At 70.8% G+C, this 57,671-nt stretch carries 39 protein-coding genes, 3 tRNA genes, 6 pseudogenes and 1 CRISPR repeat array (1 of these 49 running past the window's edge); of the genes and pseudogenes, 31 read left to right on the top strand and 17 right to left on the bottom strand.

Annotation, left to right across the window (positions count from 1 at the left end):
- The 4 genes and pseudogenes from SSQG_RS12175 to SSQG_RS12160 all read left to right on the top strand — a co-directional run.
- Positions 1-1,275 (top strand): annotated as a pseudogene (locus SSQG_RS12175) (deoxyguanosinetriphosphate triphosphohydrolase); it begins 1 nt to the left of the window's first position.
- Positions 1,276-1,409: 134 nt separating this feature from the next.
- A complete protein-coding gene (locus SSQG_RS12170) occupies positions 1,410-2,675 on the top strand; it encodes an NAD(P)/FAD-dependent oxidoreductase (RefSeq protein ID WP_003990057.1) in 1,266 nt (421 codons plus the stop codon).
- Positions 2,676-2,722: 47 nt separating this feature from the next.
- Positions 2,723-4,639: a DNA primase gene (gene dnaG / locus SSQG_RS12165; RefSeq protein ID WP_003990056.1), complete on the top strand. Its 1,917-nt coding sequence runs from the start codon at positions 2,723-2,725 to the stop codon at positions 4,637-4,639.
- A gap of 87 nt (positions 4,640-4,726) precedes the next feature.
- On the top strand, positions 4,727-6,043 hold the full coding sequence (locus tag SSQG_RS12160) for an RNA polymerase sigma factor (protein WP_003990055.1): 1,317 nt from the start codon (positions 4,727-4,729) through the stop codon (positions 6,041-6,043).
- Between the two features lie 157 nt (positions 6,044-6,200).
- On the opposite strand, the gene SSQG_RS12155 is transcribed toward SSQG_RS12160, so the two are convergent.
- The 4 genes from SSQG_RS12155 to SSQG_RS12140 form a co-directional block, all read right to left on the bottom strand.
- Positions 6,201-8,129, bottom strand: a complete 1,929-nt coding sequence (locus SSQG_RS12155) for an ABC transporter ATP-binding protein (protein WP_003990054.1) — start codon at positions 8,127-8,129, stop codon at positions 6,201-6,203.
- Positions 8,129-9,862, bottom strand: coding sequence for an ABC transporter ATP-binding protein (locus tag SSQG_RS12150; RefSeq protein ID WP_003990053.1), 1,734 nt, complete (start codon positions 9,860-9,862; stop codon positions 8,129-8,131). The genes SSQG_RS12155 and SSQG_RS12150 overlap by 1 nt, the downstream gene beginning before the upstream one ends.
- Positions 9,863-10,003: 141 nt before the next feature.
- Positions 10,004-11,458: a xylulokinase gene (locus SSQG_RS12145; protein WP_039932477.1), complete on the bottom strand. Its 1,455-nt coding sequence runs from the start codon at positions 11,456-11,458 to the stop codon at positions 10,004-10,006.
- A 180-nt stretch (positions 11,459-11,638) separates the two neighbouring features.
- Positions 11,639-11,944, bottom strand: a complete 306-nt coding sequence (locus SSQG_RS12140) for a YtxH domain-containing protein (RefSeq protein WP_039932475.1) — start codon at positions 11,942-11,944, stop codon at positions 11,639-11,641.
- A 160-nt stretch (positions 11,945-12,104) separates the two neighbouring features.
- Here SSQG_RS12140 and SSQG_RS12135 point away from each other — a divergent pair.
- The 4 genes from SSQG_RS12135 to SSQG_RS12120 all read left to right on the top strand — a co-directional run bounded on the left by SSQG_RS12135 (position 12,105) and on the right by SSQG_RS12120 (position 12,942).
- A tRNA-Asn gene (locus SSQG_RS12135) sits at positions 12,105-12,177 on the top strand.
- A gap of 5 nt (positions 12,178-12,182) precedes the next feature.
- A tRNA-Asn gene (locus SSQG_RS12130) sits at positions 12,183-12,255 on the top strand.
- A gap of 190 nt (positions 12,256-12,445) precedes the next feature.
- A tRNA-Ile gene (locus tag SSQG_RS12125) sits at positions 12,446-12,522 on the top strand.
- A gap of 231 nt (positions 12,523-12,753) precedes the next feature.
- Positions 12,754-12,942 (top strand): hypothetical protein, encoded by a 189-nt coding sequence (locus SSQG_RS12120; RefSeq protein ID WP_158681025.1) that lies wholly within the window; start codon positions 12,754-12,756, stop codon positions 12,940-12,942.
- 98 nt (positions 12,943-13,040) lie between these two features.
- Here SSQG_RS12120 and SSQG_RS12115 read toward each other — a convergent pair whose 3' ends face one another.
- Complete coding sequence (locus tag SSQG_RS12115) at positions 13,041-13,580, bottom strand: DUF6415 family natural product biosynthesis protein (RefSeq protein WP_003990049.1); 540 nt, start codon at positions 13,578-13,580, stop codon at positions 13,041-13,043.
- 32 nt (positions 13,581-13,612) lie between these two features.
- The gene (locus SSQG_RS12110) at positions 13,613-13,951 is read right to left on the bottom strand and encodes a hypothetical protein (protein WP_003990048.1); all 339 of its coding nucleotides are present in this window, start codon (positions 13,949-13,951) and stop codon (positions 13,613-13,615) included.
- Between the two features lie 99 nt (positions 13,952-14,050).
- Here SSQG_RS12110 and SSQG_RS42640 point away from each other — a divergent pair.
- Together SSQG_RS42640 and SSQG_RS42635 are read left to right on the top strand one after the other, a co-directional pair.
- Positions 14,051-14,242: pseudogene (locus SSQG_RS42640) on the top strand (GntR family transcriptional regulator); the annotation flags it as partial.
- 289 nt (positions 14,243-14,531) lie between these two features.
- Complete coding sequence (locus SSQG_RS42635; RefSeq protein WP_003990047.1) at positions 14,532-14,834, top strand: UTRA domain-containing protein; 303 nt, start codon at positions 14,532-14,534, stop codon at positions 14,832-14,834.
- A 1,464-nt stretch (positions 14,835-16,298) separates the two neighbouring features.
- Here the strand turns inward: SSQG_RS42635 and SSQG_RS12095 are convergent.
- Positions 16,299-19,247 carry a CRISPR-associated helicase/endonuclease Cas3 gene (locus SSQG_RS12095; RefSeq protein WP_003990046.1) on the bottom strand — a complete coding sequence of 983 codons (2,949 nt, stop codon included), beginning with the start codon at positions 19,245-19,247 and terminating at the stop codon, positions 16,299-16,301.
- Positions 19,248-19,373: 126 nt separating this feature from the next.
- Between SSQG_RS12095 and SSQG_RS38165 the strand changes: the two genes are divergently transcribed.
- From SSQG_RS38165 to SSQG_RS12070, 6 genes are read left to right on the top strand one after another with little or no spacing between them, the layout of a single operon-like run.
- Positions 19,374-20,237, top strand: coding sequence for a type I-E CRISPR-associated protein Cse1/CasA (locus SSQG_RS38165; protein ID WP_003990045.1), 864 nt, complete (start codon positions 19,374-19,376; stop codon positions 20,235-20,237).
- 13 nt (positions 20,238-20,250) lie between these two features.
- Positions 20,251-20,937 (top strand): type I-E CRISPR-associated protein Cse1/CasA, encoded by a 687-nt coding sequence (locus tag SSQG_RS38160; protein ID WP_003990044.1) that lies wholly within the window; start codon positions 20,251-20,253, stop codon positions 20,935-20,937.
- A complete protein-coding gene (gene casB / locus SSQG_RS12085) occupies positions 20,930-21,487 on the top strand; it encodes a type I-E CRISPR-associated protein Cse2/CasB (protein WP_003990043.1) in 558 nt (185 codons plus the stop codon). The genes SSQG_RS38160 and casB overlap by 8 nt, the downstream gene beginning before the upstream one ends.
- On the top strand, positions 21,484-22,869 hold the full coding sequence (locus SSQG_RS42630) for a type I-E CRISPR-associated protein Cas7/Cse4/CasC (RefSeq protein WP_244299104.1): 1,386 nt from the start codon (positions 21,484-21,486) through the stop codon (positions 22,867-22,869). Before casB ends, SSQG_RS42630 begins: the two co-directional genes overlap by 4 nt.
- Positions 22,866-23,702, top strand: a complete 837-nt coding sequence (cas5e, locus tag SSQG_RS42625; RefSeq protein WP_003990041.1) for a type I-E CRISPR-associated protein Cas5/CasD — start codon at positions 22,866-22,868, stop codon at positions 23,700-23,702. Before SSQG_RS42630 ends, cas5e begins: the two co-directional genes overlap by 4 nt.
- Entirely contained in the window at positions 23,699-24,457 is a 759-nt protein-coding gene (locus tag SSQG_RS12070; protein WP_244299103.1) for a type I-E CRISPR-associated protein Cas6/Cse3/CasE, read from the top strand. The genes cas5e and SSQG_RS12070 overlap by 4 nt, the downstream gene beginning before the upstream one ends.
- A gap of 40 nt (positions 24,458-24,497) precedes the next feature.
- Positions 24,498-24,953: direct repeats of the CRISPR family, unit length 29 nt; unit sequence GTTGGCCCCGCGCACGCGGGGATAGCTCC.
- A gap of 4,050 nt (positions 24,954-29,003) precedes the next feature.
- On the opposite strand, the gene SSQG_RS12065 is transcribed toward SSQG_RS12070, so the two are convergent.
- Positions 29,004-29,627: a TetR/AcrR family transcriptional regulator gene (locus SSQG_RS12065; protein ID WP_039932470.1), complete on the bottom strand. Its 624-nt coding sequence runs from the start codon at positions 29,625-29,627 to the stop codon at positions 29,004-29,006.
- Positions 29,628-29,831: 204 nt separating this feature from the next.
- On the opposite strand from SSQG_RS12065, the pseudogene SSQG_RS43655 reads away from it, so the two are divergent.
- The 6 genes and pseudogenes from SSQG_RS43655 to SSQG_RS12040 all read left to right on the top strand — a co-directional run.
- Positions 29,832-29,939, top strand: a pseudogene (locus SSQG_RS43655) (short-chain dehydrogenase/reductase); the annotation flags it as partial.
- A 270-nt stretch (positions 29,940-30,209) separates the two neighbouring features.
- On the top strand, positions 30,210-31,088 hold the full coding sequence (locus tag SSQG_RS12060; protein WP_003990038.1) for an alpha/beta fold hydrolase: 879 nt from the start codon (positions 30,210-30,212) through the stop codon (positions 31,086-31,088).
- Positions 31,089-31,854: 766 nt separating this feature from the next.
- Entirely contained in the window at positions 31,855-32,898 is a 1,044-nt protein-coding gene (locus SSQG_RS12055) for an NAD(P)/FAD-dependent oxidoreductase (RefSeq protein ID WP_244299102.1), read from the top strand.
- Positions 32,899-32,992: 94 nt separating this feature from the next.
- Positions 32,993-34,624 (top strand): MFS transporter, encoded by a 1,632-nt coding sequence (locus SSQG_RS12050; protein WP_039932467.1) that lies wholly within the window; start codon positions 32,993-32,995, stop codon positions 34,622-34,624.
- A 420-nt stretch (positions 34,625-35,044) separates the two neighbouring features.
- Entirely contained in the window at positions 35,045-35,737 is a 693-nt protein-coding gene (locus SSQG_RS12045; RefSeq protein WP_003990035.1) for a response regulator transcription factor, read from the top strand.
- Positions 35,734-37,194, top strand: a complete 1,461-nt coding sequence (locus SSQG_RS12040; protein WP_003990034.1) for a HAMP domain-containing sensor histidine kinase — start codon at positions 35,734-35,736, stop codon at positions 37,192-37,194. Before SSQG_RS12045 ends, SSQG_RS12040 begins: the two co-directional genes overlap by 4 nt.
- Before the next feature lie 194 nt (positions 37,195-37,388).
- Here the strand turns inward: SSQG_RS12040 and SSQG_RS12035 are convergent, their stop codons facing one another.
- Entirely contained in the window at positions 37,389-39,539 is a 2,151-nt protein-coding gene (locus tag SSQG_RS12035; RefSeq protein WP_039932465.1) for an MMPL family transporter, read from the bottom strand.
- Positions 39,540-39,880: 341 nt separating this feature from the next.
- A pseudogene (locus SSQG_RS12030) lies at positions 39,881-40,273 on the bottom strand (DUF418 domain-containing protein); the annotation flags it as partial.
- 154 nt (positions 40,274-40,427) lie between these two features.
- On the opposite strand from SSQG_RS12030, the gene SSQG_RS12025 reads away from it, so the two are divergent.
- The 3 genes from SSQG_RS12025 (at position 40,428) to SSQG_RS12015 (ending at position 43,907) form a co-directional block, all read left to right on the top strand.
- On the top strand, positions 40,428-41,123 hold the full coding sequence (locus SSQG_RS12025; protein ID WP_003990031.1) for a response regulator: 696 nt from the start codon (positions 40,428-40,430) through the stop codon (positions 41,121-41,123).
- Positions 41,120-42,232: a sensor histidine kinase gene (locus SSQG_RS12020; RefSeq protein ID WP_003990030.1), complete on the top strand. Its 1,113-nt coding sequence runs from the start codon at positions 41,120-41,122 to the stop codon at positions 42,230-42,232. Before SSQG_RS12025 ends, SSQG_RS12020 begins: the two co-directional genes overlap by 4 nt.
- Before the next feature lie 511 nt (positions 42,233-42,743).
- A complete protein-coding gene (locus SSQG_RS12015; protein ID WP_039932462.1) occupies positions 42,744-43,907 on the top strand; it encodes a DUF418 domain-containing protein in 1,164 nt (387 codons plus the stop codon).
- A 114-nt stretch (positions 43,908-44,021) separates the two neighbouring features.
- Here the strand turns inward: SSQG_RS12015 and SSQG_RS12010 are convergent, their stop codons facing one another.
- A complete protein-coding gene (locus tag SSQG_RS12010; RefSeq protein ID WP_003990028.1) occupies positions 44,022-45,245 on the bottom strand; it encodes a cytochrome P450 in 1,224 nt (407 codons plus the stop codon).
- Positions 45,246-45,522: 277 nt separating this feature from the next.
- Between SSQG_RS12010 and SSQG_RS12005 the strand changes: the two genes are divergently transcribed.
- Positions 45,523-46,461, top strand: coding sequence for an amidohydrolase family protein (locus SSQG_RS12005; RefSeq protein WP_003990027.1), 939 nt, complete (start codon positions 45,523-45,525; stop codon positions 46,459-46,461).
- Between the two features lie 32 nt (positions 46,462-46,493).
- Positions 46,494-47,327 (top strand): alpha/beta fold hydrolase, encoded by an 834-nt coding sequence (locus SSQG_RS12000; protein WP_063749157.1) that lies wholly within the window; start codon positions 46,494-46,496, stop codon positions 47,325-47,327.
- A 31-nt stretch (positions 47,328-47,358) separates the two neighbouring features.
- On the opposite strand, the gene SSQG_RS38155 is transcribed toward SSQG_RS12000, so the two are convergent.
- Both SSQG_RS38155 and SSQG_RS11990 read right to left on the bottom strand, forming a co-directional pair.
- Positions 47,359-47,832 (bottom strand): hypothetical protein, encoded by a 474-nt coding sequence (locus SSQG_RS38155; RefSeq protein ID WP_003990025.1) that lies wholly within the window; start codon positions 47,830-47,832, stop codon positions 47,359-47,361.
- Complete coding sequence (locus tag SSQG_RS11990) at positions 47,822-48,292, bottom strand: cupredoxin domain-containing protein (RefSeq protein ID WP_003990024.1); 471 nt, start codon at positions 48,290-48,292, stop codon at positions 47,822-47,824. The genes SSQG_RS38155 and SSQG_RS11990 overlap by 11 nt, the downstream gene beginning before the upstream one ends.
- A gap of 193 nt (positions 48,293-48,485) precedes the next feature.
- Here SSQG_RS11990 and SSQG_RS11985 point away from each other — a divergent pair, with 193 nt between their 5' ends.
- Positions 48,486-49,031, top strand: coding sequence for an RNA polymerase sigma factor (locus SSQG_RS11985; RefSeq protein ID WP_244299099.1), 546 nt, complete (start codon positions 48,486-48,488; stop codon positions 49,029-49,031).
- A gap of 5 nt (positions 49,032-49,036) precedes the next feature.
- Entirely contained in the window at positions 49,037-49,723 is a 687-nt protein-coding gene (locus SSQG_RS11980) for a hypothetical protein (protein WP_039934990.1), read from the top strand.
- A 40-nt stretch (positions 49,724-49,763) separates the two neighbouring features.
- On the opposite strand, the gene uppS is transcribed toward SSQG_RS11980, so the two are convergent.
- Positions 49,764-51,500 (bottom strand): polyprenyl diphosphate synthase, encoded by a 1,737-nt coding sequence (gene uppS / locus SSQG_RS11975; protein ID WP_039932458.1) that lies wholly within the window; start codon positions 51,498-51,500, stop codon positions 49,764-49,766.
- A gap of 199 nt (positions 51,501-51,699) precedes the next feature.
- Positions 51,700-52,383, bottom strand: a complete 684-nt coding sequence (locus SSQG_RS11970) for an ANTAR domain-containing protein (protein ID WP_003990020.1) — start codon at positions 52,381-52,383, stop codon at positions 51,700-51,702.
- A gap of 229 nt (positions 52,384-52,612) precedes the next feature.
- On the opposite strand from SSQG_RS11970, the gene SSQG_RS42615 reads away from it, so the two are divergent.
- Positions 52,613-52,924 (top strand): STAS domain-containing protein, encoded by a 312-nt coding sequence (locus SSQG_RS42615; RefSeq protein ID WP_244299097.1) that lies wholly within the window; start codon positions 52,613-52,615, stop codon positions 52,922-52,924.
- A pseudogene (locus SSQG_RS43425) lies at positions 52,921-53,875 on the top strand (anti-sigma factor RsbA family regulatory protein). The gene SSQG_RS42615 and the pseudogene SSQG_RS43425 overlap by 4 nt, the downstream one beginning before the upstream one ends.
- 37 nt (positions 53,876-53,912) lie before the next feature.
- Here the strand turns inward: SSQG_RS43425 and SSQG_RS11955 are convergent.
- Both SSQG_RS11955 and SSQG_RS11950 read right to left on the bottom strand, forming a co-directional pair.
- Positions 53,913-54,951: pseudogene (locus SSQG_RS11955) on the bottom strand (rod shape-determining protein).
- Between the two features lie 174 nt (positions 54,952-55,125).
- Positions 55,126-57,671: HAD family hydrolase (locus tag SSQG_RS11950; protein WP_338117250.1), on the bottom strand; the 2,546-nt coding region annotated here is incomplete at its 5' end.

The following is a 57,671-nucleotide window of genomic DNA, read 5'->3' as shown; positions in this document are numbered from 1 at the left end:
TGGACGGCACCGCACACCCCACGGCCTACGACCCGACGTCAGTCGACCGCTGGGCCCCGGAACCCGACAAACGCCCCGGCCGCACCGCCTTCCAGCGCGACCGGGCCCGAGTCCTCCACTCCGCCGCCCTGCGCCGCCTCGCCGGCAAGACCCAGGTGGTGACGCCCGGCACCCTGGGCCCGGCCTGGGACGCCAGCCCCCGCACCCGTCTCACCCACTCCCTCGAATGCGCCCAGGTCGGCCGAGAGCTGGGCGCGGCCCTCGGCTGCGACCCGGACCTTGTGGAAGCCGCCTGCCTCTCCCACGACCTCGGCCACCCGCCCTTCGGCCACAACGGCGAACAGGCCCTCAACGAGTTCGCGGCGGACTGCGGCGGCTTCGAGGGCAACGCCCAGTCCCTCAGACTCCTCACCCGCATCGAACCCAAACGGTTCACCCCGGAGGGTTCCGTCGGCCTCAACCTCACCCGCGCCGCCCTCGACGCCGCCACCAAGTACCCCTGGCCCCGCGGCGCCCACCCCACCGACCCGGCGTCGAACAAGTTCGGCGTCTACGAGGACGACCGCCCCGTCTTCGACTGGGTCCGCAAGGACGCCCCCGGCACCCGCACCTGCTTCGAGGCGCAGGTCATGGACTGGTCCGACGACGTGGCCTACTCGGTGCACGACGTGGAGGACGGCCTGCACGCCGGCCACATCGACCCGGACTGCCTGCACGCCGACCCCGAGCGGCAGGACGTCTTCCAGGTCGCCATCGGCCGCTACGTACCCGCGGACACCGACCCCGCCGAGCTCGCCGAGGCCCTGGACCGGCTCCTCGCCCAGGAGTGGTGGCCGCACGGCTATGACGGCACCGCCGTGGCCCAGGCCCGGCTGAAGGACGCCACCAGCCAGCTCATCGGCCGCTTCTGCCTGGCCGCCGAGACCGCGACCCGCACCGCGTACGGCGCCGGACGGCTCACCCGGTACGCCGCCGAACTGGTCGTCCCGCGCGAGACCCGGATGGAGTGCGCCGTCCTCAAGGCCGTCGCCGACCGGTACGTCATGCAGCGCGCCGAGCAGGAACGCCTGCGCGCCGACCAGCGCGTCGTCGTCGCCGGACTGGCCGAGGCGCTCACCGTTTTCGCCCCGGAGGGCCTGGACCCGCAGTTCCGCGCCCTGTTCGACCGGGCGGGCGACGACCGGTCCCGCATACGGGTGATCGTCGACCAGATCGCCTCCCTCACCGTACACCTCGGCCCGCTCGCTTCACGCCCGCCTGGCGGGGCACGCGTGAGACTGACGCGACACGGGGGACGCGAGCGCCCCCGAAGGTGACCCTCCGTGGCCTGATCGGGTCACTCCCTCTTCCCGCATCACGCTCCGTGCGGGACGCTCGCAAGTGGCGACATCATTACGAGGAGGCACCAAGTGGTCGACGCGGATCAGACATTCGTCATCGTCGGAGGCGGACTGGCGGGCGCCAAGGCGGCCGAGACGCTCCGCGCGGAGGGCTTCACCGGCCGCGTGATACTGATCTGCGACGAACGTGACCACCCCTACGAGCGCCCGCCGCTGTCCAAGGGCTACCTCCTCGGCAAGGAGGAGCGCGACAGCGTCTTCGTGCACGAGGCCGCCTGGTACGCGGCCAACGACATCGAGCTCCACCTCGGCCAGACCGTCGACGCGATCGACCGCACGGCGAAGACGGTCCGCTTCGGCGAGGACGGCACCGTCGCCCGCTACGACAAGCTGCTCCTGGCCACCGGCGCCGAGCCCCGCCGCCTGGACATCCCGGGTACGGACCTGGCCGGCGTGCACCACCTGCGCCGCCTCGCCCACGCCGAGCGCCTCAAACACGTCCTGACCAACCTCGGCCGGGACAACGGCCACCTGGTCATCGCCGGAGCCGGCTGGATCGGCCTGGAGGTCGCGGCGGCGGCCCGCGAGTACGGCGCGGAGGTCACCGTCGTCGAGCACGGGCCGACCCCGCTGCACGGCGTGCTGGGCCCGGAGCTCGGCGGGCTCTTCGCCGAGATGCACCGTGAGCACGGCGTGCGTTTCCACTTCGGCAGGCGGCTGACGGAGATCGTCGGCCAGGACGGCATGGTCCTCGCGGCCCGCACCGACGACGGCGAGGAGCACCCGGCGCACGACGTCCTGGCCGCGATCGGCGCGGCCCCGCGGGTCGCTCTCGCGGAGGCGGCCGGGCTGGAGATCGCCGACCGGGCGCAGGGCGGTGGCGTCGTGGTCGACGAGCGGCTGCGCACCTCCGACCCCGACATCTACGCGGCCGGAGACGTGGCCTCCTTCCCCCACGCCCTCTTCGACACGAGCCTGCGGGTGGAGCACTGGGCCAACGCGCTGAACGGCGGACCGGCCGCCGCGCGCGCCATGCTGGACCACGACGTGACCTACGACCGGGTGCCCTACTTCTTCTCCGACCAGTACGACCTGGGCATGGAGTACTCCGGCTGGGCACCGGCGGGCACCTACGACCAGGTGGTGATCCGCGGGGACGCCGGCAAGCGCGAGTTCATCGCGTTCTGGGTGAAGGACGGCCGGGTGCTGGCCGGCATGAACGTGAACGTGTGGGATGTCACGGACAAGATCCAGCACCTGGTCCGTTCCCGGGCCCGGGTGAACACCGAGTCGCTGGCGGACCCGCACGTGCCGCTGGAGAGTCTCGCCTCGTAGCCGTCAGGGCTGTCAGGACTGTCGGCGGGCCACCGTAGAATTCACGCGTGGCAGGACGGATCAACGACGAGGACGTGAAGGCGGTACGGGACGCGGTCCCGATCGACGCCGTGGTGTCCGAGTACCTCCAGCTGCGCAACGCGGGCGGCGGCAACCTCAAGGGTCTCTGCCCGTTCCACGACGAGAAGTCGCCCTCCTTCCAGGTCAGCCCCAGCAAGGGCCTGTTCCACTGCTTCGGCTGCCAGGAGGGCGGCGACACCCTCACGTTCGTGATGAAGATCGACCACCTCTCCTTCTCGGAGGCGGTCGAGCGCCTGGCCGGCCAGGCGGGCATCACCCTGCGCTACGAGGAGGGCGGCTACAACCCCTCCCACCAGCGCGGCGAACGGATCCGCCTGGTCGAGGCCCACAAGATCGCCGCGGAGTGGTACGCGGAACAGCTCGCCATGTCCCCCGAGGCCGACACCGGCCGGGTCTTCCTCGCCGAGCGCGGTTTCGACCAGGCCGCCGCCGTCCACTTCGGTGTCGGCTACAGCCCCCAGGGCTGGGACCACCTCACACGCTATCTGCGCGGCAAGGGCTTCACCGACAAGGAGCTCCTCCTCTCCGGCCTCTCCCAGGAAGGCCGCCGCGGCCCCATCGACCGCTTCCGGGGCCGTCTGATGTGGCCCATCCGCGACATCGGCGGCGACGTCGTCGGCTTCGGCGCCCGCAAGCTGTACGAGGCGGACAACGGCCCCAAGTACCTCAACACCCCCGACACGGCGATCTACAAGAAGTCCCAGGTCCTCTACGGCATCGACCTGGCGAAGAAGGACATCGCCAAGGCGTCCCGCGCGGTCGTCGTCGAGGGCTACACGGACGTCATGGCCTGCCACCTCGCCGGGGTCACCACCGCCATCGCCACCTGCGGCACCGCCTTCGGCGGCGAGCACATCAAGATCCTCAGGCGGCTGCTGATGGACAACGGCTCGGCCCGCGTCATCTTCACCTTCGACGGCGACGCGGCCGGCCAGAAGGCGGCCCTGCGCGCCTTCGAGGACGACCAGAAGTTCGCCGCCGAGACCTACATCGCCATCGCCCCCGACGGCATGGACCCCTGCGACCTGCGCCTCGCCAAGGGCGACGAAGCGGTGGCCGACCTGGTCGAACCCCGCACCCCGCTCTTCGAGTTCGCCCTCCGCCAGATCGTCGGCCGCTACGACCTCGACACCCCCGCGGGCCGCGCCGCCGCCCTGGACGAGGCGGCCCCCGTCGTCGCCCGCATCAAGAACAGCGGCGCCCAGCACGAGGTCGCCGTCCAGCTCGCCGGCATGCTCGGCATCCTCGACACCCAGTTCGTGGTCAAGCGCGTGGCCCAGCTGGCCCGCTGGGCCCGTGAACGCGGCGGCAAGGGCCCGGCCCCGGACCGGCACCAGCACGCCGCACAGCAGTACGCCCAGCCGTCCGCCGCCCCCCGCGGCCCGGCCCTCAACCTCCGCAACCCCGTCTACGCCACCGAACGCGAACTCCTCAAACTCGCCCTCCAGCGCCCCGAGCTGGTCTCTCCGGCCTTCGACGCGTACGGCATCGACGAGTTCACCGCCCCGCCCTACGCCGCCGTACGCCAGGCCATCCTCGACGCGGGGGGCTCCGAACCGGGCGTCGAGGACCCCCAGGGCTACCTGGTCAAGGTCCGCGAGGCCGCCCCCGACGACGCGGTCCGCGCGATGGTCACGGAACTGGCCGTCGAGGCGATCCTGCTGCACAAGGGCACCAAGGGCGTCGACGAGGTCTACGCGGGCGCCCAGTTGGTCACCGTCCGCCGCCGCGCCGTCGAGCGCCGCATCCGCGACATCCAGAGCCAGCTCACCCGCCTCGGCACCCACGGCGACCCGGCCCAGCTGGCCGCCGTGCAGAACGAACTCTGGGTCCTCCAGCAGTACGACCAGACCCTCCGGGTGCAGGGCGCCGCCGCGCTCTGACGTCACCGCGCGGTCACGGGCCGGACGCAAAAAGTCATCGCACGCCCCTCGTGGGGGACTGTGTGTCTTCCCCCACACTGGGTTGCGGTGCCTGAGTCCTCGGAGCGCGGCCGATCCGTCACCGGCGGGTCCCACACCCCCGCGGTTCCGTTCATCGCGTACGGGACGGACAGCGGCGAGGCCGCCGACTCCGCTCCCGAAGTACCGCTGCCGCCCCCCATGGCAGCGATCATCCTGGAGGTCGCCCCCGTGCAGACCCAGACCCTCACCCAGACCGCCGTCAGTGCTGCCGCCGGCGCCGGCGCCGGCGACCCCGCGCCGGACCCGGAGGCCGACGTCCTCTCGGCCGTCCCGGCCCAGAGCCGCGCCGTGCTCCACCCCGAGACGGAAGGGGAGGCGGAACCGGAGCCGCAGGAGCCGCCCGCCGGGACCGTCGAGACGGCCGAAGCCCCCGAGGCCGTCGAACCCCCACCGGCCCGCCCCGACACCAGCGGCCCCTCCTCGGACCTCTTCCGCCAGTACCTGCGGGAGATCGGCCGCGTCCCCCTGCTGACCGCCGCCGAGGAGGTCGAACTCGCCCGCCGTGTCGAGGCCGGCCTGTTCGCCGAGGAGAAACTGCGGCTCGCCCCCGACCTGGACAGCCAGTTGGCGGTGGACCTCGACCGGCTCGTCGTCATGGGCCGGATGGCCAAACGCCGGCTCATCGAGGCCAACCTGCGGCTCGTCGTCTCCGTCGCCAAGCGCTACGTGGGCCGCGGGCTGACCATGCTCGACCTCGTCCAGGAGGGCAACCTCGGACTCATCCGGGCCGTCGAGAAGTTCGACTACGCCCGCGGCTACAAGTTCTCCACCTACGCCACCTGGTGGATCCGCCAGGCCATGTCCCGCGCCCTGGCCGACCAGGCCCGCACCATCCGGGTCCCGGTCCACGTCGTGGAGCTCATCAACCGCGTCGTCCGTGTCCAGCGCCGCATGCTCCAGGAACGGGGCTACGAACCGACGCCCGAGGAGGTCGCCGCGCACCTGGAACTGCCCCCGGAGCGGGTCGGCGAGGTGCTGCGGCTCGCCCAGGAGCCGGTGTCGCTGCACGCACCCGTCGGCGAGGAGGACGATGTCGCGCTGGGCGACCTGATCGAGGACGGCGACGCCGCGAGCCCCGTCGAGTCGGCGGCGTTCCTGCTGCTCAGGGAGCACCTGGAGGCGGTCCTGTCGACCCTGGGGGAGCGGGAGCGCAAGGTGGTCCAACTCCGCTACGGACTGGCGGACGGCCGCCCCCGCACGCTGGAGGAGATCGGCAGGATCTTCGGCGTGACGAGGGAACGCATCCGTCAGATCGAGTCGAAGACCCTGAACAAACTCCGCGACCACGCCTTCGCGGACCAGCTGAGGGGTTATCTGGACTGATTGCCGTGTGCGGGCCGGTGGGGGTGATTCGCGCAGTTCCCCGCGCCCCTGAAGGCGCGCCGGCTGCACGTCCTCAAGGGGCGCGGGGAACTGCGCGACCGGCCCCCACCGGCCCGCAGCCGCCCCGCGACAGCCCGAGGCATCCCCCGGACGCGACTCAGTCCACTTCCGCCACCGCCTGCGCGAACTGCGCCTTGTACAGCCGCGCGTAAGCGCCATCCGCCGCCAACAGCTCCTCGTGCGCCCCCTGCTCCACGATCGCCCCGTTCTCCATCACCAGAATCGCGTCCGCGTCCCGGATCGTCGACAGCCGGTGCGCGATGACGAACGACGTACGCCCGTGCGCGAGCTTCGCCATGGCCTTCTGGATGAGCACCTCGGTACGGGTGTCGACCGAACTCGTCGCCTCGTCCAGCACCAGGATCACCGGGTCCGACAGAAACGCCCGGGCGATCGTGATCAGCTGCTTCTCACCCGCGCTGACCCCCGTCCCCTCGTCGTCGATCACCGTGTCGTACCCGTCCGGCAGCGTCCGCACGAACCGGTCCGCGTGCGCCGCCCGGGCCGCCTCCTCGATCTCGCCCCGGGTCACCTCACGGGACGCCCCGTACGCGATGTTCTCCGCGATCGTCCCGCCGAACAGCCACGTGTCCTGCAGCACCATGCCGATCCCGGCGCGCAGTTCGTCCCGGGACATCCGTGCGATGTCGACCCCGTCGAGGGTGATACGCCCGCCGGTGACGTCGTAGAACCGCATCAGCAGGTTGACGAGCGTCGTCTTGCCCGCGCCCGTCGGGCCGACGATGGCGACCGTGTGCCCGGGCTCGACCTTCAGCGACAGGTCCTCGATCAGCGGCTTGTCGGGGTCGTACCGGAACGAGACGTTCTCCAGCGCCACCTGCCCGCGCAGCTCCTCGGGTCGCACGCCCGGCACCGGATCGGCCCCCTGCTCCTCCGCGTCCAGCAGCTCGAAGACCCGCTCCGCCGAGGCGACACCCGACTGCACCAGGTTCGCCATGGACGCGACCTGCGTCAGCGGCATGGAGAACTGCCGTGAGTACTGGATGAAGGCCTGCACATCGCCGATGGACAGCGAGCCGGAGGCGACCCGCAGCCCGCCGACGACCGCCACCAGCACGTAGTTCAGGTTCGACACGAACATCATCAGCGGCTGCATGACCCCGCTGTTGAACTGCGCCTTGAACCCGGCCTCGTACAGCGCCTCGTTCTGCTCGGCGAACTGCTGCGCTGACTCCTCCTGCCGCCCGAACACCTTCACCAGGGTGTGCCCGGTGTACATCTCCTCGATGTGCGCGTTGAGCTTGCCCGTCGTACGCCACTGCTGCACGAAGTGCGGTTGCGACCGCTTGCCCACGCGCGTGGCGACGACGAACGACAGCGGCACGGTCACCAGCGCGACCAGCGCGAGGATCCAGGAGACCCAGAACATCATCGCGAGGACACCGATGATGGTCAGCACCGAGTTGATGAGCTGCCCCATCGACTGCTGGAGCGTCTGCCCGATGTTGTCGATGTCGTTGGTGGCGCGCGACAGCACCTCACCGCGCTGGCGCTTGTCGAAGTACGACAGCGGCAGCCGCGACAGCTTCGTCTGCACGTCCTCGCGCATCCGGAACATGGTCCGGTTCACGGCCCGGTTCACCAGGCGCGTCGCCACGGCCATCAGGAGCCCGGCCACCGTGAACACGCCCAGCGCGAGCAGCAGCACATGCCCGACGGCGGTGAAGTCGATGCCCTCGCCCGGGGTGAAGTCGGTGCTGCGCAGCATGTCGGCGACGTCACCGTCCCCGCGCTGCCGCATGGAGTCGAGGACCTGCTCCTTGCTCGCCCCCTCCGGCATGCCCCGCCCGACGATCCCCGCGAAGACCAGGTCGGTCGCCTTCCCGAGGATCTTCGGCCCGACGACGCTCAGGCCGACGCTCAGCACCACGCACAGCAGCAGCACGTAGATGGTCAGCCGCTCCGGCCGGAACTGTGCGACGAGCCGTTTGCCGGACCCCTTGAAGTCCAGCGAGCGCTGGTCGGGGCCGCCCCCGGCCATCATCCGCCCCATCGGACCGGCCATCAGGCAGCCTCCGCTTCCGTGAGCTGGGAGAGCACGATCTCCCGGTAGGTCTCGTTGTCCGCCATCAGCTCGTGGTGCCGTCCGGTGCCGACGACCCGGCCCTCGTCGAGGACGACGATCCGGTCGGCGTCCCGGATGGTCGCCACCCGCTGGGCGACGATCACCACGGTGGCCTCCGAGGTCTCCTGCGCGAGCGCGGCCCGCAGCGCCGCGTCCGTGGCGTAGTCGAGCGCGGAGAAGGAGTCGTCGAAGAGGTAGATCTCAGGGCGCTGCACGAGGGTCCGGGCGATCGCGAGCCGCTGCCGCTGCCCGCCGGAGACGTTCGTACCGCCCTGCGCGATCGGCGCGTCCAGCCCGCCCTCCAGCCGCTCGACGAAGTCCTTGCCCTGCGCCACCTCCAGCGCGTGCCACAGCTCCTCGTCGGTGGCGTCCGGGTTGCCGTACCGCAGGTTGGTCGCCACCGTGCCCGCGAAGAGGTACGGCTTCTGCGGCACCAGCCCGACGGTCCTCGCGAGCAGCCGCGGATCGATGTCCGCCACCTCGACACCGTCCACGAGCACCTGCCCGTCGGTCACGTCGAACAGCCGCGGGACCAGCCCCAGCAGCGTCGACTTGCCGCTGCCGGTCGAGCCGATGACGGCGGTCGTCTCACCCGGCCGGGCCACGAGGTCCACGGCCCGCAGCACCGGCTCCTCGGCACCCGGGTAGCGGAAGCCCGCCCCGCGGATCTCCAGATGCCCGTGCCGGCGCAGCTCCGTGACGGGCGCGGACGGCGGCACGACGCTGGACGAGGTGTCCAGCACCTCCTGGATGCGCTCGGCGCACACCTCCGCGCGCGGCACCATCATGAACATGAAGGTGGCCATCATCACGGACATGACGATCTGCATCAGATAGGCGAGGAACGCGGTCAGGTCGCCGATCTGCATCCCGCCGCTGTCGATCCGGTGCGCACCGAACCACACCACGGCGATCGACGACAGGTTCACCACCGTCATGACGATCGGGAACATCAGCGCGAGCAGGTTGCCGGTGCCCAGCGCGAAGTCCGTGAGGTCGGTGTTGGCCTTGCGGAAGCGCTGCTGCTCGTACTCGTCCCGGACGAAGGCACGGATCACCCGGTTGCCGGTGATCTGCTCGCGCAGCACCCGGTTCACCGTGTCCAGCCGCTCCTGCATGGCCCGGAACAGCGGCCGTAGCCGCCGCACGATCAGCGTCACGCAGATGCCCAGCACCGGCACGACCGCCACCAGCACACCCGACAGCGGCACGTCCAGACCGAGCGCCAGCACGATGCCGCCCACGCACATGATCGGCGCCGACACCATCAGCGTGAACGTCATCAGCGCCAGCATCTGCACCTGCTGGACGTCGTTCGTCGTACGGGTGATCAGCGACGGAGCCCCGAAGTGACCGACCTCACGCGCGGAGAACGACTGCACCCGGTCGAACACGGCGGCGCGCACGTCCCTCCCGACCGCCGACGCCGTACGGGCGCCGTAGTACACGGCACCGATGTTGCACACGACCTGGGCCAGCGAGATGCCGATCATCAGGCCGCCGTAGCCGAGGATGTAGCCGGTGTCGCCGTTCACGACACCCCGGTCGATGATGTCGGCGTTCAGCGTCGGCAGATAGAGCGTGGCGCAGGTCTGCAGGAACTGCAGCAGCACCAGCAGGACGATGGGTCTCTTGTAGGGCCTGAGATAGGTCCGCAGAAGTCGTATGAGCACGCTGCTTCTCTCGGAGTGGACGACGGGGCGGTTGGTTGCCCCTGGCCCCTATCGTCGGACACTCCACCCGCGTTACCTCAACCGAATTAACCCAACAGGCGGTCACAACGCCCCGGGACGCACCGGATCTCCACGACCGGCCTACGGCCGCAGCGCCCCCGGATGGGTCTGCTCCCGCACCGACACGAACTGCTGGCGCACCGCCTGCCCCACGGCCAGCTCCTCCCCGGGCTCCAGCACCTGCGCGACCGGCCCCTGCCAGGCCGGCGGGTTCCGCGCGTCGAGCGTGCCCTGGGAGACGCCGAGCGCCCAGGCGGCCTGCCGGGCGGCGCCGATCGCCGCGTAGTCGGCCGGCTGGGGCACGACGACCTGCGTCCCGAACAGCGACGGCGCGGCGGCCTGCACGGCGGGCAGTTCGGCGGCCGGCCCCAGCAGGAACACCCGCCGCACCTCCACACCCCGGCCGCGCAGCACGTCCAGCGCGTCCGCGAGGCCACACAGCATGCCCTCGAAGGCGGCCCGCGCCAGATGCTCCGGCTTCATCGACTCGCGCCGGAGCCCCGCCAGGGTCCCGGCGGTGTGCGGCAGGTTCGGTGTCCGCTCACCCTCCAGATAGGGCAGCAGCACCAGGCCGTGCGACCCCGGCGTCGACTTCATCGCCAGCTCGGAGAGGCTCTCCAGATCGGGCAGCCCCAGCAGCTCGGCGGTCCCGCGCAGGGTCCGTACGGCGTTCAGCGTGGTGACGACGGGCAGGTGCATGCCGGTCGCGTCCGCCAGAGCGGTGATCATCCCGGAGCCGTCGACGAGCGCCTCGGGGTGCACGGCCATCACGGAACCGGACGCGCCCAGCGACACGACCGCGTCCCCGAGGCCGATGCCCAGTCCGAACGCCGCCGCCATGGTCTCGCCGGTCCCGACGGAGATCAGCAGCCCTTCCGGCGTCCTACCGGCCGCGTCCGCCGGGCCGATCACCTCCGGCAGCATCACCTGGTGCCCGAGCGCCAGCTCGATGAGATCGGGCCGGTAGGCGCCGGTCGCCGCCGACCAGTACCCGGTGCCGGACGCCCCGCCCCGATCGGTCGTTCTCCGCACCGGCCGGCCCAGCAACTGCCACACCAGCCAGTCGTGCGCCTGGAGGAGGATCGCCGTGCGCTGCGCGTTCTCGGGCTCGGTCCGGGCCAGCCAGCGCAGCTTCGTCACCGGCTGCGCGGCCTGCGGCACACACCCCACGGCCTGCGCCCACGCCTCGCGCCCGCCGAGCGCGTCGACCAGATCGGCCGCCGCGACCTGCGTCCGCTTGTCGCCGCCGACCATCGCCGGACGCACGGTGTTCCCCTGCGCGTCCAGCGGCACGACGGCGTTCTGCTGCGCCGACACGCCGATCGCCTGCACGCCCTCGAGCAGACCGCCGCCGGCGGCCTCTCCCAGGGACAGCAGCCACGCCTGCGGATCGACATCGGACGGCCGGCCGCCGCCCTCGGGGCTCTCCACCGGATGCGGCGCATATCCCTGCCTGAGCACGGCTCCGGAGTCCGTGTCACAGACGACGATACGAGTGAAATCGGGTGAACTGTCCAACCCGGCGACTATCCCCATGGCCAAAATTCTGCCGCACACTCCGCTCGGGTTGGGCCGTGGGCGCCGTGGGGGTGCGGCGCCGTGTTTGTGTGCGAGCTCGTTGTGGCTGGTCGCACGCACGCGGCGGAGCCGCATATCGATACGGCCCCGCGCCCCTGAAGGGTCAGGGGCGCGGGGCCGGCGCCTGAGAAGGAACTGTTACGTGTTACTGGTTCCCCAGTCGTCCTCGCCGCCGTTGTGGACGGCTCGGTCCTTGAGGTGGCGGACCCGTTCGGCCACCGAGTCGGGGACTCGGTCCCCGACCTTGTCGCTGACCACGTGGTACGCCTTGCCCGCGAACTCACGGCCCTGGTGTGCGGCGGTCTCCGCGGTGTTGCGGACGGCGGGGTTCTGTGCGAACTGCTGGGCTGTCTTCTTCAGCTGCTCGTAGCGCTCGCGTCCGGCCCTCGTGCCCAGCACGTAACCCAGGACGACTCCGGCGACGAACGTGAGCCGGTAACGCATGGCGGCCACCCTTTCCTTGCGTAGGTCTCCGGTGCGGCGTCGGCGCCGGGGAGTACCGATTGGCAAAGCACCCCCCTGCTTGCGCTAATGTATGTGTCGCAGCGAGCGCGCGCCCCCTGGCGGATACCCAGGTAGGTGCGTTCGATGCAAAACGAGACCTTCCTCGGTAGCTCAATTGGCAGAGCAGCCGGCTGTTAACCGGCAGGTTACTGGTTCGAGTCCAGTCCGGGGAGCTCGGTCCTCCGTAGCTCAATTGGCAGAGCAGCCGGCTGTTAACCGGCAGGTTACTGGTTCGAGTCCAGTCGGGGGAGCATGGTGAACGAGGACCCCCAACCGGGGTCCTTTTTCATGTCTGTTCCGATCTCCTGGGAACCGCGCGGCACTGGGCGCAGTCCTCATGGTCACGAAGGCCGTGCGAAGCCGCCCAGCCGAAGCAGGAGATCGTATGAGCGGCTATGCTGCGGCAGACGGCGCGCACACATGTACGCGACACGCCGCTATGGGGCGGTAGCTCAGCCGGTTAGAGCAGCGGACTCATAATCCGTCGGCCGTGGGTTCGAGTCCCACCCGCCCCACCACTCACTACGCGGGGAGAACCCTTTCTACCTGCGGCGCCGAGTCGGCCCCCTTCTGCCGGAGGGGGCTTCGTTGTCTCTGAAGATCGCTAGCTGGCCCGCTGCTGGCCCGAAGGGCAGATGATCTAGCTCGCCTTGTTGGGGGGCGAAGCTTCGAGCTGCGCCCCAAGCGCAGGTGTCTGACCATGGTGATAACCCCACTTTGACCCCGATGCGATGAGCGAGGGGATTGCCATGCCTTTGTTTCCTCTCCTGCGGGACTGGTTGACCGAGGTGTCGAGGCAGCACCGCGGAGTGCGCGAAGAGGGCGACGCCAGCAGCCCGGGGTGGGTCCGCCCCGACGACTGGACCGATGCAGGGGGCGACGTCGACGGGGGCGGCGGTAGTGACGGCGGCGACGGCGGCGACGGCGGCGACTACTGACCAGCGAGACGTGAAGCGGCCCTGGTCGGCAGGGGGATGCCGACCAGGGCCGCGGGGACGCCCGCCTCCAGAGCATCAGGAGTAGAGGCGGGCGAGGTCTACCTGGGCTCGGCCGCCGGGCCGCGGCTGGCCTGCCGGTACGCCTCGTACAGGGCGACCATGATCGGACACGGCGGGGTGGGCTCACCGTTCTCGTCCATGTTCCGGCAGTCCGGGCAGCTCGCGCCGTGCTCCAGCATGCGCACGTAGGCGACGGTCTGGGTGAGGTTCTCGTAGTGGCGGCACAGGGCGAGGACGGAGCGGGCGAGTCGCTGGGCATGTACGACGCCGGCGGGGAGGTTGGAGCCGGGCTCCAAGTCCAGCCGGGTGCGGGCCTCGCCGACGCCGGCGAGCGCGGAGACGCGCGGCTGGACTTCCTCGGGGAGCTGCCGGGCGAGCCCTTCCACTTCGGGGATGGTGAGCATGAGGTGCCCGCGCAGCCGCAGCGTGAGCGTCTCCAGCTCGTCCTGGCTGGGCAGCTCGGCGTCCTCGGCGAGCAGGCGGTCAGCGGCCGCGCGCATGGTGGCGGTGTCCAGCGGCAGTTCGGCCAGCTGGGGCAGTTCGGCGGGCGGGTCCATCGTTGTCTTACGGCTGGTCATCCTCGACTCCTGACGGTTGGTCTTCTTCGTGGTCACCGCCGCGCCCCCAGCTGCGCCCACAACCCGCACTCGTCGGTGGTGAGTCCAGCGGAGTGGGACAGGCCAGCGACGAGGGCCCACCCGGGGCCGTGGCTGTAGAGCAGCGGGAGCGGGTCGGGGCCCAAGGCGGTGATGCGGATGCGGGTGTCGGATGTCGAGAGGGTCATCTCGACGACGGGGGCGCCGGAGCCGAGGACGGCGACGAACAGTTCGTCGGCGATGAGCGGGGCGTCGGGGTGCTTCACGCGCCCGGCTGTCCACAGGCGGACGTGGCGTGCCTCGACGGGCTCGCCCTTGAACGCCTTCCGCCACGTGTGACCCGACTCGGGCATGGTTATCCCCCGGAGGACGTGGTTATCTGAATACGGATAACGCTTTTCTGTATACAGAATGTCCGGGTGGTTGGCGCTGGTCAAGCGGGAGGGGAGAGTATGCGTATACAGATTGACGCGACCGTCGAAGGTGGGAGCATCGCCGTGGCACAACCCGAGTACTTGCGGATCGCCGCTGACCTGCGGCGCCGCATCGCACCCGGTGGCGAGTTCGGTCCCGGTGACCGCATCCCGACGCTCCCGGATCTCTGCAGCGCATACGGCGTCTCAGAGATCACCGTCCGCAACGCGCTGCGTCTCCTCGCCAACGAGGGACTGATCGAGTCCCGGGCCCGCGCCGGTACGTTCGTGCGGCCGCGCCCAGCGATCCACCGGATGGCGGCTGACCGCTACCGCTCGACCCCGGGCGGCAAGTCGACGCCGTACACCCGGGATCAGGGGATCGGCTGGTCCGAGTACCGGCTCGACAAGCGGTTCGAGCGGGTCCAGGCCGACGCCGAACTGGCGGCTCTCTTCGAGTGCGAGGTGGGCGAGCGCCTGCTCGCGCGGCACTTCGTGTTCTACGACAACGACCAGCTACGTGCGCTGGGCCGACGTCGTCGGCACTCCGGTCGCCGACCCCATCAACGAGCCGTGGCCGGGCGGGACGCGGGCGCAGCTGGCGAGCCTCGGTATCCGCGTCACCACGATCACCGAGTCGTTCACGACGGCCATGCCCACCGAGCTGGAGGCGGCCACGCTACGCATCGGCTCCGGAGTCCCGGTCCTCCGGTACACCCGCAGGCACATCACCGACACCGGCCGCGTCGTCGAGGTCGCCCACCCGATCGTGCGCCGCGGCGACACCACCATCGTCGACTTCCGTATCGAGCTCGACGACTGACCCTAGACACGACGCAGCGGCTCCGCCTCCTGGAGGAGAGCGGGGCCGCTGTCACAGGCGCGTGGGTGTGAGGTTCAGTTCGGCCAGTGGCGAGGGGGCCGGGCCGCCGGAGTGTCCGGGCCGACTCGCCGGGCCCGCTGGTGAAGGCCGATGAGTGCTTGCGTCAGCAGCTTCCGCTGGGGCTATTCCTCCTTCACCTCCCCTTGAGCCGTTCAGTGATCGCCGTGGAGTCGGCGCGCCGGTTCGTCACCCGGCTCTGGGGCCCCGACAGCAGACCGACCACGCCGCCGACCGGTGCCCCCACATCCATCAGCGTCCTGCCTTTCTCAGGTGCTGCGGGGGGCCTCCATGCCAGACACCAGCACCACGTCGATGGTGAACGCCCTCCACCCGCACGCCGACCCGACGGCATCCGGAAAGGTGGTGGCTGCGGTCGCCGTGAACGCGCGCCCAGAGACTGGCCGGGAAGGCGATCGCGACGTACCCGAGCGCCTGCATGCGGGGGCAGTTCACGCCTGTGAGTGGGGGCTATCCCCGCCTGCGGGGCCGACCAGTAGCCGAGACTATTCCAGTAGTTCCAGCTGGAGCTATCCCCGCCTGCGCGGGGTCAACGGACCCGTGTTCACGGTGCCGCAGCGCGGGACGGAGCTATCCCCGCCTGTGCGGGGTCGCCTATCACACACCACCGATCAGCGACGGGCCGCGGGAGCTATCCCCGCTCGCGCGGGGTCGACTCGGCCGTGTTCTCGCCGCGCGCAAGGATCCCGGAGCTATCCCCGCGTGTGCGGGGCCCACAGGTAGGTGGCCTCGGGGAGGTTTATGCCGTCCGAACTATCCCCGCGTGCGCGGCGCCGACACGGTGTTGTTACCGGTACCGGCGTCCACCGCGGACCTATCCCCGCGCGCGGGGCCGACTGCAACGTCCCCCAGTAGCACGCGCTGTGTAAGGAGTATGCCCGCAGGGCGCTGGTCGCGGCGGACAAGGCCACCTTCGGCTATCCCCGCGTGCGTGGGGCCGAGTTCTGCCGCGACGACCTCGTCGCGGTCGACCTGGAGCTATCCCCGCGGGCGCAGGGTCGACAACTCCGCGCCCGCCACCAGCGTCATCCGGGTGGAGCTATCCCCGGCGTGTGCGAGCGAGGCGCCGTGTTGCCCTTCTCCCTCCGCATGAGCGCGGATCTATCCCCGTACGCACGAGGCCGACGGCGTCCCCGGCCCGAAGATCTGGAAGCTCCTAGAGCATCCCCGTGTGCGCGAGGCCGACCCTTCGTGGCCTGCGACGTTCATGAAGATCATGCATGTTTGCGTGTACTAGGGTCCAGCTGCGCCGTAGAAACCGGCCCGGAGGTATCCCCGCGTATGCGGGGCCAAAGGTCAGAATGGACGCGCTCTTGACCTATGCCCGCGTGGGGCCAGGAAAGCACCCTAGCTCTTGGGTCCGCTAGCTGAACTATTTGTCGTGGTTCACCTGGCCAAGCCGGTGGCGGGACTGCAGGTGATGCCGGTGGGGCCACTGATGCAAGCGCCGGTGCTGGGGTTGAGCAAGGCGACGTAGCGGTTTCGCAGGGCCGGGCGGGGAATGGGCGGCCAGGTCTCGGGCGGGGGGAGAGCGTTGTTTCCGGTGAACCAGTGAGCGGGCAAGGACGCGGTGTTGAGGAGGAGGTCCTTTTGTTGTCGGCGGCGGGCGGGGGAGTCGGCGCCATGGCGGGCGAGGTCAGCGCGTCGCTGTCCGGACCGGTCGTAACTGAGGATGCCGTTTGGCTGCTTGTACAGGAGGATGGCGTCGATCGGAGGCTCACTGAGGCGGGAGATGGCGCGGATGCCGACGATGCCGTCGCTGTCGCCGGAGCCGTGGCTCTTGCCGGATGCGAGGTCGGTCACGGGAATTGACCTGCCGCGGCGGGTGAAGGGGCGGAACGCACGGCTGAGGGACTGGCCCTCCTCTTTGCCGTGTTCGCTTTGCAGGCGGCGTGACGTGCGGTCGAGAAGCTCGCCGAGGGCGTGGGCGACAGTGGGTTTTGGGCCGTAGACCTCTTCGATCAATGGGGTGGTGTCTGCGGGTGTGATGAGATGCACGGTGCCGTCTTCCCGGGCGCGTTGGACGAGGGCGTACCAGGTGGCGGCCAAGAGGTAGGGGGGATACACGTGGCTGTCAGGGTTGCCCTGAGGCCGGGCTTCGCCTGGATTCGGAGGTTCGACCATGGGCAGTTCGTTGGCCCCAGGCTGGATGAGAATGGTCATGCGGGGCCTGCGGAACGCTTCGGGCCGTGAGGAGTCGTTGACTTGGTGCCGGTGGACGCGGCCACGACGCTGGATGAGGACGTCAATTGGCGCGAGGTCGGTGTAGATCCGGTCGAAGTCAATGTCGAGGGACTGCTCAGCAACTTGCGTGGCGATGACCAGAAGACGGTCTGGCCGCTCGGGGTTGCGGCGGGTGCGGTCCTTGCCTGGGCCGAGGTGCCTGGTCAGTAGGTCTTCGCCAGGGAGGCGGTAGCGGGGCAGGTTCTGGCCGTGTAGGAGCACGATCTCACTCGGTGACCATCCGTGCGTCTGGGCGCAGTGCGCGGCGGACCTGTACAAGTCGACGGCTGTGGCCACGCGGTTGCGCATGACGACGGTGATTCCGCCTTTTCCGGCCTCGTCGAAGAGGCGGGCAGCGAGGGCGGCCGTGCCGGGATCGGGCAGGAAGTCGATGAAGGTGTGTAGCTCTGCCGGGGCGGTCCGTTCGCCGTGGCTACTTCGGTCGGTATCGTCGGTTCGGCCGGTGCGGGTGATGATGCCGTGGTGGTCCACGACGGTGATGGGGCCGGTCTGTCCTCTCTCTGTCACCGGGACGCGGTGGCCCTCGCACCACGCCCGGGTGAGGGCGGTTTGTGTGGCGGTGGGCAGGGTCGCGGAGAGGATGACGACGGAGGCGCCGGCATCGGCGAGCCATGCGATGGCGGCTTCGAGGAGACCTTGCTGGAAGAGCTCGTATGCGTGGGCCTCGTCGATGATGAGCGTCTTGGCGGCGAGGCCGAACATGCGCAGCATCCAGTGATGGCTGGGCTGGGCGGCGAGGGCCACCTGGTCGACGGTGCCGACGGCGAACGGGGCGATCAGGCCCAGGCAGCGACGCAGGTACCAGGGGCTGAGGACGGCCCGGCGCTGCAGGGGGTCGTCGGGCGAGGGAGTGGAGATGAAGTCTTCGAGCCCGTCGAGTGCCGCCTGTGCTCGGGTTCGCCCGGCGTCGAGGAGCTGGTGGACGAAGTCGGTGGCTTCCGCCGTGGCATGGACAACGGCGAGGTTGGCAGTGTTCTGCTCGCCGAGGGCCCGGTCCATGAAGGCGGCGATCTCGCGGGCCGTTTGGTTGGCGGCGGCCCGGGTCGGCATAGCCATGTATAGGCCCTGGTATCCGCAGGTGACGGCGAGGTGGTGGGCGCACCACAAGGCGAGGTGGGTCTTTCCCGATCCGGTATCGGATTCGACGATGACGAGCGCCGGACCAGCGGCGGGCAGGGCGGCCATGGCGGCGGACTGGAAGACACGCGGCCGGGTGTCGGGGAACAGGTCGGTCCAGTCAGCGGCGGGATCGGGCTGCCAAGCGTCCAGCCGCAGTCGCGTGACCGCAGCGCGGGCCTGCATATTGGAGGCGTGCCACCACTGGGGCGGGCTGGTGGTGAGGGAGCGGTAGGTGAAGTGGGATTCGTCGGAGGCGATCCAGTCGGCGAGGATCACCAGCCCGGCGAACAGCACCATTGCGCTGGGGCGTTCGGGTACCACCAACTTGGGGAGGGTGGTGAGATCGACACCGATGAGTTCGGCCGTGTCCTGGATGAGTTCGGAGTAGATCGGTAGCCAGGCGGCGATGTCGGCCGCCATGGCCGCCCGGCCGATGGTGTCGGGGCTGGGGATGTCTCCGTGGTGGCCGCCGAGGAGAGCAGCGGCGGTGTGGAGTCCGGTTGACGGCGAGCCGGCCCCACCGCAGTCCTCGCAGGTGCAGCCGAGGAGCCGTGGCATGTGTAGGGCGGTGATGTGCTCGTGCCGCGCGCCGGGCTGGGCGTCAAGATTCTCTCCGAGAGGAAGACCAGCAGCGCGTGCCTGCTGTTCCCACATGGCACGGGCCTGCCGCAGGTAGGGGCCGTCCCAGCGGCTGGTGCCGAACATGCGCAGGAAGCACCCGGAGCCCTTCCCGAGGTCGTGCAGGGCGGCCAGAAACATCACCACTCGGCGCGCCGTGTCCTCACGGCCGCCGCCGAAGGCGTCGGCGAGCCGGGCCCATGCGGTGAGGGGGAGATAGCGGTCCCATAGCTGAGCGACGCAGGCGGCGGTGTCGAGAGCGTGAGCCAGCAGAGGATTCCAAGCTGGGCCACCCCTACGACGACTGATTCTGCGCTGGTCGGTCTTGGCCCAGATGAAGAAGTGCCGTCGCACAGACCATTTATGACTAGTTGTCATATCACCCCCCGATTGGTGTTAGTGTCCCCATCCTTAACGGCACTGGCAACAGAGCGTGTCCTTTTGTAGTCCAACTCCCATCTAGAAGGAGGTGGAAGGCCGATGCAGTGGGAACCGCGTGCCCAAGCATGCATCCCGGTACTGACAACCGGCCCTGACCTGCGGCGAGTCAAGCTGAACCTGGTCGACGTGCTCTGCCGGGCCGACGAACTGGCAGCTGTCTGCGGTGACACCCCGGGTGAAACAGCCGCGCTGATCGACTGGCTGATCGGCCTGATCCACGCGGCGGATCAGCATCCCGAGACCTCCGACGAGTGGCTGTCGTGGGTCACTGACCGCACACCGCTGGACAAGGTGGCCGACTGGATCGCAAGTCACCCCGGATGCTGGGACCTCTTCGACCCGGAGCGGCCCCTCGGCCAGAACCCCGTCCTCCACCCTCACCTCGACACCTACGGTGTCGGGCCCGCTCAGCTCTTCCTGGAACGGGTCGGGGACTACAACCAGTTCTTCAACCTTCACCATCTCCACCACCCGGAGCCCGTACCGGCGGATGCCGCATGGCGTGCGATGCTCACCCAGCACGTGTACGGGATCGGGATGCGCGGCAGGATCAAGGCCAAGGACATGGGGCTACCGGGGACCTTCACCAACCTCGGCACCAACCGGCTGGCCACCCGCCTGAAGGTCATCGCCCGCCCGGCCTGGCCAGGAGCCACCCTCGGTGACCTGCTGCGCCTCAACACCGCCCCGTGGCCGGACGAACCCGGGCCGCTCAACCTGACGTGGAAATCAGGACGAGCCGTCCCGAAGAGACTTCACACGGCCGGGACCACAGCAAGCCCGCACTTCGCAGGCCCGGCCGATCTCCACACTGTGCTCGGCCCGCTCGATTCGCACTGCGCCCGACCGTCCTTCCCGACGGCGGCATCGGCGTTGACTCGGGTACTCCATCGGCGCTGGTGAAACCCTTGCCGAGTTGCCCGCCACGTACCTACAGGACGCCGTCACCTACGACACCCCGGGCGGGAAGAAGACCCTGCTCAAGCCGTCCCCCACGAGGGAGCTATGGCGAGAGTCCCACGCTCTGTACGCGGCCGTCGCCGAGCGCGACAAAGGCACCGATCTGTACGGCCGGGTCGCAATGCTGCACGGCCGCCGCGTACACCTGTGGGCCATCGGCCTGCTCGCCACCCAGGGCAAGCTGACCGCGTGGTTGTCTGACGAGTTCCCGTACGTGCCCGGCCGGGAGACCCAGCTGCGACATGCCGCCGAGCAGGGCTCGGCGATCTGCGAGTACACCGCGCGCTCCCTCTATCTGGTGGCCGCGGCCACACGCGAGATCGCCTATCCCAATCCCAAGCCGGACGACAAGGCTGCCCAACTCGCCCGCTTCAACGGCGAACCTGAGATGTGGGCCGGTGCCGCCGACCTGTTCCACCACCTGCTGGACCAGGTTGCCGACACCGGCGCCGCTATCGAGGCCCTGGCCACCTTCGGCCGCGACATCCTCGCCCTGGCCATCATGTCTCTCGACGGGCGCCTGACCAGCCTGCCCTCAGGAGGTACCGGACTGCAGGCCCGCGTCACCGCGCGCGCCCGGCTTCGCGCCCTTCTCGGCCACAGCAAAGCGCCTGTCCAGTTGAAGGAACCTGCAGATGCCTGACCTTGCCCCGACCGCCGGCACAAAGCCACCCGGCACCCAGCTCTCGGATTGGCTGTGCGGCCTGGTCCGCACACACAATCTCGGTGCTCTCGCCGCTCTGCGCAGACCAAACCCGCCGCGCCGCACCGAGGCCCACCACATCGCCGCGGCGTTCGCCCCACCCGATGAACAGCAGCAGATCTACCAATTCACCGCGTTCCTCTTCGCTCGCTACCACGCCGGAGCCCTCCGGCCACACTACGGATACGGCGACATCGGCACAGCCATGCGGAAGATCGGCAGTGGTGCCGGCCGCGGCCCCGCCGACCCCGGGGCCAAGCGGCTGCTGGACCGGATCACCGCATCCCGCGAGATCCCCTGGCGGCACCTGCAGCACGCCATCGAACGGGCCCGCGCCTGCGACACCACCCCGCCGTCCTGGGCCCAGCTCCCCGAGGACCTGGCCCGCTGGAAGAGCCGCGACCGGTTGAAGAGCCGAGACAGGTCCGTCGCCGATACCTGGGGCGCCTCCTTCTACACCCCGACCTACACGAAGAGGACAACCACGTGACCGCCCTGACCACCCCGGCCGCAGAGCTTCTCACCGGTGATCAGTACTTCTCGCTGCACCTGCTGGAGACCTTCACCGCAGCACTTCCTGTACGCGACGAGAACGGCATGCCCAAGCAGTTCGTCTTCGGCGGCGACCCCCGTACCATGATCACCGCACAAGCACGGCGACGTGCCGAACGCACCCACAGCCGCGAGCGCGCCAACGCCGGCCAGGGACCACTCGCCGGATACACCATGGGCATCCGCACCCGCGAATGGGCCAAACTCACCGCCAAGGCGCTCGCCGACCGATACGGATGGGACCGGGCCGATGCGCTGGCCACCGCCAAGGCCCTACTCGAAGGTGTAGGCCTGAAGTTCGGTGCCAAGCCCACCACTCGCGACCTGACCCAGGTGCTGTTGTTCGCGCCCGAGGACGCCGGACAAATCATCGCCGACTGGATCCAGGAACACCGTGCCGAAGTGGCCGCCTGGACCAGCGACTACCTCAAGGCCAAGGAAGCGGGGGCCGCCGCCGCGGCCGCGAAGAAAGCCGCGGCCGCGGCCGCCAGAAAGGCGAAGAAGAGCGGCACAGATGCCCTCGCCTCAGCTGCCGACGACAACCAGCCCAACAACGAGGAGCAGCTCCCGCCCGTACCCCGAAAGATCCGCGAAGCGATCCTGTCGGCGCTCGCTCCCCGCGACGCCATCGACATCGCCCTCTACGGCCGGTTCCTCGCCGAGATCGCCGACTCGCCCAACGTGGACGGCGCCATCCAGACCGCGCACGCTTTCACCGTCCATGCCGCCGAACACATCGACGACTTCTACGCCGCCGCCGACGACGCCAAGCTCCACCGCAAGGCCCACGCCCTGGACTACATCGACGCCGCCGACGACTCCGGTGCAGGCATGACCGGTTACCAGTCGCTCATCTCCGGCACCTTCTACCGCCACGCCGTCCTCGACCGCTACAAGCTGCGGATCAACCTGCTCGCCTCCGGCATGAAGCCCGACCAGGTACAGGCCGCCGCCGAAGCCGCCGAACTCGAATTCGTCGAGGCGTTCACCAACGCCATCCCCCAGGCCAAGAAGAACACCACGGCTGCAACCGGCATCCTGCCCAAGCTCGTGATGGCCTTCACTGGGGCCCGGCCCTTCAACTACGCCGGCATTTTCGAGAAGCCGATCGCCGAAGAGACCGATGGCGTGGCATCCGTCGCAGCCGCCGACCGCCTCCTGAACCAGCACGCCCTCGTTCTGCGAAAGCGCACGGACATCTCACCCGCCCAGGTGCTCACCTACGACCTCGACGTACAGGAACTCATCGACTCCCGTACAGCCGCCGGCACCCTGCCCGGAGCGGAAGCCAACAGCATCGAGGAGCTGACCAGCCGGTGACCTCCGTGCTTCTGCTACGCCTGGCGGGCCCTCTCCAATCCTGGGGAGCCCTGGCCAGGTTCGACCGTCGCGACACCCTGAACCGGCCGACGAAGTCCGGCGTGACCGGACTCGTCGCCGCCGCCCTCGGCCTGGACCGAGCAGACGACCTCGGCGCGCTCACCGACCTGCGCTTCGCCGTACGGGCCGACCGCCCCGGCACCGCCGTCCGAGACTTCCACATCGTCGGGAGTGGCACTTACCCACTACGCCCCCGCGACTTGATCACAGACCACCGCCGGGCCGAAAAGGCCGCTGCCGCTCTCGAAACCAGCACCGGACCCGTCTTCGGACACCTCGCCGCCCGCTCCGTCACCAAGTGGTACGGCGCCCCGAAAGAAATCGCCCCGGACCCGAAGACCGGCGTTCTCCTGGCAGGCAACACCACGCGCGACGCAATGATGACAACCCGCTGGTACCTGGCGGACGCCGCATTCGTCGCGGCCGTCGAACACCCGGACCAGAACCTCCTGCACCGCATCAGCCACGCCGTGGAGCACCCCAAACGCCTCCTCTGGCTCGGCCGCAAGTCCTGCCCCCCGAGCGGCACCATCTCCGGCGGAGTCCATCCAGGAACCGCCGAGACCATTCTCACCACGACCGCGCTCCTGCCCAACGCCACCAGTCCGCAGCCATGGGCCTGGATCGAAGCCGCCCCCGGCACCCCCGGCGCCGCACAGAGAACAGACCAGCCCGTCACCTACCACCCCGAACACCGCACCCACACGGCACGGTGGGAGACCCGCACCCGCATCAGCCCCGAGCCGACCATCGGATGGGACATCATCCCGTGAGCACCTCCCGACTGATCACCTGCCAGAGCATCATCCAACTCGACCTCAACCACACCTATGCCGCGCCCGCCCTCATGGACGCCCACCACATGCATCGCATCGTGATGGGCGGCTTCAAAGGCTGGGTCCCGGATGGCGCCGACGCGCCCCGCGCCCAAGTCGGCGTTCTGTCCACCTGGTCCGCCGACTTGGCGACACAAACCCTGCTGATCATCGTTCAGTCGCGCGTACGCCCCGACTGGACCGCCATCCCACGCGCGGCCCTCTGCGCCCCAATCGACGTCCGTGCCGTCGACGAGACCATCAGCATTGGGGACCGATTCACGTTCCGCACGGTGGTCTCCCCGACCAAGACGCGGGCGGACCTCAAGCAGAAGGGCAAGCCTGTCATCAAGCGGCTCCCGCACGTCCTACCCGCACACGTGCGCACGTGGTTCGAGGACCGCCTCCAACCCGCTGGAACACCCGCCACCGCGCTAAGCGGCATCCCCCGCCTAGGCGCCGACGCCGAGCGGACCACCCTCGCCATCCGGATGCTGCCGCCGGTCAGTACCGACCACCACAAGGGACTGAAGATCACCCGCGCCGAAATTCGCGGCACCCTCACCGTCACTGACCCGGCCACATTCACCAAGACCATCACCACCGGCCTCGGCCGCGCCCGCGCCTATTCCTGCGGCCTCATCCTGACCAGACCTACGCAGGAACAATCCGGAGTTCAGGCAGGCACACCGCGGCTCGACGCAAGTGCATGAAATCGCACATGATCGCCACGAACGTCCCAGCTCAGGAAGGGTTGGCCCCGCGCACGCGGGGATAGCTCCGTCGGCCCGGGACACGGGCGGCGGCAGCACGGGTTGGCCCCGCGCACGCGGGGATAGCTCCGGCCTGATCGTGTTCCCGACCAACCGGCCGATGTTGGCCCCGCGCACGCGGGGATAGCTCCGCCGCCTCAAGGCGGGCACGCAGCGACCGGGCGTTGGCCCCGCGCACGCGGGGATAGCTCCTCACGGAGGAGTACTGGGGCCGGCGGGCTGAAGTTGGCCCCACGCACGCGGGGATAGCTCCCACTCCTGCGACGTCGTCGAGGGCCATCTGGGGTTGGCCCCGCGCACGCGGGGATAGCTCCTCGGGCGGCTCGGGCGCCTCGGCCCGCTCCCAGTTGGCCCCGCGCACGCGGGGATAGCTCCCGGTAATGCTTACCGCCTTCGATGATCTCGATGTCGACCCCGCGCACGCGGGGATTGCTCCCGGACCTGGTCCGGACCGCGTTCGCCGACCTAGTCGGCCCCGCACGCGGGGATGGCCGCGGTTCGGCGGGTTCGTCTACAAGGCGGACGCCGTCGGCCCCGCGTACGCGGGGATAGCCCCATCGCCGAAGATACGCAGAGCGGAATCTTCCAGTCGGTCCCACGCACGCAGGGATAGCTCAAGGTCCTGCATCGTGACGTCCTCGATGCCGGTGTTGGCCCCGAGTACGCAGGGATAGCTCCAAAGCCGATGATCTCTGGGATACCTTTAACGAATGGGCCTCGCGCACGTGGGGATAGCCCCGTTATGCAGCGCAAGGCCGGTACGGTCTCGTAGTCGGCTCCGCGCACGCGAGGATAGCTCCCGCATCAGCTCCGGGCCGTTCTCACCGTCCCAGTCGGCCCGCGCACGCTGGGATAGCTCCGCGCTCGCACGGCGCTGGAAGATGGACGTCGAGTCGGCCTCGCGCACGCGGGGATAGCTCGGGGTTGGTGTACCCGAAGTCGACGGTGATCCAGTTGGCCCCGCGTATGCGGGATAGTTCCTACGGCACGGTGAACCCGTTCGCCGCCCTGCTGTTGGCCCCGCGCAAGCGGGGGATAGCTCGCACGTCCACCTCGTCTCCGATGGACACAGCACGTCGTCCGCGCGCACGCGGGAATAGCTCCCAGGAAATCGACACCCCAGATTTGGCGGACACGTCGGCCCCGCGCACGCGGGATAGCTGCTCGGGCCGCATTATGGCCTTGCGCACGCGGGGATAGTTCCAAGGCCCAGGGCATGGACGGCAAGTGGCGTACGTTGGCCCCCGCTTGTGGGGATGGCTCCATTGAGGACCCGTCGGACTACGGCGGCGAGGATTTGACCCCGTGCACGCGAAGATAGCTCCCTGTCGTCCTGGACGCACACGGTCAGGTCTTGGTCGGCTCCGCGCGTGCGGGAATAGCTCCTCCTTTAGAGCGTCGGCGACGATGTCGGTGTTGTCGGCCCCTCGTGTACGGGGATAGTTCCGGCAACCCGTCGTGGGACTGCTTGGGCCTGATGTAGGCCCCGCGCATGCGGGGATAGCTCCATCACCCAGGGCTACTTGTTCCGCAACAATGGGTCGGCCCCGAGTACGGGAGGATAGCTCCGGGCGCCTGCGCGCCTTCAAGGAACGGGTGCTGTAGCCCTCGCACGCGCGGATAGCTCCAACCGGGACGGCCGGTGGTCGCCTCGGAATCCGTCGGCCCCGCGCACGCGGGGATAGCTCGATGGTCTCCTGGACGTACTCCAGGCCCGGGTTGTCGGCCCCGCGCAGGCGGGGATGGCTCCATGTACATGGCCCGGGCCGCGTTCACGACGTCGTCGGCCTCGCGGACGCGGGGATAGCCCCGAGGTCAACAAGTTCATGTCGCCTATGAAGGTGTCGTCCCCGCGCAGGCGGGGATAGCTCCGTTCCTGGTAACGACCACTGGGACCCGGGTACGTCGGCCCCGCGCACGCGGGGATAGCTCCACGGAGTACACCTTCCAGGTGGCCGCGGATTCGTCGGTCCCGCGCACGCGGGGATAGCCCCGTCCCTCGCCAGAACGGCAAGAGCGGCATCATGTCAGCCCCGCGCACGCGGGGATCGCTCAAGGTGCGAGACAGGCTGGGCCGCCATGGCGAGGTCGGCCTCGCGCACGCGGAGATAGCTCCCCCGAGCAGACGGCTTTCATGATCGAGTGGACGTCGGCCCGCGCACGTGGGGATGGCCCGCGGTTCGGCGGGTTCGTCTACAACGCGGATGTAATCGGCCCCGCAGACGCGGGGATAGCCCCAAGGCCAGCGCGCCGACCGTGTCCTCCAGGGAGTCAGCCCGGCGCGAGCGGGGCGCAGCTCCCACTCGGTCTTGATCCCCTGGATGAGTGCTCAGTCGGCCCCGCCTACGTGGGGATAGTTCCTACTTCGCCATCACCCTCGATGGGTACGCGCCGTCGGCCCCATACATGCGGGGGTAGCCCCGGGAGGAACAGCGCCTCGATATGGATCACTACGTCGGCCCCGCGCATGCAGGGATGGCTCCTACGTGCACACCGATCCGATGGCGCGGGCACTGCCGGCCCTGTGTTCGCGTGGACAGCTCCACGCCGTGCGACATTTCGCGGCGTCATTGAAGTCAGCCCCGCGCACGCGGGGATAGCTCCGGCACGACGATGCCGAGCAGCGGTCAGTCGGCTCCGCGCACGCGAGGAGCTCCAATGAGTAAGAGTGTCCCTCCATCCGCACGGCGTCGGCTCCGCTTACGCGGGAATAACTCCTGGACGTAGAGAGGCGTCAGCGGCTTGGCGATGTCGGCCCGCGCTCGCGGGGGATGGCTCTGACCAGGTGAAGATCTTCGGGACGCTGGAGACGCCAGCCCCGCGCACGGGGGATAGCTCCGGCCGGCTGACGTACGGCCTGGAGTACAAGCTGTCGGCCGCACACACGCGGGGATAGCTCCACCGCGTACTACGCCCGCTAGGTGGAGTACGGGTCCGCCCCACGCACGCGGGGATAGCTCCTCGGAGTTGTTCGTGTGCCAGCCGGAGAAGTCGTCGGCCCCGCGCACGTGGGGATAGCTCCCCCGAGACGATCTCTCTTCGCGTTGACCTGGAGTCGGCCCCGCGCACGCGGGGATAGCCCCTTGACGAGCTCGGGCCCCTGCTCGCCGACCCAGTCGGCCCCGTGCGCGCGGGGATAGCTCCAGCAAGCCGGGCCAGAAGGTCATGAAGCAGTTGTCGGCCCCGCGCACTCGGGGATAGGTCCGACTCCCCGCGATGGCGCAGGTCATCGCAGCGTCGGCCCTGCGCACGCGGGGATAGCTCCGGGACCGCGATCGTCATGGTGGACATGCCCACGTCGGCCCCGCGCACGCGGGGATAGCTCCCAGATGGCGACGTAGGCGCCGCGGGTGTAGTCGTCGGCCTCGCGCACGCGGGGATAGCTCCCAGTGGTCGCAAGCCGACTTCAACGCGATCATGTTGGCCCCGCGCATGCGGGTATAGCTCCGTGGTCAACTTGCTGTTGAGGCGGTTCAGGCCGTCGGCCCTGCGCACGCGGGGATAGCTCCGACTACACCGCGCTCTTCGCGGAAGAGTGCGTGTCGCCCCCGCGCACCCGGGGATAGCTCCAGGTCCTGCATTGTGACGTCCTCGAAGCCGGTGTCGGCCCCACGCACGCAGGGATAGCTCTCACCCGGAGTCGCAACATCCGGCCTCCGGTGCGTCGGCCCCGAGCACGCGGGGATAGCTCCTTCGGGCCGGGCATCACCTACATCACGTCGTCGTCCGCCCTGCGCACGCGGGGATAGCTCCCCGGTCTCCCGGGACCCGACCGCACTCGTCGGGTCGACCCCGCGCATGCGGGGATAGCTCCTGCCCCATCACCGCGCCCGCCGGGGGCAGCATGTCGGCCCCGCGTAAACGGGGATAGCTCCGAGGAGGCCAGCGCGCGCTGAACCTGTCGTGCCGGCCCGGCCCTGCTCGCGGACCGGGCGGCCGAAGCGGTCGCGGGCGCTTACCGGCGACTGGTCGCCGAGCCGGTCATCCGTGACGAGGTCCACCGCGGCCTGCGCCTGCTGTACGCCGCGCCATCGGCGAGCAGTGCCGCTCGAAGAACTCCGCCAGGCTCATGCCGAGTTAGGGCGCTTGGTCCAGCATGTCCCCGAAGGTGATCTGCGTGGTCGGCTGCTCGGCATGGCCAGCCGACTGGCTCAACCTCCGCCACGGCCTGGGTACCAGGCCCGCCCCTGGCGCCCCGGGAACGCGACGTCCTGGCGCAGGTGGCACTGGGCTGCAGCAACGCCGAAGCCGGTCGCAAGCTCTCGCTGCTGCCCGAAACGGGGGTGGTCGCCCGCACGTCGATAGACGTTGCCTCCTCAGGGTGGGGGTAGTGGCCCCGCGGGCCGATGGGCACCCAGCCATCGCCCGAGGACCTGCCTCACCGCCACCCGCACTGGTCGTCCCGCGACCGCCCCGTGCGTTTGTCAGGAGCCTGCAGCCACGCTCACGGTCACATGCCTGTGCAACGAGGCAGGCCGTGCCCTTCTCAGGAGTGGCGCGGGCGAGGCAGCAAGGCGAACGCGCTCTCCGCTATCGAGGTCAGGCGGTCGGGGCCGTGGCCGTACGCGCCCACGACATCGCTCCCGCGGATGATCGTCAGCAGTAGGTACGCGAGGTCGTCGGGATTCGCGTCGGGGTCGATGTCGCCGTTGCGCTGCGCCGCTTGCACGCATTCGGCCACCGCCGCCCGGACCACGGAGAAGCAGTCGTTGGCCAGGCGTTTCACCTCGGGGTCGGAGGCGCCGATCTCCAGGGCCATCTTGGCGGCGAAGCAGGCCGCCCCCGCCCGGTCGGAGGCGGGGGGTACGTCCGCGGCGAGTGGTACCCCGTGGACGGCGCGGAGCAAGTACTGGTGCAGCCGTTCCAGGGCGCCCTCGTCCGGTCCGGCGAGCATCGTGCGCGGACCCTGCGCCAGCCGGGCGAAGTAGCCGGCCATCGCCTCCAGCAGCACGCCGTGCTTGCCGTCGAACGCGCCGTAGAGACTGCCGCGGCCCAGGCCGGTGGCGGCACTGATGTCGTCGACGCTCGTGCCGTTGTAGCCCGAGGTGCGGAACTGCCGCTCGGCGGCATGGAGGACGTGGTCGCGGTCGAAGCTTCGTGGTCTCGCCATACAAAGACCGTAAAGCCGACCCACCCTTCTTGACAACTCAGTACAGAACTGCCTAGGTTTCGGACTATTCAGTAAACAACCGTCCTGAGCTCGCCGGACAGGCTTGGTTCGGGCTTGCAGGACCGGTGCGGACCCAGTCGGCCTGAGCGCAGGCGACCCCGCGCGGCGCCCGGCGAAGTCATGACCACAACCGAAGGAACCACCATGCGGACAGCTCCCCGAGTGGCCCTCGTGACGGGCGCCTCCTCCGGGATCGGGCGGGCGGCGGCGCTCGCCCTGGTGGGCGCCGGCTTCGCGGTGGTCGGCACGAGCGTCCGTCGATCATGAACCGCGCGAGCACGGCGTCCGGATGCTGCTGGTCGAGCCGGCCTACACCAGCACGAGTTTCGAGGGAGCGGCATGGCACCCGACTCGCCCCTGCCCATCTACGCCGCACAGCGGGAGGTCTCCCGAGACGTGCCGGCCACAGCGACAGGACACTTCGGGCGACCGCACCTCCATGTACCTGATCAACTTCACAGACCAGCGAAATAAGTTGAATGCCGGTATTGCAGCATTCTCCTCACCGGAGAGGACAGAACCATGGAACGCAACGAGTCTCCCGACGCGACGTACGCGAGAACCTGGAGCAACGGCCGCGGCGAGGTGCGGTTCTTCACCAGGGCCGATGGCTCGCGGCTGCGCTACTACACGGTGGGCACCGGCCCCGCCCTCGTGCTGATGCACACCGTGCGCGGCCAGCTCGACTACTTCCAGCGGGTGATCCCGCTGCTGTGGGACCACTACACCGTCTACGCGCTGGATCTGCCCGGGATGGGATGGTCCGACATCGTCCCCGGCGCACAGTACGAGGAGCCGCAACTGCGGGCCGCGGTCGTCGAATTCGTCCGCGGACTGGACCTTCACGACGTCACCCTGTCGGGCGAATCACTCGGCGGCGCCCTGTCCCTGTCGGCATCGATCGACCTGAAGGACCGGGTCAGCCGGGTCGTGGCGTTCAACAGCTACGACTACCCCCAGGGCGGGGAGCGGGGAAACTGGATCGCCCGCCTCATCATCTCCAGCGTGCGGATGCCTGTGCTGGGCCCGCTGTTCGCCCCCCTCGAGCCGCGGCCCATCTTTCGGGCCATCCTGCAGGGCGGCTACGTCGACAAGACCAGACTGCCCGAGGACTTCATCACCGAGCTACTGAGAAGCGGCCGCCGCAAGGGCTACGCCAAGGTGTCCCGAGGAATCTTCCGCAGCCTCAAGGGATTCGACCGGGCCCGCGAGCGCTACCCGCGCGTGTCGGCACCCGTCACCCTCGTCTACAGCGAGAACGACTGGTCCCGTCCCGCCGAGCGGGACCGCGTGGCCAACGCGCTGACGGACGTCCACCGCATCACCGTGCCCCGTACCGGACACTTCTCCGCCTTGGAGCGTCCCGACGAGATGGCGCGGATCCTGCTCGACGCGGCCTGACCTGACCCGGCAGCTATCGGCACCCGCCGCCCATCCCTGTCAGGACATGAGGAAGTGCCATGACTCAGGCCGTCCCCCACCTCAGCAACAGTTGACCTCGCACGGGTGCAGGCATATACCGCCGACCGCACCCCCCATTCCTTCGCCGTCTTCTGGACCCTGGACCCGATGCCGGTGACGCGGCTTTCGGGACATCAACATCGCGCCGTCACCTACATGATGGGAAACGACGTCATCTGAATGACACGCGGTGCAGAGGCTCGCCTGCGCTGCGTGACTGACAAGGTCCTCGGAGGCGGCCACGGGCCCGAAGCTGTCGAGCGGTTCGGGCTGCTGCCTGGCGGCATGCTCACCGCATGGCGTCGTGGCGGCGGGTGATGTACGTGAACGCCGCCCTCGCGGCCCCGCCCTGATCGGTGCATTGCTGCTGCCCTCGTGGTGAGCGAGGACCAACCTGCCGTACTTGACGACTTAGTACAGAACCGGTTAGGTTTCTGACTGTTCAGTACACAATGGTCCTGAGCTCACCGGACAGGCTGCGTGCACGCCTGGCGTTGCGATGCCCTCCAGGCCGACGAGGCACGGTCTGATCCTCGCGATCTCGGCGAAGGCGTTCATCGACGTACTGGATCTGTACATCACGAACGACCTCAGCAAACCGGGGCCGGACTCTTCTCAACAGCCCTAGACGGTCGCCGCCCGCATCCTGCGCTTCCTGAACGGCTGCCCCCTCCAACCACCCAGAACTCGAAGGATTGACCGAACCATGACTGATCAGGAAAGGCAGGAGGCCGTGGCTGCGGCGACTCCTCCGTACGCGAGCGACGCTCTGCCCGAGGGGGCCGTCGACGCGGTGGTGATCGGCGGGGGCGCCGCGGGGCTGAACGGTGCACTGATCCTCGCCCGCTCCCGCCGCTCGGTCGTCGTGATCGACAGCGGCTCCCCGCGCAACGCGCCCGCGGAGGCAGTGCACGGCCTCATCGCCCTGGACGGCACCCCGCCGTCCGAGATCCTTCGACGGGGCCGGGAGCAGGTGCGCCAATACGGTGGACGCGTCGTGTTCGGCGAGGTGGTCTCGGCCGAGTCCGCCGCCCCGTCGGCGGACGGGGACCTGAGGTTCACCGTCACCCTGGCCGACGGCCGCAGCGTCACCGCCCGCCGCATCCTGGTGGCCACCGGCCTGAAGGATGTGCTGCCCGAGGTGCCCGGGCTCGCCGAGCACTGGGGTCACAGTGTGGTGCACTGCCCGTACTGCCACGGCTGGGAGGTGCGCGACGAGCCCATCGGCATCCTCGCCACCGGCCCGGCGTCCATCGGCCACGCGTATCTGTTCCGTCAACTGACCGAGGACCTGACCTACTTCACCCACGGCACCGACCTGGACGAGGACACCCGCGCCCGCTTCGCCGCCCGCGGCATCCGCGTCATCGACACCCCGGTCAGCGAGGTCGTCGACGACGCCGACGGCGCCCTCGCCGGGGTGCGCTTGGCCGACGGCCAGGTCGTGGCCCGCCGCGTCCTCGCGGTCGCCCCGCAGATGCAGGCCCGCACCCATGGCCTGGAAGGTCTGGGCCTGCCGGTGCAGGACCTGCCGACGGGCCGCACCTTCGCCTCCGGTATCGACGGCACCACCGAGGTGCCGGGTGTGTGGGTGGCCGGCAACGTCACCGATCCGGTCGCCCAGGTCGGGGCCTCCGCAGCCGCCGGCGCGCTGGCCGGCATCGACATCAACAAGGTGCTGGCCGTCGCGGACACCGACGCGGCCCTCCAGGGGATCGCCGAGGGGAGCCCACAAGGGGTCACGGAATGATCTTGAAGCCCGGAGATCTCAGCCCGTCACCCGCTTGTCGCACGGGCAGTCAAGCGATTCCGCTCGTCCGTCCCGTCCCCCTCAGGAGCTACTGATGTCCTTCCTTGTGAACACCCCCGTGGAGAAAATGACCGGGCCTTACGCGCGGCGCTGGTGGGCGCTGCTCGTGCTGTGCCTGAGCCTGCTGATCACGGTGATGGCGAACACGTCACTGATCGTCGCCGCCCCCGACATGACCACCGACCTGGGCCTGAGCAGCAGTGATCTGCAGTGGGTCGTCGACAGCTACACCGTTCCGTACGCGGCGCTGATGCTGGTGCTGGGCGCGATCGGCGACAAGTACAGCCGGCGCGGCGCGCTGGTGCTGGGTCTGCTGATCTTCGCCGGCGGTTCGGTGATGGGGAGCCTGGTCGACGAGACCTCGCTGGTCATCGTGGCCCGCGCGATCATGGGTGTCGGTGCCGCGGTCGTGATGCCGGCCACGCTGTCCCTGGTGGTCGCGACCTTCCCCCGGAGTGAGCGGGCCAAGGCCATCACCGCCTGGGCCGCGACCTCCGGGGTGGCGGTAGCCGTCGGCCCGCTGGTCTCCGGCTGGCTGCTGGAGGACCACGCCTGGGGCTCGACCTTCCTGATCAACGTGCCGTTCGCCGTCCTCGCCGTGTTCGGCGCGCTCGCCCTGGTACCGCCGTCCAAGGCGGAGGGCATGGGCCGGATCGACTACGTCGGTGGTCTGCTGTCGATCGTGACCGTCGGCTCCCTGATCTACGCCGCCATCGAGGGCCCGCACTCCGGCTGGGGCGTCGGCCCCGTCACGGCCGCCGTGATCGCCAGCGTCGGTCTGGTCGCTTTCATCGCCTGGGAGCTGCGCCACCCGCACCCGATGCTGAACGTCCGGATGTTCGCGCTGCGGCCTTTCACCGGCTCGATGCTCGCGGTGATGTTCTTCTTCTTCGGCATGTTCGCCGTGATCTACTACGCGACGCAGTTCCTGCAGTTCGTCCTCGGCTACGGCGCCCTGGACACGGGTGTACGCCTGCTGCCGCTGGGCGGTGCGGTGTTCCTCGGGTCCGCGGTGACCGGGGTGCTCGCCCCGAAGCTGGGGGTGAGGGTGATGGCCGTGACCGGCCTGACCGTCGGCACGGCGGGCATGTTCCTGCTCACCCAGATCGACAAAGGGTCGACGTACGGGGACTTCCTGGTGCCGCTGATGATGCTGGGCCTCGCGCTCGGTCTGGCCATCTCCCCGGCGACCGACACGATCATGGGCTCCTTCCCCGAGTCCGAGCTGGGCGTCGGCGGCGGTGTCAACGACACCGCGTTGGAGCTGGGCGGGGCGCTGGGGATCGCGGTGCTGGGCTCGCTGCTGGGCACGGCCTACCGGGACGAGCTGACCGACCTGGTGGGCAACCGGCTCCCGGCGGAGGCGATGGAGACTGCCAAGGACTCGGTCGGCGCCGGCCTGGCCGTCGCGCAGCGGGTCGCGCAGGATCCCTCCGTCGAGCCCCAGCAGGCCCAGACCGCCGTGGACGCCGTCCACCAGGCCTTCGCCCACGGAGTCGCCCAGACCAGCCTCATCGGCGGGATCATCATGGCTGCCGGAACTTTGATCGTCCTCGCGGTCCTGCCGGGTCGGCGCGGGTTCGCGAGGAAGAGCGCCGAGCCGGGGGCCGGGACGGCGGTGAGCGAGGCGGCGACTGTGCGGGAGCACACCGGGTCCCCCCGCTAGATCGCTGACGGGGCGTCCACCGGATCGACGGGGACGCGCCCGCCTGTCGGAGCGAGTGGCACCGCCTCCGCCGGATCACCCGCCAGGCGCGTCGGCCAGGAGCCCGGCGGCGCGAGACGCGCAGGGCGCGGGCCTGGTCCACGGTCCACGTCCACGCATACCCCTCGGAGCCGGCGCGGGCTATGCGCGGTGGAAGGCGAATCCGCTGCTCGCGCGTCCAGCCCAGCACGCCCGAGCCCGCCGACCGGCTGAGATGCCGCAGTCCCCCACGTTCAGGCGACGACACATCACCTACCGGATCTCATACCGCCCTCTTAGGTATCCGTAAGAGCGCGGTTCCCAGCGACGCTCTAATCCTGGCCTCAGGTTGTTCGGGGACAATGAGCGGCAAAAACATCGACCGGAAGGGGGCGGGCCGGCGTGCGGATCATGATCGCGGATGATGAAGCGGCCATCCGTGACTCGCTGGAGCGGGTGCTCCAGGTCGAGGGTTACGACACCAGCACCGTCGCCAACGGTCTCGCCGTGCTCGACGGGGTCGGCGGGGCCGACGGCGACACGCTGGATCTGCTGATCCTCGACGTGATGATGCCCCGCCTCGGCGGGTTGGAGACCTGCCGGCGGTTGCGGGCCGCGGGTCGGGATCTGCCGGTGCTGATGCTGACCGCCCGTGACCAGGTCTCCGACCGGGTCACGGGGCTGGACGCGGGCGCCGACGACTACCTGCCCAAGCCGTTCGCCACCGAGGAGTTACTGGCCCGGGTGCGGGCCCTGCTGCGCCGGCGCACGCCGACCGACGAGGAGTCGCAGATCCTGTCGTTCGCCGACGTCCGGCTCGATCCCGACAGGTTCGAGGCGTGGCGGGGCGGGCGGCCGCTGCGCCTGACCCGGACCGAGTTCTCCCTCCTGCAGGTCCTCATGAGCAACGCGACCCGGGTCCTGACCCGCGACGCGCTGTTCGAGGCGATCTGGGGCTTCGACATGAGCGCCACCGCCAACAACCTCCAGGTATACGTGAGCTACCTGCGCCGCAAGATGGAGGCCGAGGGTGAGCCACGATTGATCTACACGCTGCGCGGCCTGGGGTACGTGCTGCGGGAGACTCCTCCGTGAGCAGGCCCGCCGGCCGGGAACCGCGCCGGCTGACCCGATGGTGGCGCAGGCGGTCCCTGCGGGCCAGGCTGACGGTGATCGCGGCGACGGCCATCGCGGTCAGCGTGTTCGTGGCCTTCCAGGTGGCAAGCGAGCTACTGGACTGGGAGCTGCGGGACACCGCCGAGAATCAGCTGCGCGCCGACTCCCGCGTCCTGGCGACGAACGCGCAGCGCGCCGGTCTGGCGCACGTCCAGCTACCGCCGTATCCCGGATCCGGTCGGCTGGTGCGGGTCATCCTGCCCGACGGCTCGACCCGGACGCCGGCCGGCCAACCCGCGCTGCCCCCGGTCAGCGAGCACGCCGGGCGCGTGGCGCAGGGCGCGTCGGCCGACCTGATGGAGTCGAACGACAGCGACGAGGACGGCTACCTCATCTACACGCTGCGGGCGGGCGACGGCGCGGTCCAGGTGGCCCAGGTCGCCGACGACAGCCCGATCAACCGGTTCGGGTTGGGCATGCTGCTGATCGGGCTGCTCTGCGTGGTCGGCGGCGCCCTTGTCGGGCGGACCGTGGCGCGGACCGGGCTGGCACCGATCGACCGGCTGACCGCCGCCGCGGTACGTGTCGCGCACACCCGGGATCTCGACGCCGACATCCCGGATGAGGGCGGTGGGGAGATCCGGCGGCTGATCCAGTCGATCAACGACATGCTCGCCGCACTCCGGGACTCCCGGCGGGCCCAGCGACTGCTCGCCGAGGACGCCGCCCACGAGCTCAAGACCCCGCTCACCAGCCTGCGCCTCAACGCCGAGCTGCTGATCCGGCTCGATCGGAGCGGCACCCTGGACAGCGCACTGCCGGCGGAGAGCCGGACCCGGCTGCTCAACGATCTCGGGTCTCAGGTGGCCGAGTTGAGCACCCTTGCCGCCGAGCTGACCGACCTGGCGCGCGGTGACGTCAGCGACGAGAACACCGAGGTGCTCGACCTCGCCGACGTGGTGGTGGCCGCCGCGACCCGGGCACGTTCCCGCGTGCCCGACATCGAGGTCGCGCTCGACGTGACCTCCGTGTGGGTGAGCGGGCGTCCCGCCGCGCTCCAGCGGGCGGTGCTCAACCTCATCGACAACGCCGGCAAGTGGTCCCCCGCGGACCAGCCGGTCCAGGTCCGGCTCCGTGCCGAGGGCGCGTCGGCGGTGCTCGAGGTCGACGACGCCGGGCCGGGCATCGACGCCGCCGACGTACCGCGGGTGTTCGACCGGTTCTACCGTGCCGACAGCGCCCGGGCGTTGCCGGGATCCGGTCTGGGGCTGTCGATCGTGCAGCGGGTCGTCGACGCCCACGGCGGCCGGGCCGGCGTCGCCCGCTCCGCACGCGGTGGCGCGCTGCTTCGGGTCGACCTTCCGGCCGCGGCCCCGCCCGCCCCGATCGCCCCGATCGCGCGGTTCACCGCCGGGGAGGACACCGCGGCGCGCTGACCCGCCCGGCGGCGCGGCGCAGGACAGGGAACGGCGGCCCTCGGGCATGGCCCCGCGCGGCTCACCGTCGGGGCAGGACACCGCGATGCGCCGACCCGTGTGGCGCAGGACCAAAGGGCGGCGACCGTTGGGCCCATGAAAAAGATCCGGGACGGGCCTGGGGCCCGTCCCGGATCTCGTCCGTGCCGCCGCGCTCACCGTTGCAGCACGGGCTCCTCGTCGTCGGCGAGCGGCTGTTGACCGTCCGGCAGCTCCGCCGCCGGCCGGGACAGCCGGCTCGGCCACCACATCCGCCGGCCGATCAGCAAGGTGAGGGCGGGCACCAGGACCGACCGCACCAGCAGGGCGTCGAGCAGCACGCCGAAGGCCACCAGGAACCCGACCTCGATCAGCATCACCAGCGGCAGTGTGGCGAGGACCGCGAACGTGGCCGCCAGGACCAGGCCTGCCGAGGTGATGACGCCGCCGGTGGCCGAGAGGGCTTTGAGCATGCCCTCTCTGGTGCCGAGACGCACGGTCTCCTCCCGGGCCCGGCTGGCCAGGAAGATGTTGTAGTCGACGCCGAGCGCCACCAGGAACAGGAATGCCAGCAGCGGCACCGAATAGTCGACACCCTCGAACCCGAGGATCGTGTCGAAGACGAACACGCTGCCGCCGAAGGCCGCGGCGAAGGAGACGATCACAGTGGCCATCAGGACCAGCGGGGCCAGGATCGCGCGCAGCAGCAGCCCGAGGATGATCAGAACGACGGCGAGCACCAGCGGGATCACCAGCTTCTCGTCGCGGCTGGTGGTCACCTCGGTGTCGAGGTTCTCCGCACTCGGCCCGCCGACGATCGCCTCCGCCCCGCTCACCGCGTGCACGGCGGTGCGCACCCGCAGAATCGTGTCGTACTCCGCGGCGGTGTCCGGCGCGTCCTTCGGGAACACGGAGATGTTGGCCCAGCCACCGCTGGTCTGCTCCGGGACGGCCAGGGCCACACCGCGAGTGTCCTTGACGATGTCGAGCACCCGCTCCTGGTGCGCCGGCCGCGTGAAGATCGTCATCGGCTGGCCGCCGAGCTCCGGGAAGTGCTGGCGGAGAACGGTGAAGCCGGTGACCGACTCCGGCGCCGACAGGAACTGGTCCTGTTCCCGCAGGGCGCCGGTGTTGCCCGTCAGCCCGAGGGCGAGCACGCCGAGGACTCCGAGCGAGCCGAGCGTCGCCACCCACCGGCGGCGGCTGATGGCGGTGCCGAGCCGTCCCCACAGCCCCGGCTTCTCCTCCACGGCCGTGCTGAACCGCGGGATGGCCGGCCAGAAGATCCGCCTGCCGAGCACCACGAGCACCGCCGGGAACAGCGTCAGCATGGCCACCAGCGCGCACAGGATGCCGGCCGCACCGATCGGGCCCAACCCGCTGGTGCTGTTCAGGTCCGCGACGAGCAGGCAGAGCAGGCCGGCGACCACGGTGGCCGCGGACGCGACGATGGCCGGCGCCGCGCCGCGTAGCGCGTGGACCATCGCGACCCGGACGTTCTCGTGGTGGTGCAGTGCCTCCCGATATCGAGCGATGAGCAACAGCGCGTAGTCCGTGCCGACGCCGAACACCAGGATCGTCAGCAGCGCCGAGTTCTGGTCGTTGACCACGATGCCGAAGCCCTTGACGAGCAGGTAGACGGTCCCCATCGCGGTCAGTGCGGCCGCGCCGACGGCCACCAGCGGGATGATCCACAACACCGGGCTGCGGTAAGTGAGGATGAGCAGGAGCGTGACGACGACGATGGTGGTGAGGAGGACCTGCACGTCGATGCCGTCGAAGACGGCGTCCATGTCGCCGTCGATCGCCCCCGGGCCGGTCACGTCGAGTTCCAGGCCCAAGGGGCGGTCCTTCGCGGCGTCACGCAACGGGCCGACGATGTCCTCCGGTGCGCCGTAGGCCGTGCTCACCTCGAGGGTGAACATCATCGCCTTGCGGTCGGTGGAAGGGCTCGTCGGTGAGCCCTCGTCGTCCTCGCCAGCCGCCGCCGTCGCCTTCGGCGGGTACCGCTTGGCAAGGGTGCTGTAGTGGCGCTCGACCGTCGCGCGGTCGGCGTCGGTCATGCCGCCGGCGCGGTGGTACACGAAGACGAACGTGTTGCTGTCACCACCGGGGAGACGGTCGTCCAGCACCGCCACCTTGGTGGACTCGGCACTGGCCGGCAGGGTGTCCACGGCGCTGTCGGTGGTGACCGAGCTCAACTTTCCGCTCAGCGGCACCATGCCCGCCGCCAGCACCAGCCACAAGCCAATCACTAACCACGGCACCCACCGGCCTGCCAACCGACCGGCCGGCGTTTCCCCGGACGGCGCTGCGTTGACTGCCATCACTGGCCTCCTACATACGGGTTGCATCGCTTATCTGGATGCCTACTTGCTACTGAGCGAACCTGAGACGACTGTTAATGCGGTGCTCAGGCCGGTTGGCCGAACCATGTGCCCAGCGCACGCGCCGGCGTGGTGGCGTCGAGGTCCCGCCCGGTGGGCAAGGCCCGGGCGACACAGCCCAGGTCCGCCGATCGGGTCACCTACTCCCACCTCAGCGCCACCCTTCCTACGCTCACGAGCACGGACTTCACCCGCCCCTTCGAGTTCGGGCCCGGCCTGCTCAGGACGTCCGAACCCGCGTCGGAACGGCATCCGTGGGAAGTGACCCACCCCGCTGCGTCTTATCGGATGCGGTGGGCCAGTCCGGTCGCCCGGCCCATCAGCCATTCGAGCGGCCCTCGCCGGAAGAAGCGGGACCAGAGGGTGGCGAGGACGGTGACGGAGGCGATGAGGCCGAGCAGGATGTGCAGGGGCGGGACGGCCGATTTCTCGGTGTCCAGGAGCCAGATGGCGACGATGTGGAAGACGTACGCCGTCAGTGACATCGAGCCGACCGCGATGACGGGCCCCGCCAGGCGGCGCAGCCGGGGGAAGGCGTCCGAGGCGGCCAGGCACGCGGTGATCACCAGGATCGCCACACCCGTGGCGGCCATGATGGACAGGGTCGCCTCGCTGTGCGGGGCTGAGGCCAGCATCCCGGCGGGGGTGTCGCCGAAGATGCCGATGCTGTCGGGTGGAAACTCGGGCCGATCATGGACTATCCGGCAGAAGGCTGCCGTGTCCCTGCCGAGTGGTGGGTGCTACCCCGCCGTGTGGCTGGAGCTGCCGCTCGCCGAGCCGCAGGAGCTCTACGTGGCTTTAGGGTCGAGGCGGCATGGGCCGGACGGCATGAATGAAGGTGAGGCGGAGCGCGTGATCCGGGTAGTGGTGGTCGACGACGAGGCACTGGTCCGCTCGGGCTTCGAACTCATTCTGGGCGCGTCCGAGGACATCGAGGTCGTCGCGACCGCGAGCGGCGGCGACGCGGTGGAGACCGTCCGGCGGGAGCGGCCGGACGTGGTGCTGCTGGACATCCGGATGCCGGACGTCGACGGGCTCACCGTCCTGCGCGAGCTGCGCACGAGGCCGGATCCGCCGGTGGTGGCGATGCTGACCACGTTCGACGCCGACGAGTACATCCTGACCGCGCTCAACTCCGGTGCGGCCGGTTTCCTGCTCAAGGACACCGAGCCGGAGCAGCTTGCCCACCTGGTGCGGACCCTGGTCGCGGGCGGTGTGGTGCTGTCGCCCAAGGCGTCGCGGACGCTGCTGCACAGCCACCCCGGCACCGAGGCGGCCGTCGACGAGGAGGCCGCGCGGGTCCGGCTGCTCACCCCGCGGGAGCGCGACGTCCTCGTCCTGGTGGCGGAGGGACTGTCGAACGCCGACATCGGGGCGCGCATCCACCTGGGGGCGGGCACGGTGAAGGACCACGTCAGCGCGATCCTCACGAAGCTGCGGGTGACGAGCCGGGTGCAGGCCGCGCTGCTGGCCCAGCGGGCCGGGCTGCTCGACGAGCGCCCGCGGTCGGAAGCCGGCCGATGAGCCGTGCACGCGCCGTGTGGCGGCGGGTTCCGGCGCCGGTCGTCGACATCGTCCTGGTGGCGGTGGCGGCCGTGGATGTGCTGGTGGTGGACATGTGGGAGCACACGCGCCCCGAGGTCACACTGGCCGCGGTCGGCTGCGCCGCGTTGGCGTTCCGGCGCAGGTTCCCGCTCGGCGTCTTCCTGCTCACCCTGCCCATCGCGCTGATGCAGGATGTCGCCGTCGCTGTGCTCGCGGCGCTGTTCACACTGGCCGAACGCTCCCGCAACCGCCGTCTCCTCGCGGTGTGCGTCGTCCTGGCCGCCGTCGCGAGCAGTACGCCGTGGCCCCTGGCCGAGGCGGACCGGACCATGACGCTGGTCTTCTTCGTGTACGGCCTGGCAACCAGCGTCGCCCCGGTCCTCTTCGGCCAGCTTCTCCAGGCACGACGGGACCTGGCGCGGCGACTGGCCGAGGTCGAGGAGGCCAGGGAGCACGAGCGGACCCTGCACGCCCAGGCCGTGCTCGCCCGTGAACGCGCCCAGCTGGCCCGCGAGATGCACGACGTGGTCTCCCACCAGGTGAGCCTGATCGCCGTACGGGCCGGGGCGTTGCAGGTCGCCGCCAAGGACGCGGACGCCAAGGAGGCCGCCCGCACGATCCGTTCGCTGAGTGTCACCACCCTCGACGAGCTGCGCACCATGGTCACGCTGCTGCGCGCCTCCGGCGGCAGATCCACCGAGCTGACCCCGCAGCCCACCTTGGCCGACCTGCGCAAACTGGTGGAATCCAGCGGCACTTACACGGAGCTGACGGGTGAGCTGCCGCCCACCGTGGGCACACCCGCCCAACGCGCCCTTTACCGCACGGTTCAGGAGGCGCTGACCAACGTCCGCAAGCACGCCCCCGGCGCCAACGCTCGCGTCGAGTTGTGGCAGGACGGGGACGGTATCGGAGTGACCGTCACCAACACCCCTCCCACGCGCCCCTCCCTCTCCTTGCCCGGTTCGCAGCAGGGCTTGGTCGGCCTGCGGGAACGGGCCGAGATCCTGCACGGCACCCTGGACGCGGGCCCGACTGCTCAGGGCGGCTACCGGGTCCGCCTGAGGGTTCCCCTGAGCGCGGACTGACCTGCTGTTCTGTCGGCTTGCGGCTCACGTGGCTCACGTGGCTCACGCGGCTCACGCGGCTCAGGTGGCTCACGGGCTCACGTGGCTCACGTGGCTCACGCGAATTACGTGGCTCACGTGGCTCACACGTGAGCCTCGGCCGGCAGCGGGCGGCGACGCCCCTGGACCGTGCTGCGCCGCGCGGTCTGTCATGCCTCCAGCCTTCAAGCCCGGCCGCAACGCGCCCATCCGGCAACTGTCGGGTCCACCCCCGCCAAGTGGCTGAACAACACCGCCTGTCCGGTCGCGCCGGACCGACCGGTCAGGACGGGACTCCGCCAGTCGGGAGAGCGATACCCGCCGATCGGCGGGGGAGAGCCCGAAGACTGCCGGATGGTCCACCCCCGGACGCCCACGCGAGATTCTCCGTATGACACAGACACAGCCGCCGCAGGAGACGTCAGCTCCGCAGGAGAACTCGTCTCCGCCGCCCCAGACCTCCCCCGGGTCCCCGGCCTCTCCCGGTCCCTCGATGGGACGCCTCGTCGGGGTGGACCTGGCCCGCGCGCTGGCGGTGTTCGGCATGTACGTGGTGCACATCGGCCCCCCGCTGTCCGCCACACATGGCGTCGCCAGCTGGATCCGATACATGTCGGACGGCCACTCGTCGGTCCTGTTCGCCACCCTCGCCGGGTTCTCGCTGATGCTGCTCGCCGGCCGCCGCGAGCCCAAGACCGGCCTGGCGGGCCGGCAGGCGAGGGCCCGCATCGCGATCCGCGCCGTGATCCTGCTGGCGCTGGGCACCGTGATGGCGATGGAGTACGGGGGCGTGATCATCCTCGGCTTCTACGGCGTCTACTTCCTCCTCGCCCTGCCCCTGGTGCGACTGAGCGTCAGGACCCTCGCGATCATCGCGGCCGCGTTCGCCCTCGTCGCACCGCAGCTGGCGTTCGTCCTCACCTCGCTGCTGACCCCGTCGGTCCAGCAGAGCATCAACACCTACGACCCGCTCCGCCACCTCAGCGAGGTCGGCGTACTCGATCTGCTGCTCACCGGTTTCTACCCGGCGCTCACCTGGATGTCGTTCGTGATCGCGGGCATGGCGCTGGGCCGCCTCGACCTCTCCTGCGGCACCATCCAGAAGCGCCTGGCCGCGCTCGGCGCCACCCTCACCGCGGCCGCCTACGGCATGTCCCTGCTGCTCGCCGGCAAGGGCGCGTTGCGGAGCCTCGCGGAAGACGGGCCGTCGTCGTCCGGTGGCTCCGGTTCGATGCCCACCGGCAGCGGGTCGATGCCCGCTGACGCAGGGTCGTTCCCCGACATGCCGGCGTCATCGCTCCTGACGGCCGGGCCGCACAGCGGCACCACGTTCGACATCATCGGCAGCGTCGGAATCGCGATCCTCGTGATCGTGGGCGCGACGGTGGCGATGGACCGACTGCCGCGACTGCGCCGCCTGGCCAAGCCGGTCATCGCCGTGGGCACCATGTCCCTGACCGCCTACGTCGGCCACTTCCTCGCACAGACCGCACTGTCCACACCCGCCGGAACCGGCACCCAGCAGTCCTGGCTGCCCCTGATCATGTACGTCCTCGGAGCCATCCTGTTCGCCGCGATCTGGTCCCGCTTCTTCCGCCGCGGCCCCCTGGAGTACCTGCTCAACGCCGCCACCAGGCCTGCGAAGCACATCCGATGAGACCCGGGCCGGGGTGTGAACCTCCACATTCCATTCCGGCCCGGGCCGCTCATGGATCCAGCGTCTGCCGTTGCTGCCCCATCGGTCAGCATGGCTTGCGAGGCGCTGCCGTGCTCACCCGAAGACGGGGGTGAAGGCAACGTTCAGGCGGGTGAGCCCGCGGAAGTTGAGGCTGCGCTGCCACTGAGGCGCCGTGCCGTCGAGCCTCAGGTCGGGAAGCCGGGTGAGGAGTGCTTCCAGGACGACAGCGCCCTCCAGCCGGGCCAGCGCCGCGCCGAGGCAAAAGTGCGGCCCGTATCCGAAGGCGACGTGCCGCCCGCCAGGCCGTTCGAAGTCCAGCACGTCCGGATCGGGGAAAGCGGCCGGATCTCGGTTGGCGGCACCACACACCAGGAGCACCACCTGCCCGGCAGCGATGGAGCGGCCCGCCAGGTCCAGGTCGTGCCGCGCCCGGCGCAGCATCAGCTGCACCGGGCTGTCGTAGCGCAGGAGTTCCTCGACCGCAGCGGGGATCAGGTCGGTCCGCCGGCGCAGTTGGTCGGCTGCCTGGGGGTGGCGCAGCAGGGCGAGAGCGGCATTGCCGATGAAGTGGGTGGTGGTCTCATGGCCGGCGATCAGAAGCAGGGCGCAGTTGGCGAGGAGTTCGTCCATGTCCTGGTCGGCACTCTCGGCCCGCGTGGTCAACAGTGCGCGCAGGGTGTGGGGTGCGGGCGGGGAGTCCTGGCGGGTGAGGAGTTCCCGGAGGTAGGCGAGCATGCGCGCCATGCTCTGCGAGGCGGCACGGCTGTCATCGGCGTCGAGCCTGGAACTACCGACGGCCGCGGCGATCGGGTCGGACCAGGAAGACAAGGCGGGTCGGTCCTGTTCCGGCACATCGAGGAGGTCGCAGATGACGGTCAGGGGCAGGGGGCGGGCGAGGTCCGCGACGATGTCCAACCGCCCGGTCGGCGCCGCACGGGTGATGATCTGCTCGACAGCCCCGGCGATCCGGTCGCGGAGCGTCGCTACTGCCCGGGGGGTGAAGGCTCTGCTGAGCAGGGCACGCAGCCGGGAGTGGTCAGGGGCGTCGCTGTAGAGCATCTGCCGACTCAGGACCCGGGCCAGCGGCCGTAGTTCCTCGGAGACGGCCTCGATGTCGGGATAGCGCACCGAGGAGAACCGCGGGTCGCCGGCGGCGCTGCTGACCACTGCATGGCTGGTCCCGATCCAGGCATCCAGCCGGGGGTCCCAGAAGAGGTCGTCGGCGCTCCGTAGCTCCTTGTAGAAGTCGTAGAGGCGCTCTTGGGTCCGGGGCCTCAGGGCGGACAGCAGGGACGCGGGCGAAGCGTGGGTGTGCATCGGCCCAAGCTAGCGCCGCAGCGGAATGTATCTGTCGGATTGTAACTTTCGGGCCATACCTCGTGCCACGGTGATATGGGACGTCGGAGCCGGGTTCCTCGCCACGCCGACCCGGGTTGGCCCGCTCGGGTGATTCCCCGCCGGGCGGCACCCGCTGTCCGGGGCCAGAGCGCGCCGTTCACCTCCGCCGCCCCTCCCCACGGGGTACCTCCGGGACACGGGCTGGCATACCGCAGCCTCGCTCACCGCACCCCGTACCCGAGAGGCTCGGACAGACATGCCGGACGCCGCGCGCATCGACGTACACCAACACCTGATCCCACCGGACCTCAGCCGTGCGATGGCCGAGCGGGCCGAGGCCCTCGGCTGGCCCGCTCCCGCGTGGGACGTGCAGAGCGCGATCGCGATGATGGACCGCAGATCGATCGCCACCGGTCTGCTGTCCTTCCCCGCGCCGGTCGCGGCTCCGGACGACCCCGCCGGTGCCCGCGCGGGCGCCCGGAGCGTGAACGAGTGCACCGCCGAAGTCGTCAAGGACCGGCCCGACCGCTTCGGTCACTTCGCCGTCCTCCCGCTGCCCGACGTGGACGCCGCACTCGACGAGGCCGCCCACGCACTGGACGAGCTGAACGCCGACGGGCTGATCGTCCTCTCCAACGTGCACGGCCGTTACCTCGGCGACCCGGCGTTCGAACCGCTCTGGGCCGAGCTGGACGCCCGCGCCGCTGTCGTCGTCGTCCACCCCACCGCGCCGCCGGTCGCGCCGGTCCCCGGACTGCCCAGCCCTCTGGTGGACTTCCCCTACGACACCGCCCGCACGGCCCTCCACCTGGCTCTGAACGGGGTGCCGGGACGATACCCCCGGATCAAGATGATCCTTCCCCACGCCGGCGGCTTCCTGCCGTACGCCGCCCACCGCTTCGCGGTCGCCGCCCGGCTCCACCCAGGCTCCACCCCCGAGGGCCTGCTGAGCGACCTTCGGCGCTTCTACTTCGACACCGCCATCTCCGCCGGCCCGGCCGCGCTGCCCTCACTGCTCGCCTTCGCCGAGCCCGGACACGTCCTGTACGGCAGCGACTTCCCCATGCTTCCCGAGGACTGGGCCACCGGATTCGACAGCGGGCTGGACACGTACCCCGACTGGCAACCCGGCCAGCTCCACGCCGTCAACCGGGGCAACGCCGAACTCCTCGTCCCTCGGCTCGCCCGGTCCTGACACCGCCCTTCACCGTGGAACGGAGGCCTGCCGTGCGCAGTGACGTGTGCGAGACCGACGGAGCGCTGCTCCACCACGAAGTGCGCGGCAGCGGGCCCGCCCTGCTGATGATCAGTGGGGCGGGAGGGGACGCCGGGTACTACTCGGGTGTCGCCGAGGAGCTGGCCGACGCCTTCACCGTGATCACCTACGACCGGCGAGGCAACTCCCGCAGCACGGGCCGCTCCGCCGAACCGATGGACCTCGCTCAGCAGGCGGCCGACGCTCGCGCACTGATCGAGTCCGTGGCGGGCGGACGCGCGCTCGTGTTCGGCAACAGCGCAGGCGCGATCATCGGCCTCACGCTGGCCGCGTCGCACCCGCGGGTGCTGACCGGTCTGGTCGCGCACGAGCCACCGGCCGTGAACGTCCTGCCCGACGGTGATCCCGACCGCTCTTTCTTCGACGACATGGCCGCGCTGTACGCCGAGGGCGGAGGCTCGGCGGCGGGACGCCGGTTCGCGGCGACGACGCGCGGCGAGGGGACGTACCGCTGGCCCGACGACCTCTGGAAACGGTTCCTGGGGAACCAGGACCACCTGTTCGGCACGGAGTGGCCCGGCTTCGCCGGCTTCCTTCCCGACGGGGCCGCGCTGAAGGCCGCGCCGTTCCCGATCGTGCTGGGCGCGGGCGCCGCCGACCGGGGTGCGTACTACGCGCGGCCCTCCGTCGAGATCGCCCGCCGGATCGGTGTGCCGTGGGTGGAGTTCCCCGGCATCCACATGGAGTTCCTGCGCAATCCGGCGATCTTCGCGGCGGCTCTGCGGGTGCTGGCGACCCAGATGCTGAGCCGCGAGGGCCGGGTGCCGCAGGAGTGGGCGCGGTAGCGGGCACAGCACAGCCGCTGTACAGGATCGGCTATTTCCTGAGGTCCTCGTGGTCCGGCGTGGAGCGCGTGCGGTCCTGTCGAGGGTGGTGTCGGTGGTGGTGCCCGCGGTGGGACCGGTGGCCGAGGGTGGCCACCGCCAGGACGGTCAGGACGGCCGTGCCCGCCGTCTCGACGTACAGGGTCGGGCGGACCAGCTCCGCGTCGATCGACTCGGTGAAGTCGAACAGGCCGGTGGTGAGGCTCAGGACCAGTGCGCCCAGAGTGCCGGCCGTGAACAGGGCGGTGACGGCGGCGACCGGGCCGAGCCGGCGCACGGGGGTGACCAGCAGCGCCACGGCGAGCAGTATGCCGACGACTCCGTTGAGCAGGAAGAGCGGGCCGATGACGGCGAGGCCCTGGTAGCCCTCGGCCCACAGGCGCAGATGGATCGCGGCCATCGCCGCCGTCAGGCCCGCGCCGGCCAGACGCAGGACGAGCCGGGCGGCCGTCTTGTCAGTAGCCATTGTTCTGAGAGGTGTCGTTGCCGGAGGATGCCGGGGCGCCGCCCACGGTGATGGTCGTCCTCATGCCGAGGTCCTTGTGGCCGTCGACCGGACAGTAGACCTTGTACGAGCCGGACTTCAGCGTCACGGTGAGGGTCGTGGACTGCCCCGGATCCAGCGTCTTGCTGCGGTTCTCGCCGCCGGGGCCCTCGATCTCCAGGGCGTGTTCGTGCTGGCCCTGGTTCTTCGCGGTGAAGGTGTACTGGCCGGGCTGGAACTTCCCCGTCGAGAGCGCGATGTGGAAGTCGGTCAGCTTCGCCGTGACCTGGGTCCCCGAGGTGGTGGACTTCGGCGGGGGCGAGGTCGTGGAGCCACCGGCGCTGCTGCCGTTGCCACCGCCTCCACAGGCGGCGAGCAGGGCCGTCAGGCCGCCTGCGGCGACGCCGAGGAGCACGCGTTGGCGGGTGGGTGGGATGGTCATGAATCGGTCCTCCGGATCGTCCCCCCGCAAGAGGTACGGAGCTGACGGGCCGAGGGATTGCAGGCCGCGGGATTGCGGGCCGAGGGATTGCGGACCGCGGGATCGCGCGGGCGGAGAATGGGGGTGAGGCAATCCAATCCGGGCGGCGGAACGTATCCCTGGTGTGCGGCGCATGGGCCTTTCCCACGGGCGGATGCCTGACGAGGCACTGCTCACCGGTCTGACGACGGGCGATCCCGAGCTCGCCGTCGCGTTCGTGCGCCGTTTCCAGCGCACGGTGTTCGGCGTGGCCCTCGCCGTCCTCGGCGACCCTCAACTCGCCGAGGACGTCGCTCAGCAGACGTTCGAGCGGGCCTGGCGGCACGCACAGGTGTACGACTCCCGGCGTGGCTCCGTACGGTCCTGGCTGACGGCCATCGCGCACAACCTCGCGATCGACACGGTACGGGCCCGGCGGGCGAGCCCGGCCGACCCGGAGGACCTGGACGAGCTGCTCGGCATCGTCACCGAGACGCCCGAGCGGCGGGCCCTCGCCGACGACAGCGCGGAGCGGGTCCGGCGAGCGGTGGCGGAGCTGCCGAGGGAACAGGCGCGGGCCCTGGTGATGGCCGGGATCTACGGGATGACGGCGCGGGAGGTCGCGGACGCCGAGGACGTTCCACTGGGCACGGCGAAGACCCGGATCCGGACCGGGACGCTCAAGATACGAGCCCTCCTCGAGGCGGAGGAGAAGCGGTGAGCGCCATGGAGTGCGAGCGGCTGCGGGAACTGGACGCCGAACTGGCGCTCGGTGTCCTGCCGGCCCGCGAGCGGGCCGAGGCGGTCGCCCACCTGGACCGCTGCCAGGACTGCCGGGAGCACGTCGAGCGGCTGACGGCGGTCGGCGACGGTCTGCTCGCGCTGCTGCCGGGCGCCGATCCACCGGTCGGTTTCGAGAGCCGGGTCGTACGGGCCCTGGGCGCGACACCCGCGCCGAAGCCCCACAGGCGCCGGCTGCGGCTGGCGGCGGCCGCTGTCGCCACGGCCCTGGCCTGCGGTTTCGGCGGGTGGGCGGTCGGCACGGCGATCGAGGGCACGCCACCGGTGGCCGCGCAGCGCACGGACGGCCGCCTGCGGGAGGCGGCCCTGGTCTCCGACGGCCATGAGGTGGGCCGCATCTTCGCTCACACTGCCGGAGAGGGGACCGGTGGCCGGGGCTGGGTGTACATGTCCGTCGACCTCGAAAGGGCCGACCGGGGCCCGGCGCGGTGTCTGCTCGTACACGCCGACGGGTCGACGGTCCCGGTGGGTTCGTTCCCGCTCAAGGGCGGTTACGGGTCCTGGGGGTCACCGGCCGAGGTCGATCCGGCGACGGTGACCGGCGCCCGTCTCGTGGCCCCGGACGGGAGCGTCCTGGCCACGGCGCACTTCCCGGCGAGCCAAGGGCACTGATCCCCGATCCCCGGTCCGCTGCCCTCTTCACCGGGCACACTCACCGACCGTCTCCCGGCGCGGTGCCGTGGCGACGCTGGCGGTGGGTGTACGTGGTGATGGCCTGCCACAGGTGACGGCGGTCGACGTCGGGCCAGAGCTCCGGGGTGAAGTGCAGCTCCGCGTAGGCCGTGTGCCAGGGCAGGAAGTTGGAGGTCCGCTGCTCGTTGCCGGTGCGCCAGAGCAGGTCGACGTCCGGCATGTCGGGGTGGGGCAGGTGGCGGGCGAAGTCCTCCTCGGTGATGAGGTCGGGATCCAGATGGCCGGCCCGTACCCGGCGGGCGAGGGCGGCGGCGGTGCGGGTGAGCTCGTCACGGCCGCCGTAGTCGATGCACATCGTCAGCGTCAGGCCGGTGCGGGTACGGGTGGTGCGCTCCCGCAGGTGCAGGAGCTCCACCAGGTCGGACGGCAGACGGCGGGCGCGGCCGTGCCAGCGCAGCCGGACGTCGAGTTCGCCGAACGGGTCGTCGGCCACTTCGCTGCGCAGCAGGCCGAGGATGGCGTCGACCTCCTGCGCGCCGCGGTTCCAGTTCTCCGTGGAGAAGGTGTAGAGCGTCAGGTGCCGCAGCCCGATGTCCAGGGCGCCGTGCACCACCTCGCGGACGGCGGCGGCGCCTGCGCGGTGGCCCTCGTGCCGGGGCAGACCGCGCCGCTGGGCCCAGCGGCCGTTGCCGTCCATGATCACGGCGACGTGGGTGGGGAGCCGTCCCGGGGGGATCGACGGGGGCCGCCGGCCGGTGGGGTGGGGCGGTGGGGGACGGAGCACCGTGGTGAGGGCCGGGCGGTCGGTCGTGGGAGGGACGGCGTGGCCGGTGCGCCGGGCGGGTGGCACCGTCAACGGGGTCAGGCTCCAGGCCAGGGCGGCGCGGACCCGGGCGGGGGCGAGGATGCGGGCCCGGACCGGGAGCGCGGGCCGGGGCCGGCGCCGGAGCAGGGCCGGACCGCAGCGGCCGATGGCGTCCAGCTGGGCGCGCAGCAGGGCGGCCATGGTGTCCAGGACGGTGGCCGGGCCGGGGTGCATGCCGCGGCCGAGGCCGTCCTGGCTCACCCACCGGCGGGCCAGTCCGGTCAGGTCGGTGACCAGGGCGGCGACGGCGGGGCTCCAACGCCGGTGGGCCAGGTCCTGCGCAGCCCCCGGGAAGGGCCGCACGGCCTCGTCGGGCAGGAGGAGGTCGCCCTGGGCGAGGTCCGCGGACAGGTCGGTGAGGATGTCGGTGAGCCGGACGCCGTCGAGGAACTCCTCGTAGGTCTCCCGGGTGTCCATGCGGAGGGCCACGGGCACACCGGCCCGGTCGAAGAGGGCGCGGACCTGGCCGAACCAGGGCAGCAGGTTGTCCCGGCCCCAGGTGCGCCACGCCGCCCAGTCGTCGAAGCGCCTGCCGCGGGTGTCGTCCCGGACCTGAGTCATGGCGCCGTCCAGTTCGGACAGGTCCAGGCCCCAGCGGGCCGTGGTGTCCAGCAGGGCGTGGCGGATCGGGTCCGGACTCGTGCCGCTGGGCAGCTCGCTGCGCAGCGCGGTGATCCACTCCTCGACCCGGGCGGCGCGTTCGGCCGCGGGCGCGGTGCGGTCATCGCCCAGGTCGTCGAGCGCGTTGGCCGCCGCCCACAGGGCCCAGCAGGCCGGACGCAGCGCCGGGGGCACCAGCTGGATCAGCGCGTACTCCGCCGGATCCTGCTCCCGGGTCCGGCGCCGGCACAGCCCGTAGGCCGCCCGCAGCGCCGGATCGTCGCCGATCACCGCCCCTGCGGCGGTCGCTCGTCGGTCTGCCGGTCGTGTGTTCGCGCGAGGCACACGACTCCCAACGAGGACGGCTCGGTCCAGGTTGTGCGGCGAGCGGGTGGGACGGTGCGCACGGGTGCGCGGGTGTGCCCCGGACGCCGGTGCCTTCAGGTGCCCCGGCCACGGTCGGAGTGGCCGGAGCAGGGCCGCCCCGGACTCAGCCCCGGCGGCGGGCGATGGCCCGCTGGAGGGCTGTGCGGAGCTCCGGGGGCGGGGGCGGGGCGTTCGTCTCGGCGCTGGCCGTCACAGCGGCGGCCACCTCGCGGAGCTTGGTGTTGGAGAGCTGGGACGTCTCGCGCAGGATGTGCCAGGCCTCGTCGGAGGTGCAGCCGTGGGTGGCCATGAGGATCCCACGGGCCTGGTCGATGACCGGGCGGGAGGCGATGGCCTGGCGGAGCTGCTCGACCTCCTCCTGGAGGACGTGCAGTCGCTCCGCGCGCTCCAGGGAGACCACGGAGGAGCCCAGGGCCGGAGCCGGGGCGTCGGGGGCGGGCTCGGAGTGGAGCGGGTCCGTGGTGTCCAGGCCCGCGAGCTCCAGGATGCGTCGCGGCTGGCCGTTCCAGTTCGTGGCCGTGACCGTCAGCGAGCGCTGCCGGCCGTAGTCGCCCAGCAGGTCCAGGAACTGCAGACCCGCCGTGTCCATGAAGTGCACGCCCCCCATGTCCAGGTCCACCCGCGTGATGCTGTGCGGCAACTCGGCCAGAGTCCTGGCCAGAGTTTCCGCGCAGCCGTGTACGAGCTCACCGCGCGGGGTGAGCTCGGCGCGTTCCGCGTCCACGCGACCACTGATGACCAGTGGACTCAGCCTTCCTGTGAGATGTGGTGATGCCGCAGTGGTCATGTCACCGCCTTCTCGGTCCTCGTCGGTCGTGTTCGTCCTCACCGGATCTGCACGACGTCACTCGCCCCCGTGGACGTCCGTGAGGTGCGCCTGCCCGCCGTACGGCTTACTACACACAGATGTGGGGAATGACCTCTCCCCGGGTGGGTACGAGCGCTGTGGTCCAGAACGTGGGGAGAGGGGCGTGAACACTCCGTATCAGGTGCCGGGCGCCGGTCACCGTGGTTCCGTGCCGGGTCTGGCAGTGTTCCCGCTGGCCGGGCGGAGCGGGGTCCGGGCGGCCGGTGAGGTCGGCCTGACGACCCGTGCGATCTGGGAAGGTGTACTGGAAGAGGCCGTTCGCGAGGATGACGACGTGTACTACCTGGAGCTGTCCGACGTGACCTTCGTCGACGTCGCCGGCGCGGGTGCGCTCGCGGACGCCGCCCGGCGGCTCACGGACGGCCGGCGTTTCGTGGTACGGCGGCCGCCGCCGGCCCTGCGGCGCACGCTTGACCTTTTGTGGCCCGGCCAGGCGGGGATCGAGGTGACGACGTCATGACCACTGCCGTGACCGACCCCTTCGGGCCCTCGGAGTCCTTCGTCCACCCCGCGTTCTTCTACCGGGACGAGCAGGAGTACCTCGGCGGCACCATCCCCTTCGTGCGCGAGGCCCTGGCGGCCGGCGACCCGGTCGCGGTCGCGGTGCCCGGCAAGAACCTGGCCCTGATCAGGGAGGCCCTGGGCGACGCCGCCGACGCCGTGCGGCTCCTGGACATGTGCGAGGCCGGACGCAACCCCCGGCCGGATCATCCCCGGCGTGCTGCGCGCCTTCGCCGACGCCCAGCCGCCCGGCAGCCGGGTGCGGATCATCGGCGAGCCCGTCTGGGCCGGGCGCTCCGACACCGAGTACGCCGCCTGCGTCCAGCACGAGGCGCTCATCAACGCGTCCTTCCGGAGCAGCGCGGCGACCATCCTGTGCCCGTACGACGTCGGGCAGCTGCCCGAGCACGTCCTCGCCGACGCCTGGGCCACCCACCCCAAGGTCATCCGCTCCGGCTCCGGGCACGCGGAGGACAGCGAGGCCTACGCGCCCGCCGACATCGTCGCCCGCTGCAACCAGCCGCTGCCGCCCGTGCCGGACGCACTGACGTTCGCCTTCGACTCCGCCTCGCTCCCCCAGGCCCGGCACGTGGCCGTCGGGGAGGGCTCACGGCACGGCCTCACCGGCGTCAAGCTCGACGACCTGGCCCTCGCCATGGCCGAACTGACCACCAACAGCGTGATCCACGGCGGTGGTACCGGAGTGCTGCGGGTGTGGACCGAGGACGGGTACGTGGTGTGCGAGGTGCGCGACGAAGGGCGCCTCGTGGACCCGCTGGCCGGGCGCCGGCCCGTACCCCGCGACCAGCGCGGCGGGCGCGGGCTGCTGCTGGTCAACCTGATCGCCGACCTGGTGCGGGTGCACACGGCCGACAGCGGTACGACCGTGCGCTGCTGGTTCGACCGCTGAGGGGCACGCCCCCCCGGCGGCCCCTGTCCCCGGCGGCTCACGCCCCCAGCGGATCCAGCGCCAGCGGTTCGATCCGCCCCTCCAGCATCGCGCCGAGGCCCTGCACCGCGCAGACGTCCGGGCGCTCCGCGATGTGCACGGGCATGCCGGTCGCCTGCCGCAGCATCTGGTCGAGGCCCGGCAGCAGCGCGCTGCCGCCGACCATCATGATCCCCCGGTCGGCGAGGTCGGCGACCAGGTCGGGCGGGCAGTCCCGCAGCACCTTGCCCGATGCCGTCCAGGATCGCGGTGAGCGGCGTCTGGATCGCGTCCCGTACGGCGGCGGTGTCGACCTGGACCGAGCGGGCCAGGCCGGTGGCGACGTCCCGCCCGTGGATCTCCGTCGAGGCCGGACCGTGCGGGGTGAGGCCGTTGCCCGAGAGGGCGAGCTGCAACGGCCGTACCGACTGGCTGGGCAGCATCAGCTCGTGCTCGTGGCGCAGGTGCTGCACGATCGCGTGGTCGACGGCCTCGCCGCCCACCGGGATGCGCTCGGCGGTGACGATGGACCCGAGGGACAGCACGGCCACCTGCGTGGCGGCCGCCCCGCACACCATGATCATCGTGGCCTCGGGCTGCTCCACGGGCAGCCCGCAGCCGACGGCGGCGGCGATCAGCGTGTCCACCAGCTCCACCCGCCGGGCCCCGAGACCGACCAGCGTCTCGATCGCGGCGCGCTGGGCCAGCGGGTCGGCGTCGTGCGGGGTGCAGGCCGCCGCCCGCAGGATCGGCTTGCGGCGCAGGCTGCGGCGCATCTTGTCGCCGAGCAGGTGACGCAGCATGCGCTGCGCCATCTCGATGTCGACGACGGTGCCGCCGCTCACCGGCCGTACCACCCGGATGTAGTCGGGTGTGCGGCCCGTCATCTTCTCCGCGAGTTCGCCTACCGCGATCAGCGCGCCGGTGCGGCTGTTCACGGCGGCGGCGGACGGCTGGTCCACGACGAGCCCGGCGCCCTTGACGAAGACGCGTGTGCGGGCGGCTCCCAGGTCGACGGCGAAGTGGCAGCGGCGCAACTGCTCCAGACTGGCGGTCATGGCAGGTCCTCCCGAGAGCACAGACCGTGGGGGGCCGCCAGGTGGCGGGCCTCGCAGACGTGGGGCCGCCGGGCGGCGGGCCTCCCTCGCATCGTGCGCGGGAGGCGCCGGGGCCGCCTTTCCTGGGGGGCCGGGCGGGGCGCCGCCGAACGGGGGGTTTGATCACACAGCGCCCTAGAGGGAGCGGGCGGCCTCCAGGAGGGGGGCCAGGGAGGTGACGGTGGTTTCGCAGCCCGCCTCGCGGAGTTGCCGGCCGGTGGTGGCGTTGCGGGCGAGGCCGATGAAACGCAGCCCGGCCCGCTGGGCGGCGGCCAGCTCGGCGACCGTGGACCCGATGACCAGGCCCGTGGCGGCGGACCCGGCGCAGGAGTCCAGGGCACGCAGCAGGCAGTCCGGGTGCGGGGTGAGGAGTTCGGGATCCTCGGCGCGGCCGTGGACACCGGCCAGGGGGAGCGTGCCGTAGGGCCTCAGGTAGCGGTGCACGGCGTCGGCGCAGGCGTCCGTGACCACGCACACGCTGCGGCCGGGGGCGTGCAGGGCGCGCAGCAGGGGCACGGCGTTGTGCGTCGCCGGGGCGTGGGGCACCGCCCGCAGTTCGAGGTCGTCCAGACGCTCGCGCAGCACCGGCCCCAGCGGGTCGTGTGCGAAGGCCCGCAGCACGTCCAGCGGATGTGTGAACGTCTCCCGCCACCCGGCGGCCACGGCGTCCGGGCCGCGGTGCTCGGCGACGAGGCCGAGCAGGTCGAGCACCGCCTCCTGCGCGGCGTTCGCCGAGAACAGGCGGGCCATGGGCCCGTCGAAGCCGAGCAGCACGGTCTCGGCGTCACCGAGAAGACCGGCCGGCGAGGGCGCCGGCGGAGCCGCGCCCTGCGGCCCGGGCAGCGCCGCACCCTCCGGGGCCAGCTGCACCGACGCCGTCACCGACAGCCCCGGCACCGGCCACCGGCGCAGCCCGGCGTTGACCGCCCGCTGGGCGGCGCCCGCCCGGCGCAGCGGATGACGGCGGGTGATGCGGGCCGCCTCCTCCACCAGATGGTCGAGCAACCGCTCGGAGACCCGGCTCACCTCGGCGCGCACGAAGGCGACCGGGTCGTCCACGTGCCAGGACAGCTCGGCCGACGCGGCGAAGACACCCTTGCCTGAGCCGGGCAGGGAGACCAGGTAGCGGGCCTGGTGGGTGGTGAGGTCCACCTCGTAGTACGTCACGTGCCGGGGCGGTCCGTCGCCGTGCGGCTGGGCGGGGTTGAGGAGGGTCAGCGGTCCGTCGGGCCGCGTGTGGACGACGGCCGTGCGGCCCGGGGCCGGTATGCCGAGCCGGCGCAGGTCGCGCGTGATGAACGGGCCCCGCACCAGGTCGCGTGCCTCGGGCTCGGGGGCGGCCGCGGCGGGGGACAGCGGGCAGTGCCAGGCGACGGGCGGGGTGTCCGCGGCACCGCCCTCGTAGACGGGCTGGAACCGCTGGGGGCCCTGGGCCGCCGAGCTGGCGGCGAACTCCTCGTACAGGGCCGGGGAGAGGAGGACCTGGATGTCGGCGGGCACGGGCGGGGCCTCGGGCGGCGGGGCCGGCCCGTCCCAGAACGTCACGGTGAGGGGCGGCGGGTCGACCAGCCCGGTGAGGACTTCGGGGAGCCCGCGCAGGACCGCGACCAGCACGGGGAGGACGTAGGTGCCGGGCTCGGTGTGGACGACGTAGCCGTTGTCGCGGACCCGGACGTCGAACCGGTGGGCGGCGAGGGCGCCCCGGGAGAGCATCTCGTGCACCGCGTACTCGAGGGTGATGCGAGCCTCGGGGCGGCCGGTGAGGTCGTCGGCCTCGAAGTGGATCGTGGGGGCGGTGTCCTGCTCGGACGACCCCTGGTCCGGTCCGTCCCGCGTGGTCTCGAGGTCCAGCCTGAGGGCGCGCAGGCGGTCCCGGGTGGCCGCGGCGGCGGGGCCCGGGACGCCGTCGAGGGGGTCGCCGTACCAGAGGTCGAGGGCGCGCCGGAGCTCGGTGGGCCCGCGCATGGTCGCGCCGAGGAGTTCCTCGCAGTGGAACACGTCGACGTAGACGTCCGGGACGTGCAGGGCGTAGGCGTCCTGGAGGGTGACGAGGGCGCCGGGGGGCAGCAGTCGTCGCAGCTCCGGAATCAGATCCTCGATGCGGGCGGCGGCCTGGCGTTCCCCCGGGGGTTCCTCCCACAGTCCCCGGGCCAGCTCGGCGCTGGTCACCCGCCGCCCGTGGCGCAGGAGCAGCATGCACAGCAGGGCCTGGACTTCCGGCGAGGGAAGCTCGCGGGGGAACATGGCGTCGCTGATGCGCAGGGGGCCGAGCATGGTGATGTGGAGCGGGGCCGACCACTGGGCCATCCCGGGCAGTGCGGCGGCGTAGCGGGCGGCCTCGTGCAGCTTGCGCCCCTCGACCAGGTCGAGCAGCTTCCGGTATTCGGCGGGGACGGACAAGCCCGCGCCCAGCTGCTTGAGCAGCCAGCGGAACTCGGCCATGTCCGACTCGGGGTCCTTGCCCCGCGACTCCTCACCCAACGCGACCCGGCTGATCATCACGGTGCCGTCGGGCCGCAGCAACAGGCCGTCGGCCCCGCGCGCCCCGCGCACCAGACCGTGGGCGTGGAGGGCTTCGAGGCCGGCCAGGCCCTGGCACACCAGGCGGGCGAACATCCGGAAGGAGAGCCCCGAGAGCACCTCGGCCAGCGTCAGCCCGTCCACGAACTCCGTCACCACGT

The sequence above is a fragment of the Streptomyces viridochromogenes DSM 40736 genome (assembly GCF_000158955.1).
In the GTDB taxonomy this organism is placed as follows: Bacteria; Actinomycetota; Actinomycetes; order Streptomycetales; family Streptomycetaceae; genus Streptomyces; species Streptomyces venetus.
Note: the sequence above shows the minus strand (reverse complement) of the source record. Positions and strands in the feature narration are given on the sequence as shown.

Bases quoted from the DNA above. Each gene is read 5' to 3' on its own strand.
- SSQG_RS12155 (WP_003990054.1), bottom strand. From the start codon at position 8,129: ATGGCCGGTCCGATGGGGCGGATGATGGCCGGGGGCGGCCCCGACCAG.
- SSQG_RS12145 (WP_039932477.1), bottom strand. From the start codon at position 11,458: ATGGGGATAGTCGCCGGGTTGGACAGTTCACCCGATTTCACTCGTATC.
- SSQG_RS12140 (WP_039932475.1), bottom strand. From the start codon at position 11,944: ATGCGTTACCGGCTCACGTTCGTCGCCGGAGTCGTCCTGGGTTACGTG.
- SSQG_RS12120 (WP_158681025.1), top strand. From the start codon at position 12,754: ATGCCTTTGTTTCCTCTCCTGCGGGACTGGTTGACCGAGGTGTCGAGG.
- SSQG_RS12115 (WP_003990049.1), bottom strand. From the start codon at position 13,580: ATGACCAGCCGTAAGACAACGATGGACCCGCCCGCCGAACTGCCCCAG.
- SSQG_RS12110 (WP_003990048.1), bottom strand. From the start codon at position 13,951: ATGCCCGAGTCGGGTCACACGTGGCGGAAGGCGTTCAAGGGCGAGCCC.
- SSQG_RS38165 (WP_003990045.1), top strand. From the start codon at position 19,374: ATGCAGTGGGAACCGCGTGCCCAAGCATGCATCCCGGTACTGACAACC.
- casB (WP_003990043.1), top strand. From the start codon at position 20,930: ATGCCTGACCTTGCCCCGACCGCCGGCACAAAGCCACCCGGCACCCAG.
- SSQG_RS12065 (WP_039932470.1), bottom strand. From the start codon at position 29,627: ATGGCGAGACCACGAAGCTTCGACCGCGACCACGTCCTCCATGCCGCC.
- SSQG_RS12060 (WP_003990038.1), top strand. From the start codon at position 30,210: ATGGAACGCAACGAGTCTCCCGACGCGACGTACGCGAGAACCTGGAGC.
- SSQG_RS12055 (WP_244299102.1), top strand. From the start codon at position 31,855: ATGACTGATCAGGAAAGGCAGGAGGCCGTGGCTGCGGCGACTCCTCCG.
- SSQG_RS12050 (WP_039932467.1), top strand. From the start codon at position 32,993: ATGTCCTTCCTTGTGAACACCCCCGTGGAGAAAATGACCGGGCCTTAC.
- SSQG_RS12035 (WP_039932465.1), bottom strand. From the start codon at position 39,539: ATGGCAGTCAACGCAGCGCCGTCCGGGGAAACGCCGGCCGGTCGGTTG.
- SSQG_RS12025 (WP_003990031.1), top strand. From the start codon at position 40,428: ATGAATGAAGGTGAGGCGGAGCGCGTGATCCGGGTAGTGGTGGTCGAC.
- SSQG_RS12020 (WP_003990030.1), top strand. From the start codon at position 41,120: ATGAGCCGTGCACGCGCCGTGTGGCGGCGGGTTCCGGCGCCGGTCGTC.
- SSQG_RS12015 (WP_039932462.1), top strand. From the start codon at position 42,744: ATGGGACGCCTCGTCGGGGTGGACCTGGCCCGCGCGCTGGCGGTGTTC.
- SSQG_RS12010 (WP_003990028.1), bottom strand. From the start codon at position 45,245: ATGCACACCCACGCTTCGCCCGCGTCCCTGCTGTCCGCCCTGAGGCCC.
- SSQG_RS12005 (WP_003990027.1), top strand. From the start codon at position 45,523: ATGCCGGACGCCGCGCGCATCGACGTACACCAACACCTGATCCCACCG.
- SSQG_RS38155 (WP_003990025.1), bottom strand. From the start codon at position 47,832: ATGGCTACTGACAAGACGGCCGCCCGGCTCGTCCTGCGTCTGGCCGGC.
- SSQG_RS11990 (WP_003990024.1), bottom strand. From the start codon at position 48,292: ATGACCATCCCACCCACCCGCCAACGCGTGCTCCTCGGCGTCGCCGCA.
- SSQG_RS11985 (WP_244299099.1), top strand. From the start codon at position 48,486: ATGCCTGACGAGGCACTGCTCACCGGTCTGACGACGGGCGATCCCGAG.
- SSQG_RS11980 (WP_039934990.1), top strand. From the start codon at position 49,037: ATGGAGTGCGAGCGGCTGCGGGAACTGGACGCCGAACTGGCGCTCGGT.
- SSQG_RS11970 (WP_003990020.1), bottom strand. From the start codon at position 52,383: ATGACCACTGCGGCATCACCACATCTCACAGGAAGGCTGAGTCCACTG.